At 74.3% G+C, this 42,151-nt stretch carries 28 protein-coding genes and 3 pseudogenes; 17 read left to right on the plus strand and 14 right to left on the minus strand.

Features of this window, described 5'->3' with window-relative positions; translation table 11 throughout:
* Nucleotides 1-47 precede the first annotated feature (47 nt).
* Nucleotides 48-1,223: a mechanosensitive ion channel family protein gene (locus ACFVHV_RS29950; protein WP_380355099.1), complete on the minus strand. Its 1,176-nt coding sequence runs from the start codon at nucleotides 1,221-1,223 to the stop codon at nucleotides 48-50.
* Nucleotides 1,224-1,717: 494 nt separating this feature from the next.
* On the opposite strand from ACFVHV_RS29950, the pseudogene ACFVHV_RS29955 reads away from it, so the two are divergent.
* Nucleotides 1,718-2,221 (plus strand): annotated as a pseudogene (locus ACFVHV_RS29955) (HNH endonuclease); the annotation flags it as partial.
* A gap of 304 nt (nucleotides 2,222-2,525) precedes the next feature.
* Here the strand turns inward: ACFVHV_RS29955 and ACFVHV_RS29960 are convergent.
* Nucleotides 2,526-6,500, minus strand: coding sequence for a beta-N-acetylglucosaminidase domain-containing protein (locus ACFVHV_RS29960; protein ID WP_380355102.1), 3,975 nt, complete (start codon nucleotides 6,498-6,500; stop codon nucleotides 2,526-2,528).
* A 382-nt stretch (nucleotides 6,501-6,882) separates the two neighbouring features.
* Here ACFVHV_RS29960 and malQ point away from each other — a divergent pair, with 382 nt between their 5' ends.
* Nucleotides 6,883-9,033 (plus strand): 4-alpha-glucanotransferase, encoded by a 2,151-nt coding sequence (malQ, locus tag ACFVHV_RS29965; protein ID WP_380355105.1) that lies wholly within the window; start codon nucleotides 6,883-6,885, stop codon nucleotides 9,031-9,033.
* Nucleotides 9,034-9,053: 20 nt separating this feature from the next.
* Entirely contained in the window at nucleotides 9,054-9,284 is a 231-nt protein-coding gene (locus ACFVHV_RS29970) for a hypothetical protein (RefSeq protein WP_359910926.1), read from the plus strand.
* A 120-nt stretch (nucleotides 9,285-9,404) separates the two neighbouring features.
* Here the strand turns inward: ACFVHV_RS29970 and pepN are convergent, their stop codons facing one another.
* A complete protein-coding gene (pepN, locus tag ACFVHV_RS29975; protein ID WP_359910923.1) occupies nucleotides 9,405-11,984 on the minus strand; it encodes an aminopeptidase N in 2,580 nt (859 codons plus the stop codon).
* Nucleotides 11,985-12,219: 235 nt separating this feature from the next.
* A complete protein-coding gene (locus ACFVHV_RS29980; RefSeq protein WP_359910920.1) occupies nucleotides 12,220-13,890 on the minus strand; it encodes a PQQ-binding-like beta-propeller repeat protein in 1,671 nt (556 codons plus the stop codon).
* A gap of 469 nt (nucleotides 13,891-14,359) precedes the next feature.
* On the opposite strand from ACFVHV_RS29980, the gene ACFVHV_RS29985 reads away from it, so the two are divergent.
* From ACFVHV_RS29985 to ACFVHV_RS29995, 3 genes are all read left to right on the plus strand, one after another.
* Nucleotides 14,360-15,538 (plus strand): ROK family transcriptional regulator, encoded by a 1,179-nt coding sequence (locus tag ACFVHV_RS29985; RefSeq protein ID WP_359910917.1) that lies wholly within the window; start codon nucleotides 14,360-14,362, stop codon nucleotides 15,536-15,538.
* Between the two features lie 357 nt (nucleotides 15,539-15,895).
* The gene (gene dxs, locus ACFVHV_RS29990; protein WP_359910914.1) at nucleotides 15,896-17,803 is read left to right on the plus strand and encodes a 1-deoxy-D-xylulose-5-phosphate synthase; all 1,908 of its coding nucleotides are present in this window, start codon (nucleotides 15,896-15,898) and stop codon (nucleotides 17,801-17,803) included.
* A gap of 149 nt (nucleotides 17,804-17,952) precedes the next feature.
* Nucleotides 17,953-19,479: a glycosyltransferase family 39 protein gene (locus tag ACFVHV_RS29995; protein WP_359910912.1), complete on the plus strand. Its 1,527-nt coding sequence runs from the start codon at nucleotides 17,953-17,955 to the stop codon at nucleotides 19,477-19,479.
* 248 nt (nucleotides 19,480-19,727) lie between these two features.
* Here the strand turns inward: ACFVHV_RS29995 and ACFVHV_RS30000 are convergent, their stop codons facing one another.
* The 5 genes from ACFVHV_RS30000 to ACFVHV_RS30020 form a co-directional block, all read right to left on the minus strand.
* Nucleotides 19,728-21,875 (minus strand): 3-hydroxyacyl-CoA dehydrogenase NAD-binding domain-containing protein, encoded by a 2,148-nt coding sequence (locus tag ACFVHV_RS30000; protein WP_380355112.1) that lies wholly within the window; start codon nucleotides 21,873-21,875, stop codon nucleotides 19,728-19,730.
* Nucleotides 21,876-21,877: 2 nt separating this feature from the next.
* Nucleotides 21,878-23,122, minus strand: a complete 1,245-nt coding sequence (locus tag ACFVHV_RS30005) for an acetyl-CoA C-acyltransferase (protein WP_359910906.1) — start codon at nucleotides 23,120-23,122, stop codon at nucleotides 21,878-21,880.
* 345 nt (nucleotides 23,123-23,467) lie between these two features.
* Nucleotides 23,468-24,712, minus strand: coding sequence for an HRDC domain-containing protein (locus ACFVHV_RS30010; RefSeq protein ID WP_359910903.1), 1,245 nt, complete (start codon nucleotides 24,710-24,712; stop codon nucleotides 23,468-23,470).
* A 275-nt stretch (nucleotides 24,713-24,987) separates the two neighbouring features.
* Nucleotides 24,988-25,704 carry a response regulator transcription factor gene (locus tag ACFVHV_RS30015; RefSeq protein WP_049651279.1) on the minus strand — a complete coding sequence of 239 codons (717 nt, stop codon included), beginning with the start codon at nucleotides 25,702-25,704 and terminating at the stop codon, nucleotides 24,988-24,990.
* Nucleotides 25,705-26,024: 320 nt separating this feature from the next.
* Nucleotides 26,025-26,687, minus strand: a complete 663-nt coding sequence (locus tag ACFVHV_RS30020) for a DUF3000 domain-containing protein (RefSeq protein WP_359914354.1) — start codon at nucleotides 26,685-26,687, stop codon at nucleotides 26,025-26,027.
* 236 nt (nucleotides 26,688-26,923) lie between these two features.
* On the opposite strand from ACFVHV_RS30020, the gene hemE reads away from it, so the two are divergent.
* On the plus strand, nucleotides 26,924-27,937 hold the full coding sequence (gene hemE / locus ACFVHV_RS30025) for a uroporphyrinogen decarboxylase (RefSeq protein WP_380355140.1): 1,014 nt from the start codon (nucleotides 26,924-26,926) through the stop codon (nucleotides 27,935-27,937).
* 36 nt (nucleotides 27,938-27,973) lie between these two features.
* Here hemE and ACFVHV_RS30030 read toward each other — a convergent pair whose 3' ends face one another.
* Nucleotides 27,974-28,414, minus strand: a complete 441-nt coding sequence (locus ACFVHV_RS30030; RefSeq protein ID WP_380355118.1) for a DUF523 domain-containing protein — start codon at nucleotides 28,412-28,414, stop codon at nucleotides 27,974-27,976.
* A gap of 53 nt (nucleotides 28,415-28,467) precedes the next feature.
* Between ACFVHV_RS30030 and ACFVHV_RS30035 the strand changes: the two are divergent.
* The 3 genes and pseudogenes from ACFVHV_RS30035 to hemQ all read left to right on the plus strand — a co-directional run.
* Nucleotides 28,468-28,651 (plus strand): annotated as a pseudogene (locus ACFVHV_RS30035) (Uma2 family endonuclease); the annotation flags it as partial.
* Between the two features lie 34 nt (nucleotides 28,652-28,685).
* Nucleotides 28,686-30,116 (plus strand): protoporphyrinogen oxidase, encoded by a 1,431-nt coding sequence (gene hemG, locus ACFVHV_RS30040; protein ID WP_380355121.1) that lies wholly within the window; start codon nucleotides 28,686-28,688, stop codon nucleotides 30,114-30,116.
* Entirely contained in the window at nucleotides 30,113-30,832 is a 720-nt protein-coding gene (hemQ, locus tag ACFVHV_RS30045) for a hydrogen peroxide-dependent heme synthase (protein WP_380355124.1), read from the plus strand. Before hemG ends, hemQ begins: the two co-directional genes overlap by 4 nt.
* Nucleotides 30,833-30,892: 60 nt before the next feature.
* On the opposite strand, the gene ACFVHV_RS30050 is transcribed toward hemQ, so the two are convergent.
* From ACFVHV_RS30050 to ACFVHV_RS30065, 4 genes and pseudogenes are all read right to left on the minus strand, one after another.
* On the minus strand, nucleotides 30,893-31,507 hold the full coding sequence (locus ACFVHV_RS30050; protein WP_359914365.1) for a hypothetical protein: 615 nt from the start codon (nucleotides 31,505-31,507) through the stop codon (nucleotides 30,893-30,895).
* A 44-nt stretch (nucleotides 31,508-31,551) separates the two neighbouring features.
* Nucleotides 31,552-32,334 (minus strand): TIGR04222 domain-containing membrane protein, encoded by a 783-nt coding sequence (locus ACFVHV_RS30055; RefSeq protein ID WP_359914368.1) that lies wholly within the window; start codon nucleotides 32,332-32,334, stop codon nucleotides 31,552-31,554.
* A gap of 92 nt (nucleotides 32,335-32,426) precedes the next feature.
* Nucleotides 32,427-33,542, minus strand: coding sequence for a TIGR04222 domain-containing membrane protein (locus ACFVHV_RS30060; RefSeq protein WP_380355128.1), 1,116 nt, complete (start codon nucleotides 33,540-33,542; stop codon nucleotides 32,427-32,429).
* Between the two features lie 74 nt (nucleotides 33,543-33,616).
* A pseudogene (locus tag ACFVHV_RS30065) lies at nucleotides 33,617-35,010 on the minus strand (DUF692 domain-containing protein).
* A 267-nt stretch (nucleotides 35,011-35,277) separates the two neighbouring features.
* On the opposite strand from ACFVHV_RS30065, the gene ACFVHV_RS30070 reads away from it, so the two are divergent.
* The 7 genes from ACFVHV_RS30070 (at nucleotide 35,278) to ACFVHV_RS30100 (ending at nucleotide 42,099) form a co-directional block, all read left to right on the plus strand.
* Nucleotides 35,278-36,237 (plus strand): GNAT family N-acetyltransferase, encoded by a 960-nt coding sequence (locus ACFVHV_RS30070; protein WP_380355130.1) that lies wholly within the window; start codon nucleotides 35,278-35,280, stop codon nucleotides 36,235-36,237.
* Nucleotides 36,238-36,446: 209 nt separating this feature from the next.
* Nucleotides 36,447-37,457, plus strand: coding sequence for an MBL fold metallo-hydrolase (locus ACFVHV_RS30075; protein WP_359914383.1), 1,011 nt, complete (start codon nucleotides 36,447-36,449; stop codon nucleotides 37,455-37,457).
* A gap of 87 nt (nucleotides 37,458-37,544) precedes the next feature.
* On the plus strand, nucleotides 37,545-39,488 hold the full coding sequence (locus ACFVHV_RS30080; RefSeq protein WP_380355133.1) for an ATP-binding protein: 1,944 nt from the start codon (nucleotides 37,545-37,547) through the stop codon (nucleotides 39,486-39,488).
* Complete coding sequence (locus ACFVHV_RS30085; protein WP_380355136.1) at nucleotides 39,485-39,916, plus strand: roadblock/LC7 domain-containing protein; 432 nt, start codon at nucleotides 39,485-39,487, stop codon at nucleotides 39,914-39,916. The genes ACFVHV_RS30080 and ACFVHV_RS30085 overlap by 4 nt, the downstream gene beginning before the upstream one ends.
* Complete coding sequence (locus ACFVHV_RS30090; protein WP_359914392.1) at nucleotides 39,913-40,266, plus strand: DUF742 domain-containing protein; 354 nt, start codon at nucleotides 39,913-39,915, stop codon at nucleotides 40,264-40,266. The genes ACFVHV_RS30085 and ACFVHV_RS30090 overlap by 4 nt, the downstream gene beginning before the upstream one ends.
* Nucleotides 40,267-40,336: 70 nt before the next feature.
* Entirely contained in the window at nucleotides 40,337-40,909 is a 573-nt protein-coding gene (locus ACFVHV_RS30095) for an ATP/GTP-binding protein (RefSeq protein WP_359914400.1), read from the plus strand.
* Complete coding sequence (locus ACFVHV_RS30100) at nucleotides 40,906-42,099, plus strand: cytochrome P450 (protein WP_380355138.1); 1,194 nt, start codon at nucleotides 40,906-40,908, stop codon at nucleotides 42,097-42,099. The genes ACFVHV_RS30095 and ACFVHV_RS30100 overlap by 4 nt, the downstream gene beginning before the upstream one ends.
* Nucleotides 42,100-42,151 lie beyond the last annotated feature (52 nt).

Genomic DNA, 42,151 nt, shown 5'->3' on the forward strand with positions numbered 1-42,151 from the left:
GGGCGTACCGGGAGCGGGGCTTGCGTCGTGTCCGTACGGTCGCCGGGCTACGGCTTCGCCGGGTCGTCCGCCCCCTTCGCCGCCGGGATCGGCTCGGTCGCCCGGTAGCGCGGCGAGGCCGGGTCGGCCAGCGCGGACGGCGCGGCCTGCTCGGCGGCCGGCACCGGCGAGGGCGCGATCACCACGCCGGTCGCCCCGGCCGCGGCCGCCGGGACCTCCTCCTTGACCTTGATCCCGGCCCGGTCGAAGGCCGCCTTCAGCCGCTGGCGCAGCGCCCGGGAGACGGCGGCCGCCTTGCCCGGGGCGGTCCGGGCCTCGATCCGCAGCACCACCGAGTCCGAGGCGACCGACTCCACGCCCAGGATCGACACCGGCGCCCAGACCAACTCGTCGTACGGGGCCTCCTTGGCCATCTCCTCGGCCGTCGCCAGGATCAGGTCCTCGACCCGGACCAGGTCCTCCTTGTACCCGACCTGCACGTCCACCGAGGCGGTCGCCCAGCCCTGGCTCATGTTGGCGATCCGCTTCACCTCGCCGTTGCGGATGTACCAGATCTCGCCGTTCGCCCCGCGCAGCTTGGTGACCCGCAGGCCGACCTCCAGCACGGTGCCGGTGGCCACCCCGGTGTCGATCTCGTCGCCGACGCCGTACTGGTCCTCCATGATCATGAAGACCCCGGAGAGGAAGTCGGTGACCAGGTTGCGGGCGCCGAAACCGATCGCCACACCGGCCACACCGGCGCTCGCCAGCAGCGGCGCCAGGTTGACCCCCAGCGCGGACAGCACCATCAGCGCCGCCGTGCCCAGGATCGTGAAGGAGGCGACGCTGCGCAGCACCGAGCCGATCGCCTCCGAACGCTGCTGGCGCCGCTCCGTGTTCACCACCCCGGTGTTGGCCAGCAGCCCGCCCAGCCGGCTCTCCTCCTGGTGCTCGGAGGTGCGCGCCATCCGCCCTATCAGCTGGGTGATGAGCTTGCGCACCACGGCCCGCAGCACCAGGGACAGCACGATGATGAAGACGATCCGCAGCCCCGAGGCCAGCCAGCCCTGCCAGTGGGTGTCGAACCAGCTGGCGGCCTGCCGGGTGGTCTCGGAGACCTCCTGCGCGCTGGTCGGGATCCGCAGGTCGAGCTCGGGCAGCTGCGCGGTGGGGCTTGGGGCCGGCGTCGGAGTGGTGAGCGTCGAGGACGCGTCGGACGGACCGGTGGCACCGGAGCTGAACACGTGCAGGCCTTCCTTGCCGGGTGAGTGGCGGGCCCGCACCGCCGAGGAGCGGCCCGCGGACCGTGAGCGCCAGCCTATCCGCCGCCGCATGCCCGCCCGGACCGGCCGGGAACCTCCCGCGAGCGTGCCCGAGGGCGTACGGAGCGTCCCGAACGCCCCGTCAACGCACCCGTACGCTCCCCCCGCACCCCGGCGCCGAGGCCCTCCAGGGCAGTCGCGACACTGCTCCGGACGGCCGAACCCTGCCCCCGGAGGGCCACCCGGCAGGGTCACCGGGGCGCGCCGCACCGCCACCCGGGTGCAACCCGACCTTCCCCCGGGCATACCGGCTATGACAGAGACCACACCCGGAGTTCACGTCAGGTCCGTTACACAGGAGTGGTGGCGCCGTACAAAGGCGTAAGGCGACACTGGGGGAGATCGCGCACGCGTGGCGCGATCAAACCGCTCGTCCCGGCGCGAGCCACGCGCCGCAGGCGTCCAAGGAGGCATCCGTGCCGCATGTCCTGGTCCTCAACGCGTCCTACGAGCCACTCGGCGTCGTATCGATGCGCCGCGCACTCATCCTGGTCCTCAACCACAAGGCGGTCAGCCTGGAGGACTCGGGAGTCACTCTGCACAGCGCCACCAGCGCCCTTCCGGCGCCGTCCGTCGTCCGCCTGACCCGCTTCGTGCGGGTCCCCTTCTGCGGGCCCGTCCCGCTCACCCGCCGGGCGCTGTTCGCCCGCGACCACGGCCGCTGCGTCTACTGCGGGGCCGCCGCCACCAGCGTCGACCACGTCATCCCGCGCAGCCGCGGTGGCCAGCACCGGTGGGACAACGTCGTGGCGGCCTGCCGCCGCTGCAACCACACCAAGGCCGACCGCCACCTCACCGAACTCGGCTGGCGGATGAAACGACCACCCGCGCCGCCCAGCGGCCTGGCCTGGCGCATCATCGGCACCGGGATCAAGGACCCGCGGTGGCGGCCCTACCTGGAGCCCTACGGCGGCGGCGACCAGCTGCGCGCCCCGCAGTGGGGCGAGCACGAGCACCGCGACCATACCGAGCAGCCGGTCCACCCCGTCCCGCTCGGCCGGGCGCACCCCGGCCACCCCGCCCCCGCCCGCCGCGGCGAGCAGCCCGAACCGCTCTCCGCCTGACCCCAGCTCCACAAGGGCCCGCCCGTCACACCGTCGGTACGCGCCTCATGGGCCGCCGAGCCCCCCGCACCGGGGAGCCGGCGGCCCGCCGCGTTCCGGGGGCCGCCTCCTTCCGAGGCCGCCGCATCCGAGGCCCCTGCCGCCGGGCCCGGCCCGGCCGCTACGGCTTGGTGGCCGCCGGGGGCGCCGCCGGGCCGCCCGGCACGCCGCCGGGCTGGACGGGCTGGACGGGCTGGGCGGGCTGACCCGCCGGGGGCTGCGGTGCGGCCGGCGGGGTCACGGCGTACAGCTCGACACCCCACAGCGAGTAGCCGTACTTGGTCGCCCGCGCCACGCCCTGCACCCGGACGTACCGGACGCCGGGCGCGTCGAAGCGCACCGTCTCGTCGCCGCCCTTGCCGTTGTCCACCGTCGCGGCGTCCGTCCAGGAGTTCCCGTCCGCCGAGACCTGGATCCGGTACGAGGCGGCGTACGCGGCCTGCCAGTGCAGCACCGCCGCGCCCAGCCGGGTCGCCTGCGGCAGCTCCAGCCGCACCCAGGCGTCGTCCTTGGGCGGCGAGGACCAGCGGGTCTTCGGATCGCCGTCGGTGACCGCCGAGGCCGGGAAGTTCGCCGTCTCGTCGCCCGAGGAGGTGGCCTTCGCGCCGGCCGCCAGGTCCGGACCGCCGGTGGGCGGCACCACGTGCACCTGGAGCACCTGCCGGACGGTGGTGGTGCCGGCCACGAACTGCACCGGCACCCGGTACGTCCCGGACGGCGTCTCCGCGGTGGCGCCCACCAGCAGCGGCACGCCCACCCGGCCGCCGCGCGGCACGGTCACCGGGCCGGCCGGGGTCACGGTCAGGCCCTTCGCGGCGGCCGGCACCTCGGTGCGCAGCTCGCCCGTGGTGCCCTCGGGGCGGCCGGCCTCCACGGTGGCCCGGGTCGTCACCGGCGCGGAGGCGCCGGTGACCACGTCCAGGGCCGGGTCGGAGAGGCTCAGCCGGGCCGCCGGGGCGTCCGAGTACCACGGGATCACCTGGTTGACCACCGGCGGGTCGCCGCCGGGCTTCCAGGTCAGCCGGAACGCGTCGGCCGGCTGCCCGCCGGCCGGCAGCTCGTTGTAGCCGGGCTGCACGGTGCCGATGTCGGCCCAGGTGCCGTCGGCCCGGCGCACCGCGACGGTGGCGGTGGCGCGCACCGCCGGGTCGGTCAGCACGGTGAGCCGGTCCAGCGGGCGGGCCGCGCCGAGCTCGACGACCAGCGGCTCGTCCATCGCGGTCGGCGCCTTGGCGGCCCGGTACGCGGTGTCCGGGTTGCCGTCCAGCACGGCGGCGGCGGAGGAGCCGGGCGCCGCGTCGGGACCGCCGCTGACGCTGGCCGGGGACTCGTCCGGGGCGGTGACGGTGAACTCGCGCACCGCGACGGCGGTCTTCTGCGCGGCGGTGGCCCGCAGCCGCACCGCCCGCACCACGGTGCCCGGCGGCAGTTGGGCGCTGACCGTCCTCTGGTTCCTGACGGTGGCGAGCTGCTTCCAGCCGCCCTCGCCGGTCGAGTACTCCAGCACGCCGTCACGGATGTAGTCGTCCGCGGCGGACCGGGCGTCCGGGCCGTTGCCCCAGCCGCCCATCAGCACGGTCACGCCGCTGACCGGGCGGCCCGCGCCGAGGTCCAGGCCGACCGCGTCGCCGGGCTGCGGGGGAGCGGAGCTCCAGTAGAACGTGTCGGCCACGCCGTCGGTCATCAGCGCGGGCAGGTGGTCCTGCGCGGTGCCCATGGTGGTGGTCGGGGTGAGCCCGCCGCCGCCCACGCCCGACCAGTTGTCGGCGGCGCGCACGGCGCGGTCCAGGAACGGGCCGAGCACCCCGGCGCCGACGGTGGCCGGGGCCCGGTCCAGCTGCTCGCGCAGCCGGTTGAGCTCGACCCGGGCCTTCCAGGCCGCGGCGCCGTCGCCGCCGTGCTGCGCCAGCACCATGTCGAGGGCGGCCTGCCCGGCCAGCCCGTAGTCGCGCAGCGGGCCCAGCCAGGGCGCGGCCTCGCCGGCCAGCTGGGCGGTGGCCGGGGTGCCGGCCAGGGTCTGCTGGGCGGTGGCCATGGCGGCGAGGGCCTCCCGCAGCGGGGCGGCGGCCTCGATCAGCCGGGCGAGGTCGGGAGTGGCGCCGGAGGTGGGCTCGGCGGCCGCCCAGAACCGGTCCAGCAGCGGCGTCAGATAGCCGGACTCCTGCTTGGACAGCGGCGAGGAAGTGCTGTTGCCGGCCAGCGCGAGGACCGCGGACAGCGCCGTCCCGGCGGGCGTCGGGGCGGCGCCGGTCGGCCCGGCCAGCGAGCGCACGGCGGCCTGCCAGGACTCCTCCGGCTTGTACCCGGCCGGGTTCCAGGCGAAGTCGCCGGCCGTCGAGACGGCGATCCGGGAGGCCACCGGCTGCTGCATCGCGCCGGTCAGCAGCACCGCCGAGCGGGTGGCCACCTCCGGGTCGCGCCCGGTGTAGGCGCCGAGGAAGAGCCGGTCCGGGGTGGCGTCGTTGACCGGATAGTTGTCCATGGTGAGCAGCGGGCGCCCGTACAGCCCGGCGGTGTCCGAGGCCTGGGCACCGGTGATCTTCTCCGGGATCACCCCGACCCCGCTCCAGGCCACCTGCACGCCCTCCGGCAGCGCCGCCGCCAGCGCCTTGCGGTACGGGGTGGAGCCCTGCTGGTGGTACTCGGTGGGGACGACGGACAGCGGCGCCAGGCCCGGGTTCCGCGCGATCAGCCGGTCCTGCACCTTCCGCACCAGCGCGGCCTGCGCCTTGGCGGCCGCGGCGGGCCCGGTGCCGTACTCGTCCCGGTCGTCGCCGCAGTGCCACTCGTCGTAGCTGACGTCCAGGAACTGCAGCTGGAAGGCGGTGAAACCGAGCCCCCGCAGCCCGTCCAGCTTCTTCACCAGCGCGTCCACGTCCTTGCCGGAGCTGAAGCAGAAGGACTGCCCCGGGTCGATCGCGTAGCCGAGCACCACGTGGTTCTGCCGCGCCCGGAAGCCCAGTTCGCGCAGCTCCTCGGCCTGGGCCGCGGGGTAGGCGTTGCGCCAGCGGGAGAGCCGGTACGGGTCGTCACCGGGGGCGTAGAGGTAGAAGTTCTGCTTGGAGCGGCCCAGGAAGTCGACCTGCTCCAGGCGCTGCTGGGCGGTCCACGGGGTGCCGTAGAAGGCCTCCGCGGTGCCGCGCACCGGCGCGCCGGTCGGCCAGTCCCGCAGCGTGATCCCGGGCAGGCCGAGCCCGGCCGCACCGGGCGCCTGCCCCTGCCCGGCCGGTACGGCGGCGAGCAGCTGACGCAGGCTCTGCGCGGCGTAGAAGGTGCCGGTGGCGTCCACGCCGGCCAGCACCACGGCGCCGTACGTGCCGCCGCCCTGGGCGGGCAGCTGACCGGCCGACAGCACGTACCCGCCGGCCGGCATCCCCGCGGTCGTCGGCCCGGTGCCGTCCTTGCCGCCGGCCGCCGCGGACAGCTGCCGCAGCACCCGGTCCACCTCGCCGCCGGCGCCCTCGGCGGGCCCGCCGACGTACACCACCAGCGAACCGGCGGCCGGCGTCCCGCCGTCCGGCTGCGGCGTCATGTCGCGCGCCCCGGCGACCTCCAGCACCTCGTGCACGGCCCGCACCGCGCCCTGGTCCACCTTGGGCGCGGTCACCAGCGCCACGGCCGACGGCACCGTGACGGGCCTGCCCGCCACCGTCTGCTGCTGCGGCTTCGGGAACACCCGTGGGTCGGTCACGCTGCCCAGCGGCGTCTGCGGCGCGGCACTCACCACGTCCGGCGCCGAGACCGCCGAAGCCGCCGCGTACGCCGTCGACGGCAACGAACCGGCCAGCAGCCCGCCGACCGCCGCCGCGGCCGCGACCCCGGCTGCGATCTGCATCGTCCGCCGCCCCGGCCGGCCCGCGGCCCGCCCGGCCCGCTCCTCGCGCTCCTCGCGCACCGAGGCCAGCAGCGGCTCCGTGCCCTTGAGGTCGGCGATCAGCCGGTCCGCCGTCCGCGGCGCCAGCTGACGGCACGTCCGCGCCGTCGCCCGCCGCGCCACCACCGCCGCGGGGTGCTGCAGCACCTCCCGCAACGCCGGACTCTGCTCCAACTGCGACCGCAGCCGCCGCCCGGCCGCAACGGACACTCGGGCTTGCACAGGAGCCTCCTCGCCAGGCCGGAACCACATCCCGGCAACCCCACCAGCTGGCCAATCCGGTGTCAATGTCACCGACAGCTACGCCTGGATTGCCCTGCTTCATCCCCTTGTGGAGACCAGGGGTCGACCCCTGCTGCGGAGCGGCCGCGAACAGCAGAATCGGCGTCACGGTGCGACACCGTGTCAATCGTGGTCGGGGGAAGGGGACAACGGACGGCTCCACCGTCGCCGCGCCCGTGGCTGCCGTCCCTGATCGCGGTCGGCCTGCTCCCCCGGCCGTTCCGTCCGGCACCGTCGTGTCGCGCTGGGTGATCGTGGTGTCACGCGGGTAGGACTGTGGCTGTCCCGACCGGGCGTTGCCGAGACATCGCAGGAGCCGCGAGTGGCCGCTTACCACGACAGTGACGGAGCCGAGCAGGTGCCGGCGCAGGACGCTCCGCCGCCGCCCGCCGAACTGGTGGCGCTGGCGCAGGCGTACGGGGTGGACACCCGGTACCCGGGGGCCGGCGGGCAGACGGTGGGGGCGCGGACGCTGGTCGCGGTGCTGGGGGCGATGGGGGTGGTGGCCGGGACGCCGCAGGAGGCGCGGGAGGCGTTGGAGCGTCACCGGGCGGAGCAGCGGGCCCGGTTGCTGCCGCCGTGCGTGGTGGTGCGGCAGGGGAGGCGGGCGGCGCTGGACGTGCCGGCGGACGCCCGGCTGCGGGTGGAGCTGGAGGACGGGGGCAGCTGGGAGCTGCCGCGGGGGCACTCGCACTGGGTGCCGGGGGACCTGCCGCTGGGCCGTCACGTGCTCACGGCGCGGAGCGGCGAACGGACGGCGCGGGCCGCGCTGATCGTCGCCCCCGAGCGGCTGCCCCAGCTGCCCGGCCGCAGCTGGGGGTTCCTCGCCCAGCTGTACTCGGTGCTGTCCGAGCGCTCCTGGGGCATGGGCGACCTCGGCGACCTGGTCGAGCTGGCCCGGTGGGCGGGGGCGGGCCTCGGCGCGGGCTTCGTGCAGATCAATCCGCTGCACCAGGCGCTGCCCGGCGCCCCCTCCGACCCGTCCCCGTACCGCCCGTCCTCGCGCCGTTTCGCCGACCCGGTGCACCTGCGGGTCGAGGACGTCCCCGAGTACGCGTACCTGACCGCGGAGCAACGACGAAGGGCCGAGGAGCCGGCCCGGGGCGCCGCCCGGCTGCGCGAGGAGGTCCTCGGCCACGACGCGCTGATCGACCGGGACGCCGTCTGGCAGCTCAAGCGCGAGGCCCTGGAGCTGCTGCACGAGGTGCCGCGCGGCCCCGGCCGCCAGGCCGAGTACGAGGCGTACCTGCGCCGTGAGGGCGAGTGGCTGCGCCGGCACGCCCTGTGGAACGCCCTCGCCGAGGAGCACGGCCCGGACCGGCAGCACTGGCCGAAGGGCCTGCGTCACCCGGACGGCCCACAGGTCGAGCAGGCGGAGAAGGAGCTCGCGGAGCGGGTCGAGTTCCACCGCTGGCTCGCCTGGCAGGTCGACCAGCAGCTCGCCCACGCCCAGCGGGCCGCCCGCGGGGCCGGCATGCCGGTCGGTCTGATCCACGACCTGGCCGTGGGCGTCCATCCGGACGGCGCGGACGCCTGGGCGCTGCAGGACGTGCTGGCCGACGGCATCTCGGTCGGCGCCCCGCCGGACGCCTTCAACGCCCACGGCCAGGACTGGGGCCTGCCGCCCTGGCGCCCGGACGCGCTCGCCGAGGCCGGCTACGCCCCGTTCGCGGAGCTGCTGCGGGCCACCGCCCGGCACGCCGGGGCGCTGCGGATCGACCACGTCATGGGCCTGTTCCGGCTCTGGTGGGTGCCGAGGGGCCATCCGCCGACCGAGGGCGCGTACGTGCGCTACGACGCGGAGGCGATGCTCGGCGTGCTGGCGCTGGAGGCGCACCGGGCCGGTACGGCGGTGATCGGCGAGGACCTCGGCACGGTGGAGCCGGGCGTGCGGGAGGAGCTGGCGGAGCGCGGGGTGCTGGGCACGTCCGTGCTCTGGTTCGAGCGGGACTGGCAGGCCTGCGGCGCGATCCTCGGCCCGGACCGCTGGCGGCCGGGCTGCCTGGCCACCCTCACCACCCACGACCTGCCCAGCACCGCGGCCCGGCTCTCCGGCGAGCACGTCGAGCTGCGGCACCGGCTGGGCCTGCTGGCCCGGCCGCTGGGGGAGGAGCAGGAGCAGGCGGCGGCGGAGCTGGCGGACTGGCGGGCCGAGCTGGCCGGGCTGGGGCTGCTGGGCCCGGACGAGCCGCTGACGATGCCGGTGCTGTACCGCTTCCTGCGGGCCACCCCGGCGGAGCTGGTCGGGGTCTGGCTGCCGGACCTGGTCGGCGACCCGCGCCCGCAGAACCTGCCCGGCACCTGGGACCAGTATCCGAACTGGCGCCTGCCGGTCGCCGACGGCTCCGGCGGGCCGGTCACCCTGGAACGCCTCGCCACCGCCCCCGCCGCCGGCCTGCTGGCCCAGCTGCTCGCCGTGCCCGACTTCCTGCCCGACTCCGTCAGGCGGACCCCGACGCGCGCCGTCCCGTAAGCGGCGGGTAAGTTGGAAACGTGGACAAGAGGAACGCTTTGCGAGCCGGCGCGGTCTGCGCAACGGTCACGCTGATGATGCTGCTGTCGTCGCCCGCCATGGCCTTCACCAGGGACGACGGTGACGACCCGGGTTCCGGCCTGAGTGTCGGTGAGACCATCGGCCTGTACGTGGTGGTCCCGCTCGTCTCCTTCGCGATCATCGCCGCCCTGGCCGCTCTGCCGTACGGCAGCAAGGCCAAGAAGAACTAGCTCCTCGTAGAGGCGAGCGCCGCGTCCACCGGGACGCGCACGACGTCCACCAGGACCCGCACGACCCCGAAGGGGCGCCGGACGATCCCGTCCGGCGCCCCTTCGGCTGTTCGCGCACCGTCAGCGGGCCCCCGCCGCACGGTCGGCGTCCTGGGCCTTGAGGGCGCGCTCGACGCCCGCCCGCGCCTCGACGACCTGGCGCCGCAGCGCCGGCGCCGGCTCGGCCGAGGCCAGCCACGCGTCCGTGGCCTCCAGGGTCGCGGCCGTCACCTGCAGGCCCGGGTACAGCCCGACGATGATCTGCTGCGAGATCTCGTGGCTGCGGGTCTCCCAGACGCCCTTGACCGCCGCGAAGTACTTCGCCGCGTACGGCGCGAGCAGCTCGCGCTGGTCGGACTGCTGGAAGCCGGCGATGACGGCCTCCTGCACATAGTTCGTCAGCTTGTCGGACTCCACCACCGACGCCCAGGCCTGCGCCTTGGCCTCGGCGGTCGGCCGGGCGGCACGGCAGGTGGCCGCGTGCTCCTGGCCGGCCGCGGTGTTGTCCCGCTGCAGCTCGGCGGCGATGGCGGCCTCGTCGGCCCGGCCGGTGGCGGCGAGGCGCATCAGCAGGGTCCAGCGCAGCTCGGTGTCGACCGCGAGGCCCTTGATCTCGACCGAGCCGTCCAGCAGCCCGGCGAGCAGGCCCAGCTGACCGTCCGTACGGGCGACCGAGGCGAGGGCGCGGGCCCAGGCCAGCTGGTGGTCGCTGCCGGGCTCGGCGGCGCGCAGGTGCTCCTCCGCGGCGGCGGCCCAGCGGTCGAGGCCCTGCTCGCGCCACTGCGGGTCGGTGTAGGCGTCGAGGGCGAGCTTGACCTGGCGGTGCACGGACTGCACCACGCCGATGTCGCTCTCGCGCCCGATGCCGGACAGCGCCAGCGCCAGGTAGTCGCGGGCGGCCAGCTCGCCGTCGCGGGTCATGTCCCAGGCGGAGGCCCAGCACAGCGCGCGCGGCAGCGAGTCGACGAAGGCGCCGAGGTGCTCGGTGACGACGGCCAGCGAGTCCTCGTCGAGCCGGATCTTGGCGTACGAGAGGTCGTCGTCGTTCAGCAGCACGACGGCCGGGCGGTGGCGGCCGACCAGCTCCGGCACCTCGGTGCGCGGGCCGTCGACGTCCAGCTCGATCCGGTCGGTGCGCACCAGCGCGTCGCCGTTCAGCTCGTACAGGCCGATCGCGATGCGGTGCGGCCGCAGCACGGCCTCGCCCTTGGCGCCGGCGGGCAGCGCGGGGGCCTCCTGGAGCACCGCGAAGGACTCGATGTCGCCGTCGGTGTTCACCGTGATCGAGGGCCGCAGCACGTTGATGCCGGCGGTCTCCAGCCAGGCCTTGGACCAGGCCTTGAGGTCGCGGCCGCTGGCCTCCTCCAGGGCGCCGAGCAGGTCGCTGAGCCGGGTGTTGCCCCAGGCGTGGCGCTTGAAGTACGCCTGCACGCCCTGGAAGAAGGCGTCCTGGCCGACGTACGCCACCAGCTGCTTGAGCACCGAGGCGCCCTTGGCGTAGGTGATGCCGTCGAAGTTGACCTGGACGTCCTCCAGGTCGTTGATCTCCGCCATGATCGGGTGGGTGGACGGCAGCTGGTCCTGCCGGTACGCCCAGGTCTTCATCTGGTTGGCGAAGGTGGTCCAGGAGTGCGGCCACTTGGAGCCGGGGGCCTCGGCCTGGCAGACCGCCTCGGCGTAGGTCGCGAAGGACTCGTTCAGCCAGAGGTCGTTCCACCACTCCATGGTGACGAGGTCGCCGAACCACATGTGGGCGAGCTCGTGCAGGATCGTCGCGGCGCGGGCCTCGTAGGCGGCGTCGGTGACCTTGGAGCGGAACACGTACTGGTCGCGCAGGGTGACGGCGCCCGCGTTCTCCATCGCGCCGGCGTTGAACTCCGGGACGAAGAGCTGGTCGTACTTGGCGAACGGGTACGGGAAGTCGAACTTCTCCTGGAAGTAGTCGAAGCCCTGCTTGGTGACCTCGAAGACGGCCTCCGGGTCCAGGAACTCGCGCAGCGAGGGCCGGCAGTAGACGCCCAGCGGCACCTTCTGCTCGCCGTTCTCGTAGGTGTCGAAGACCCCGACGTACGGGCCGGCGACGAGCGCGGTGATGTAGCTGGAGATCCGGCCGGTGGGCTCGAAGGTCCAGACCCGGGTGTCGCCCTCGCCGACCGGTTCCGGGGTCGGCGAGTTGGAGACCACGACCCAGCCGTTCGGCGCGGTCACGGTGAACGCGAACGCGGCCTTCAGGTCGGGCTGCTCGAAGTTGGCGAAGACCCGGCGCGCGTCCGGCACCTCGAACTGGGTGTACAGGTAGGTCTCGCCGTCGACCGGGTCGACGAACCGGTGCAGGCCCTCACCGGTGTTGGTGTACTCGCAGTTCGCGACGACCCGCAGCTCGTTCTCGGCCGCCAGGCCCGGCAGCGGGATGCGGCTGTCGGCGAAGCTCGCCGGGTCGAGCCGCACGCCGTTGAGGACGACCTCCTCGACGCTCGGGGCGACGAGGTCGATGAAGGTCTCCGCGCCGGGGGTGGTGGCGGTGAACCGGACCACGGTGGTGGACCGGAAGGTACCGCCTTCACGGGCCGAACCGAGGTCGAGCTCGATGTCGTACGCGTCCACGTGGAGGAGGTCGGCCCGGGTGCGGGCCTCCTCACGGGTCAGGTTTGTGCCGGGCACTCGCTGCACTCCTTTGTCAGACTGATGCTCCGAATCCTCGCACGTCCAACGGACGGGGCGGCCGAAAAATCGCGGGCGGGGCGGGCCCGGGCGATCAGCCCGTTCCCGCCCCGCCCGCGTGGTCCGCGACGAGGGGTCATGCCCCGGTCGTCACCCGGCCGTCACCCCGGTCCACCCAACCCACCCGGTCCACCCGGGTCGCCGGTCGGTCGCCGGTCGGTTCGTCGGCCCGGCGTCACTTCTTCCACTTGGTCAGCGGACCGTCGCTGGCGCTGAAGCGGCGGAACGCGTAGACCGCGGCGCCGTCGTCCGAGATCAGGTACTCGGAGCTGCTGCTGCCGATGCCCATGCTGCTCGGCATGGTCATGGTGCCGAGGTCGGACAGCGAGCCGTCGGTCGGCGAGAGCGTCACCAGCCGGGCCGGCTTGTTGTAGCCCTGGTCGACGACCGCGCGGACCTTGCCGTCCTTGTCGGTCCCGGCCACCAGGCGCATGTCGTTGCTCGTCGAGCCGGAGGTGGCCGCCCAGAGCCGCTTGCCGGTGGTCAGGTCGTAGGCGTTGATGCCCGGCTTGCCGCCGCTGACCTGGACGTACAGCGTGGTGCCGCTGACCACGTTGCGGGTGAGGGCCTCGTCCTGGCCGGAGAGGCGCAGGCTGTCCGCACCGGGCTCCTTGACGGACATCTGGTTGCCCGGCTTGTTGTCCTTGTCGAACGGCAGGATGTAGTCGCCCTGCGGGCCGCTGGACATCAGCAGCACCAGCGGCTTGTCCTGGACGACGGAGTCGACCTGCTCGATGCTGCCGGTGAGGGTGATCGGGGCGCTGGTCGGCTTGCCGGTCTCGGCGTTGACGACGACCAGCTGCGACTTCGGGCCGGTGGTGCCGTAGCAGCGGTCGCTGACCGCGATCTGGACGCCGGCCGCCTTGCCGCGCACCGAGCAGTCCTTGTCGCGCGGCTGGAACTGCCAGGCCGGCTGGCCGTTGGCGATGTTCAGGGCGCCGACCATGTTGCCGCCGACGGCGACCACGTTCTCGGTGACGCTGAGGGTCGGCGAGGACATCCGGTCGGCCGAGACCTTGACGCTCCAGAGCAGCTTGCCCTGGGTCAGGTCGACGGCGCCGACGGTGGAGCAGTCGCTGTCACCGGTGTTGAAGGAGACGGCGGCGACGCCCTTGGAGTTGGCGCCGTAGGAGGCGGTGCACAGCTCCTTGCTGCCGGCCGGGACGGGAACGGTCCAGGCCTCCTTGCCGTCGGTCAGGTTGTAGGCCTTGATGCCCGAACCGTCGACGCGCACGGCGAGCTTGTCGGTGCCCCAGACGCCGAGCAGCTGGGTCGAGGTGTCCGCGCCGGCCGGCTTGGGGACGCTCCAGGCGACGTTGAAGCTGCCGCCCTTGGGCCCGGGGCCGGGGGTCGGGCCGCTGCTGGTCCCGCCGTTGTCGGTGGTGCCGCCGCTGTCCGCGGCGACCGGGCCCGGCGCCGGGTCGGGGTCGGGCTTGGGGTCCTTGAGCAGGACGACCAGGGCGACCACGATCGAGATCGCCAGCACGCCGCCGATGATCCCGCCCCACAGCATCACGGGGTTGCGCTGCTTGGGCGGGACGGGCGCGACGGGGTAGCTGTACCCGGGCTGCTGTTGCTGCTGCGGGTAGTTGTAGCCGCCGGTGTTGTAGGCCTGCCCGGCGTTCGGGGCGCCGTACGGGGAACCGGGGACCGGGTCGTACGGGCCGAGCGGGGCGGCGCCGGGCGGCGGCGGGGCCTGGCTGGGGAACCCGGCCGCGGTCGGCGCGTACGCCGCGTACTCCGGGCTGCCGGCGGGCGGCTGCGCGGGCGGTGCCGGCGGTTGGGCGGGCGGCGGGCCCGCGGGCGCGGCCGGGCCCGGGACGGCCGCGCCGTCGAGCTGCGTCATCTGGTCCGCGACGGCGGCCGGATCCACACCGCCGCCCGGCGGGCGCCCGAACGAGACGCCCCGGTTGTCCTGCGGACCGTTGCCGGGCGTTTCGCCTGCCCCCGGCGTAGGGTGATCCCCTGCCATCTGATTCCCCGTCATGTCTGGAAGCGTCCCCTTGCCGGTGCCGTCCACGGCTCCGAGGGGACGGGTGAGAATTGGGCACCATGCTAGTGGTGTGTCGTTTTCGGCCGCCGCCAGGACAGCCGATCCCCGTCTCCGCAGGTCCAGGCCTCGCAACACCTTCACCCCCCGATCACCGCGCCCCCACGCCCGCGCCCCGGCGCTCCGGTCCGCGCCGGTCGGCCGCCGTCCGCGTCCGGGGCCCCTCCCGCCCCGGCCGGGACCCCTGCCCGGGCCCCCGGGCCGTACCCTTCAGGAGTTGAAGGGGACGCCCGGCGGAGGGGTCCCCGCCCTGGGAGGGTGGATCATGTCGACGGACACACCGGGCTCGCAGTCGTCGCTGCACCGGGCGAACCTGGAACGGGTGCTCCGCGCGGTGCGGATGGCCGGCTCGCTGACCCAGGCCGAGATCGCCCGCGGCACCGGACTGTCCGCGGCCACCGTGTCCAACATCGTGCGGGAGTTGAAGGAGAGCGGCACCGTCGTGGTCGCCGACACCTCCTCCGGCGGCCGCCGCGCGCGCAGCGTCTCGCTCAGCGGGGACGCCGGCATCGTGGTCGGCATCGACTTCGGCCACACCCACCTGCGCGTCGCGGTCGGCAACCTGGCCCACCGGGTGCTGGCCGAGGAGAGCGCCCCGATCGACGTCGACGTCTCCGCCCAGCAGGGCTTCGACCGCGCCGAGGCGATGGTCGAGCGACTGCTGGCGCAGGCCGGGTTCCGCCCCGACAAGGTGATCGGCGTCGGCCTCGGCGTGCCCGGCCCGATCGACGTGGAGACCGGCGCGCTCGGCTCCACCGCGATCCTGCCCGGCTGGACGGGCATCGCCCCGGGCCGGGAGCTGACCGAGCGGCTCGGCATGCCGGTGCACGTGGACAACGACGCCAACCTGGGCGCGCTCGGCGAGCTGGTCTGGGGCGCCGGCCGCGGGCTGAGCGACCTCGCCTACATCAAGGTCGCCAGCGGCGTCGGCGCCGGGCTGGTGGTGAACGGGCAGATCTACCGCGGGCCGGGCGGCACCGCGGGTGAGATCGGGCACATCACCCTGGACGAGGCCGGGCCGGTCTGCCGCTGCGGCAACCGCGGCTGCCTGGAGACCTTCGTCGGCTCCCGCTACCTGCTCTCGCTGCTCGTCCCCACCCTCGGCCCGGACCTCAGCCTGCCCCGGGTGGTCGAGCTGGCCCAGCAGGGCGACCTCGGCTGCCGCCGGGTGATCGCCGACGCGGGCCGGCAGATCGGCACCGGCGTCGCCACCCTGTGCAACCTGCTCAACCCGCGCCGGGTGATCCTCGGCGGGGACCTCGCCGAGGCCGGCGAGCTGGTGCTCGCCCCGATCCGCGACTCGGTGGCCCGCTACGCGATCCCGAGCGCCGCCCGTCAGCTCTCGGTCGTCCCCGGCACGCTCGGCGGCCGGGCCGAGGTGCTCGGGGCGCTGGCCCTGGTGATGAGCGAGATGGGGGAGTCCGGCGCGCTCGGCCGCGCCTGACGCCGCAGGCCGGCGCACCACGGCCGGCGCACCGCGGTTGGCGCACCACGGCTGGCGCACCGCGGCCGGCGCACCGCGGACGGGGGCGTCCCGAACGTCCCGTCCCGAACGGTCGGCTCCGCCCGGATAAGCATGGTCGAACGCCAGTGCGTCAATCCGGCGTGACCCGCCTCCCCCGCCCGACCTCCCGGAATGGCGGTAAGGAACGGTGGCACCGGGCGCGCCGCTCGGCGTCCGGGAGGCGGACATTAGACTCGACCGGTCGGCCCCGGCCGGGACCGCCGGCGTGGCACCGGACCGGGCAGCGACGCCCGTCGGACTTTCCGTGGTCCGCGAACACTGAACGAGGAGGAACGGGTGGCCCTGCTGACCCGCATTCGGGGACCGCGCGATCTCGACCGGCTCACGCCCGGACAGCTGGCCGCACTGGCCCAGGAGATCCGGACCTTCCTGGTGACCGAGGTCTCCAAGACGGGTGGCCACCTCGGGCCCAACCTCGGCGTGGTGGAGCTGACCATCGCGCTGCACCGGGTCTTCGACTCGCCGCGCGACCGCATCCTCTTCGACACCGGCCACCAGAGCTACGTCCACAAGCTGCTCACCGGCCGCCAGGACTTCTCCCGGCTGCGGATGAAGGGCGGCCTGTCCGGCTACCCGTCCCGCGCCGAGTCCGAGCACGACGTGATCGAGAACTCGCACGCCTCCACCGTCCTCTCCTACGCCGACGGCCTGGCCAAGGCCAACCAGATCCTGGGCAAGAACGACCCGGTCGTCGCCGTCATCGGTGACGGCGCGCTCACCGGCGGCATGGCCTGGGAGGCGCTGAACAACATCGCCGACGCCGAGGACCGCCCCCTCGTCATCGTCGTCAACGACAACGAGCGCTCGTACTCGCCGACCATCGGCGGCCTGGCCAACCACCTCGCCACCCTGCGCACCACCCAGGGCTACGAGCGGTTCCTGTCCTGGGGCAAGGACGCGCTCCAGCGCACCCCGGTGGTCGGCCAGCAGCTGTTCGAGACGCTGCACGGCGCCAAGAAGGGCCTCAAGGACTTCATCGCCCCGCAGGGCATGTTCGAGGACCTCGGCCTCAAGTACATCGGCCCGATCGACGGCCACGACATGACCGCCCTGGAGTCCGCGCTGACCAAGGCGCGCGGCTTCGGCGGTCCGGTGATCGTGCACTGCCTCACCGAGAAGGGCCGCGGCTACCACGCCGCCGAGAACAACGACGAGGACCGCTTCCACGCGGTCGGCAAGATCCACCCGGAGACCGGCCTGCCGATCCAGAGCGGCGGCGGGCGGAGCTGGACCTCGGTCTTCGCCGAGGAGATGGTCGCGCTCGGCCACGAGCGCGAGGACATCGTCGGCATCACCGCCGCCATGCTCCACCCGGTGGGCCTGGCCCCGTTCGCCGAGGCCTTCCCGGACCGCATCTTCGACGTCGGCATCGCCGAGCAGCACGCCGTCACCAGCGCGGCCGGCCTGGCCACCAACGGCCTGCACCCGGTGTTCGCGGTCTACGCGACCTTCCTCAACCGCGCCTTCGACCAGGTCCTGATGGACGTCGCCCTGCACCGGCTGGGCGTCACCTTCGTCCTGGACCGGGCCGGCGTCACCGGCGACGACGGGGCCTCGCACAACGGCATGTGGGACATGTCGATGCTGCAGCTCATCCCGTCCCTGCGGCTGGCCGCCCCGCGCGACGCCGAGCAGGTCCGCGCCCAGCTGCGCGAGGCCGTCGAGGTCAAGGACGCCCCGACCGTGGTCCGCTACTCCAAGGGCACGGTCGGCCCGGCCGTCCCCGCGGTCGGCCGGATCGGCGGCATGGACGTGCTGCGCGCCGCCGAGGAGCCCTCCGGCGCCCACCGCGCCGACGTGCTGATCGTCTCGGTCGGTGCGATGGCCCCCACCAGCCTGGAGGTCGCCGACCTGCTGGCCGCCCGGGGCATCACCGCCACCGTGGTGGACCCGCGCTGGGTCAAGCCGGTGGACCGGGCCCTGCCGGGCCTGGCGGCCGAGCACCGGGTGGTCGTCACCATCGAGGACAACGGCCGGGTGGGCGGCGTCGGCGCAGCCGTGGCGCAGGCGCTGCGGGACGCGGACGTGGACCTGCCGGTGCGCGACTTCGGCATCCCGCAGGAGTTCCTGGACCACGCCAGCCGGGCCGAGATCCTGGCCGAGATCGGCCTGAACGCCCCGGACATCGCCCGAAAGGTGACGGCGCTGGTCGCCAAGCTGGACGCGGCGCCGGTCGAGGCCTGACCGGAGGCCGTCCGGGCGGAGCGGTCCCCGTTCCGTTGACGACCATTTGTCGTAACTCCGTAACAGTTCGTCACGGAACAAGCTGACAATCGCACTGAAAGGCGGGACCGGCGCCATCGGCGCCGATCCCGCCCGGTAGGTTGTCATCCGTGCCGACCCCCACCCGCCTCCGCCTCATCGGACTGGCCGAGCGCCTGCCCGAGCGCGTCCGTACCCGTCTGCTGACCGGGTACTGGACCAGGCTGGTGCCGGTGCTCGCGCTGGTCGCGCTGGTCACCCACATCCCCTCCTTCGCCCGGCCCGTCTGGAGCCCGGACGAGGGCTTCCTGGCGACCCAGGCCCGGATGCTGGCGGACGGCGGCGTGCTGTACGACACCGTGGTGGACCGCAAGCCCCCGCTGCTGCCCTGGCTCTACCAGGCCTGCTTCGCGGTCTTCGGCTCCGCCTCGCTCTGGCCGCTGCGCACCCTGGCGGTGGTGGCCCACCTGGTCACGGCGATCCTGCTGGCCTCGATCGCCCGCGGCCGCTGGGGCAACCGGGCCGGGGCCGGGGCCGGACTGCTCTACCTGCTGGTCTCCATCGGGCTCTCCCCGGAGGACACCCAGGCGGCGACCTTCGAGGTCTTCATGCTGCCCGCCATGGTGGCCGCCTTCCGGTACGCCGAACGGCGCCGCTGGCTGGCCGCGGGCATCGCGGTCGCCCTGTGCTCACTGACCAAGCAGACCGGCGGCGCGGTGCTGCTGCCGGTGCTCTGGATGCTCTTCCAGGACACCCGCCGGCGCGGGGTGCGCTGGCCGCCCGCGCTGTTCAAGATCGGGTTCGGCTTCACCCTGCCGATAGCTCTGGTCGCGGTGATCCTCACCAAGCCCAAGGGCTTCCTCTTCTGGGTGGTCACCGGCAGCGGCGACTACGCCTCCTTCGGCGGCGCCTGGCTCCAGATGCTCGGCCGGGCCCTCGGCAACTCGGCCATCCTGGTCGGGGCCGGCCTGGGCTTCCTGCTCCCGGTCGGGCGCAGGCTCTGGCTCAAGTACCGCCACCGCCCGCTGCCGGTGGCCGGCGAGGAGCACGGCTCGACCACCGACCTGTGGGTCTGGCTGCTCTCCTCGGTGGTCGCGGTCAGCGTGGGCTTCCACTTCTTCGGCCACTACTACCTCCAGCTGATGCCGCCGCTGGTGCTGCTGGGCACCGGGGCGGTCGCCACCTCGGCGATCCGCTGGAAGCCCGTCCTGGCGTACACCACGGTCGCCGCCACGGTGTTCTGGAGCCTGGCACTGGCCTGGCCGGGGGAGCGGCTCAACCGCACCACCGAGGTCGCCACCGCCGTCGCCGCCCAGACCACCCCCAAGGACACCGTGCTGGTCTGGGGCATGCACCCCGAGCTGTACTGGCTGGCCGACCGCAAGCCCGCCACCCGCTACCTGACCGCGGGCTTCCTCACCAACTACAGCGGCGGCAAGGACGGCAACCAGAACGTCGGCGAGCAGTTCAGCGTCGCCAACGCCTGGCAGACCTTCGACAAGGACCTCGCCAACGGCCTGCCCGAGGTCGTGGTCGACGACTCCGGCATCGCCCCGTACCAGCCGGTCATGATCCCCCGGATGGAGAACCTGCTGGACACCCACTACGAGATGGTCGGCGTCTTCGCCGACACCGTGGTCTACCGCCTCAAGCACTGAGACGCCCGCGTCCGGGCCGGCGGGGCGGCAGCGCTGTCCACACCCGTTCCGCGCGGCAACGCCGTACACACCCGTTCCGACGACGGCGCCGTGCACAGCCCCACGTTCCGGAGGCAACCCCGTACACGGCCCGTGCTCGGGGGCAACCTGCACACGGCCGTGCTCGGGCGGCAACCCCGTACACACCGAGGAGCCCCGGTGACCAGCTGGTCACCGGGGCTCCTCCGTGTTCCGGGTACGGGCCGTGCCTAGGCGGGCACCGAGGCCACGCCGGAGGCGAGGAAGGTCTTGCCGTTCACCCGCTCCGAGACGCCCTCACGGTCCAGGTACGGGGTGATCCCGCCCAGGTGGAAGGGCCAGCCGGCACCGGTGATCATGCAGAGGTCGATGTCCTGCGCCTCGGCGACGACACCCTCCTCCAGCATCAGACCGATCTCCTGCGCCACGGCCTCCAGGGCGCGGGCGCGGACCTGCTCCTCGGTGAGCACCGAGTCGCCGAAGGACAGCAGCTCCAGCACCTCGGGGTCGAGGACCTGCTGCCCGTCCGTCCAGGTGTAGAAGCCGCGCTTGCCGGCCTTGACCACCTTGGCGAGGTTCTCGGAGACGGTGAACCGCTCCGGGAAGGCGCCGTGCAGGGTCTCCGAGACGTGCAGGGCGATGGCCGGGCCGACCAGCTCCAGCAGCACGATCGGGGACATCGGCAGGCCGAGCGGCTCGACGGCCTTCTCGACGTCGGCGATCGGGGTGCCCTCGTCGATGATGCCCTGGATCTCGCCCATGAAGCGGGTCAGGATCCGGTTCACCACGAACGCCGGGGCGTCCTTGCAGAGCACCGAGGTCTTCTTCAGCTTCTTCGACACGGCGAAGGCGGTGGCCAGCGCGGCGTCGTCGGTGCTGTCGCCGCGGACGATCTCCAGCAGCGGCAGGATCGCGACCGGGTTGAAGAAGTGGAAGCCGACGACCCGCTCGGGGTGCTTCAGCTTCGAGGCCATCTCGGTGACCGACAACGAGGAGGTGTTGGTCGCCAGCACGCAGGTCGGCGAGACCACGTTCTCCAGGTCCGCGAAGACGGCCTGCTTGACGCCCATCTCCTCGAACACGGCCTCGATGACGAAGTCCGCGTCGCCGAAGGCGGCGGCCTTGTCCAGCGAGCCGGAGACCAGGCCCTTGAGGCGGTTGGCCTTGTCCTGGCTGATCCGGCCCTTGCCGAGCAGCTTGTCGATCTCGGCGTGGACGTAGCCGACGCCCTTGTCGACGCGCGCCTGGTCGATGTCGGTGAGGACCACCGGCACCTCCAGACGGCGGGCGAACAGCAGCGCCAGCTGCGAGGCCATCAGACCGGCGCCGACGACGCCGACCTTGGTGACCGGGCGGGCCAGCGACTTGTCCGGCGCGCCGACCGGGCGCTTGGCCCGGCGCTGCACCAGGTTGAAGGCGTAGATGCCGCTGCGCAGCTCGCCGCTCATGATGAGGTCGGCCAGGGCCGTGTCCTCGGCGTCGAAGCCGGCCTGCAGGCTGGCCTTGTCGGCGAGGTCGAAGTCCTTGGCGGCGGCGATGATGTCCAGCGCCCGGTAGGCGGCCGGAGCGGCGCCGTGCACCTTGGCGTCGGCGACCATGCGGCCCCAGAGGACGGCGTCGTCCCAGGCCTTGCCGCGGTCGATCGCCTCGCGCTCGACGACGACGTCGCCCTTGAGGACCTTGGCGGCCCAGAGCAGCGACTGCTCCAGGAAGTCGGCCGGCTCGAAGATCGCGTCGGCGATCCCCAGCTCGAACACGTCCTTGCCCTTGAGCTGCTTGTTCTGGTTCATCGAGTTCTCGATGATGACCTTGACGGCGTTACCGGCACCCACCAGGTTCGGCAGGATGGTGCAGCCGCCCCAGCCGGGGACGAGGCCGAGGAAGACCTCGGGCAGCGAGAAGGCCGGGACGCCCGCCGACACCGTGCGGTAGTCGCAGTGCAGGCCGACCTCGACGCCGCCGCCCATCGCCGCGCCGTTGTAGAAGGCGAAGGTGGGGACGGGCAGCGAGGCGATCCGCTTGAAGACGTCGTGGCCGCCCTTGCCGATGGCCAGCGCGTCCGCGTGCTCCGTGAGCAGCTCGACGCCCTTGAGGTCGGCGCCGACCGCGAAGATGAACGGCTTGCCGGTGATCGCGGCACCGACGATCGCGCCCTCGGCGGCCTCGGCCTCGACCTGGTCCAGCGCCTCGTTCAGCTTGAGCAGCGAGCCCGGGCCGAAGGTGGTCGGCTTGGTGTGGTCGAAGCCGTTGTCCAGGGTGATCAGGGCCAGCCGGCCGGCCTGCAGCGGCAGGTCGAGGTGGCGGACGTGCGCGGTCGTGACGACCTCGCCCGGGAAGAGCTCGGCGCCGCGGGTCAGCAGCTCAGTGGTGTTGGCCATGGTCACTTACCACCCTCGACCTGAGACGACGTTTCCGCTCCGCTCCAATGCGGGTTCTCCCAGATGATCGTGCCGCCCATGCCGAAGCCGATGCACATCGTGGTGAGGCCGTAGCGGACCTCCGGGCGCTGCTCGAAGCGGCGGGCCAGCTGGTTCATCAGGCGCACGCCGGAGGAGGCCAGCGGGTGGCCGAAGGCGATCGCGCCGCCGTACGGGTTGACCCGCTCGTCGTCGTCCGCGATGCCGAAGTGGTCCAGGAAGGCCAGGACCTGGACGGCGAAGGCCTCGTTGACCTCGAAGGCCTGGATGTCGTCGATGGTCAGACCGGCCTTGGCCAGCGCCTTCTCGGTGGCCGGCACCGGGCCGACGCCCATGACCTCGGGCTCGACGCCCGCGAAGGCGAACGAGACCAGGCGCATCTTCACCGGGAGGCCGAGCTCCTCGGCGACGTCCTCGGCGGCCAGCAGCGAGGCGGTGGCACCGTCGTTCAGACCGGCCGAGTTGCCCGCGGTGATGTTGCCGTGCGGGCGGAACGGGGTCTTGAGGCCCGCCAGGTTCTCCATCGTGGTGCCCGGGCGCATCGGCTCGTCCACGGTGGCCAGGCCCCAGCCGGTCTCGCCGACCTCGGGGTTGGTGTTGCGGATCGTGATCGGCACCAGGTCGGGCTGGATGTCGCCGTTGGCGTACGCCTTGGCGGCCTTCTCCTGCGAGCGCACGGCGTAGGCGTCGCAGCGCTCCTTGGTCAGGTGCGGGAACCGGTCGTGCAGGTTCTCCGCGGTCATGCCCATGAACAGGGCGGACTCGTCGACCAGCTTCTCGGAGACGAAGCGCGGGTTCGGGTCGACGCCCTCGCCCATGGGGTGGCGGCCCATGTGCTCGACGCCGCCGGCCACGACCACGTCGTACGCGCCGAAGGCGATGCCGCCCGCGGTGGCGGTCACGGCGGTCAGCGCGCCGGCGCACATGCGGTCGATCGAGTAGCCGGGCACGGACTTCGGCAGGCCGGACAGCAGGGCGGCGGTGCGCCCGATGGTCAGACCCTGGTCGCCGATCTGCGTGGTGGCCGCGACGGCGACCTCGTCGATGCGCTCGACGGGCAGGTTCGGGTTACGGCGCACGAGCTCCCGGATGCACTTGACGACCAGGTCGTCGGCGCGCGTCTCGTGGTAGATGCCCTTCGGGCCGGCCTTGCCGAACGGGGTGCGGACGCCATCGACGAAGACGACGTCCCTCGCGGTACGAGGCACGGGGGCTCTCCTCCCAGGGACCAACATTTAGGTGGGCGGGCTGCCGCCGTCGAAGACCCGAGCGGCGCCGCATCACGGCCATGCTACCCGCCGGTAACCAACCTGCCCAGGCCCCTCGGAGGGATCTGACCATGTGTCTCCCGACACGTTCCCCGGCCGTCCGACCAGGAGCGCCGTTCCCGGGTACGGCGAAGGGGATGTCGCCCGTACGGACGACATCCCCTTCCCGTGTTGCCGGATCGGCCCGGACCGCGACCGGCCCGAACGCCGGTCGGACCCCGGCCCGACCGGCCCCGCGCGGCCATGGGCCACGGGACATCGGCCCCGACCGGCCCCGCGCCGTGATCAGTCCTGGGCGACGACCGCCGCGGCGAAGGCGGCGGCCACCGCCGGCGCCACCAGGTCCACCTGCCACTGCCGGGCGCCGAGCCCGCGCAGTGCGGCGGCCACGCCCTCCGGGCCCGGGTCGGCCGGCGGTTGCCAGGAGACCCGCCGGACCAGGTCCGGGGTGATCAGGTTCTCGGCCGGCAGGTGGTGGCGCTCGGCCAGCTCGCCGATCGCGCTGCGCGCGCCGGAGAGCCGGGCGGCGGCCACCGGGTCCTTCTCGGCCCAGGCCCGCGGCGGCGGCGGCCCCTCGTGCGGCGCGGTGGCCGGCGGCAGCAGGTTCTCCGGGACCTCCCGGCCGCGCTGCACGGCCGCCAGCCACTGCTCCAGCTGGCGCCGGTGCACCCGGGGGCCGAAGCCCTGGACGGCCTGCAGGGAGGCGATGTTCAGCGGCATGGCAAGTGCGGCGTTGACGATCGCCGCGTCCGCGAGCACCCGGCCGGGGGAGACGTCGCGGTCCTGCGCCATCCGGTCGCGGGCGAGCCACATCTCGCGCACCACGGCCAGCTGACGGCGGCGGCGGACCTTGTGCAGCTGGGAGGTGCGGCGCCACGGGTCGGTGCGCGGGGCCGGGCGGGGCGCGGCGGCGATCGAGGCGAACTCCTCCATCGCCCAGCCGAGCTTGCCCTGGGCGTCCAGCTCCCGTTCGAGTGCGTCGCGCAGCTCGACCAGCACCTCGACGTCCAGAGCGGCGTAGCGCAGCCACGGCTCGGGCAGCGGGCGGGTGGACCAGTCGACCGCGGAGTGCTCCTTGGCGAGGCTCAGCCCGAGCACGTTCTCGGTCATCGGCCCGAGGCCGACCCGGGCGAAGCCGGCGATCCGCCCGGCCAGCTCGGTGTCGAAGAGGCGCCGGGGTCTCATGCCGACCTCGGCGAGGCAGGGCAGGTCCTGGCTGGCCGCGTGGACCACCCATTCGGCGTCCTCGACGGCCCGGCCGAGCTCACTGAGGTCCGGGCAGGCGATCGGGTCGATCAGGGCGGAGCCGGAACCCTCGCGGCGCAGCTGGATGAGGTAGGCGCGCTGCCCGTAGCGGTAGCCGGAGGCCCGTTCGGCATCGACGGCCACCGGTCCGGTGCCCCCCGCGAAGGCGGCGACGACGGCGGCCAGCGCCCGGTCGTCCGCCACCACGGGTGGGATCCCGTCCTTCGGTTCGAGGAGCGGGACCGGGGCTGCTTCTTCTGGGATGGCTGCTACGGCGTCGGTCACCCCCCAAGGGTACGACGGTCCTCACGGCCGGGAGTGTTGTCGGACTGGTCAGACTGTTGATCGCCGAGCGATCGCGGGGCGGGCGGCACAGGACCGCGCGGGCGCCGTACGGGGCTTCGTGGCGGCGCCGTGGGGGTGACACGGGGGGACGGTGCGAAGGCCGGCCAGCCCGCCCGTCCCCGGGCGGGCTGCGCGCCGGGAGGCCGGGGGCCGCACGGCGGCGGCCGAGGAGGAACGTTCCTCCTCGGCCGCCGCAGCGGTCCGGAGCGCCCGGCTCAGTGGATGATGCCGGTGCGCAGCGCGACCGCGACCATGCCGGCGCGGTCGCCGGTGCCCAGCTTGCGGGCGATCCGGGCGAGGTGGCTCTTGACGGTGAGCGCCGACAGGCCCATCGCCACGCCGATCGCCTTGTTGGACTGTCCCTCGGCGACCAGTCGCAGCACCTCCACCTCGCGACCGGAGAGCTCGCGGTAGGCGGCCTGCTGCGCGCCCGGCGCACCAGGTGCTCCGGGGGCGCCCGGCGCACCGGCCGCGCCCGGCATGCCCGGCATCCCGGGGCGGCGCATCCGGCCGGCCAGCCCGGCGGCGCCGAGCGGCATCCCGGGGCGGCCCGGCATCGCGACGTTCGTCCGGGTACCGGTCACCACGTATCCCTTGACACCGCCGGCCAGTGCGCTGCGGACCGCGCCGATGTCGTCGGCGGCGGACAGTGCCAGGCCGTTGGGCCAGCCCGCGGCGCGGGTCTCGGCGAGGATGGTCAGCCCGGAGCCGTCCGGGAGGTGCACGTCGGCGACGCAGATGTCGCGGGGAGTGGAGACCCGGGGGCGGGCCTCGGCGATGGAGGACACCTCGATCACGTCGCGGACGCCGAGTGCCCACAGGTGGCGGGTGACGGTGTTTCGGACACGGGGATCGGCGATGACCACCATGGCGGTGGGCTTGGTCGGCCGGTAGGCGACCACGTTTGCGGGGTGCTCAAGAAGGACCGACACCAGGCCTCCTGCGGGGAGTGGCGGACGGAACCCCGATGGGGGCGGTCGGAGTGTTCCGCGTTCGGAAAGGGTCACAGTCTGCTTCGGCAGCAACCGTGCCCGGCTTTAGCGAAAGATCACGATCTAGTGAGTAACAATACGGACAAATCGCGCAAATGATTGATGCGACATGCCCGGTATTCGCACAAAATCGATCAGATTCGGTGTCGATCGGTCGGTGTCGACCGGTGAATTGACGAAGAGCGGGTCCGAAGTCACACTCCGTCAGCCCTGGGGGTGGCGTACGGCCCCCGGGCGCCGTCGGGCCCGCACACCACCCGTCAGTGCGACCGGGGGCGTCGCCGGGCCGGCATCGGGACCACTCCACCGAGTGAAGGAACCTCGGCGGGCCCCTGCGGGGCCGGGGCGGTCGGCGGCAGGCCGGCGCTGACGCACAGCAGGTCAGCCCAGGCCGCCAGGTGCCGCTCGAAACGGCCGTCGGCCGGGGTCCAGGAGGCCCGGATCTCGATCTCCGTCGAGGACGGGCGGTCCGCCAGGCCGCCGAAGTACTGGGAGGAGGCCAGGCTCACCGTGCCGGACGGCTCCGCGTACCCGGCGCCGTGCGCCTGCAGGGTGTCCAGCAGCCAGGACCAGCCCACCTCGGAGACCATCGGGTCGCCCGCCATCTCCGGCTCCAGCTCGGCCCGGGTCATCGTGACCACCCGGAACTCCCCGTTCCAGGCCTCCTGCCCGGCCGGGTCGTACAGCAGCACCAGCCGGCCGTCCGCCAGCTCCTCGCCGTCGACCTCGACCGAGGCGGTCACCGCGAACGAGTACGGGGCGAGCCGGCGCGGCGCCGGCGCGGGGGAGAGCTGCACCTCGGGCCGCAGCCGGGCCCCGTCCAGGGCCGCCACGGCTGCCCGGAACTCGCTCGGCACCCCCTCGTGCCCCGCTCCGCCACCTGCTCCGCCACCCTGTGCGGGGTGCCCTCCGACCGCTGCCATGCCCCGAAGACTAGGTCGAAGAACGGGGTTATCGCCGCAACTTCTCTCCCAGCGGCGTGCCGGAACGGCAAACCCGGACAGATCTTGGAGGAACCGACGAGACCGGCCGGGAAACCGGGCCCGGCACGCGTGCGAAGATTTGACGCGTGAGCGAGACAACGGCAGACACCACGGCGCCCACCGACGGCGGCCAGACCACCCCCCGGCGTCGCGGCGCCGCGCACGACTCCGCGTTCCTGCGCGCCTGCCGGCACGAGCCCGTGCCGCACACGCCGGTGTGGTTCATGCGCCAGGCCGGCCGCTCGCTGCCCGAGTACCTGAAGGTCCGCGAGGGCATCCCCATGCTGGAGTCCTGCATGCGGCCCGAGCTGGTCAAGGAGATCACCCTCCAGCCGGTGCGCCGGCACAAGGTGGACGCGGCGATCTTCTTCAGCGACATCGTGGTGCCGCTCAAGGCCGTCGGCATCGACGTCGACATCAAGCCCGGCATCGGCCCCGTCATCGCCAACCCGATCCGCACCGTCGAGGACCTGAAGCGGCTGCGCCCGCTGGAGCCGGACGACGTCCCCTACATCACCGAGGCCGTCGGCCTGCTGGTGGACGAGCTCGGCGAGACCCCGCTGATCGGCTTCGCCGGGGCGCCGTACACGCTGGCCAGCTACCTGATCGAGGGCGGGCCGTCCAAGAACCACGAGAACACCAAGGCCATGATGTACGGGCAGCCCGAGCTGTGGGCCGCCCTGGTGGACCGGCTCGCGGACATCACCTCGGCCTTCCTCAAGGTCCAGATCGAGGCCGGCGCCTCGGCCGTCCAGCTGTTCGACTCCTGGGTCGGCGCGCTCGCGCCGGACGACTACCGCCGCTCGGTGATGCCGTCCAGCACCAAGGTCTTCGACGCCGTCGCCGAGTACGGCGTGCCGCGGATCCACTTCGGCGTCGGCACCGGCGAACTGCTCGGCCTGATGGGCCAGGCCGGCGCGGACATCGTCGGCGTCGACTGGCGGGTGCCGCTGAACGTCGCCGCCGAGCGGGTCGGCCCGGGCAAGGGCCTGCAGGGCAACCTCGACCCGGCGGTGCTGTACGCGCCCACCGCGGTGGTGGAGACCAAGGCCGCCGAGGTGCTGCGGGCCGCCGAGGCGCTCGGCACCAGCGGCCACATCTTCAACCTCGGCCACGGCGTGCTGCCGTCCATGGACCCGGACGCGCTCAGCCGCCTCGTCGCCTTCGTCCACGAGGTCAGCGCGCGCTGACCTCCCGGTGGCGGGCCCCTGCCGCTCCGGGGCCCGCTACCCGGCCGTGACCTCGATCCCGGCCCGGCGCAGCAGCGCCGCCGTCACCCCGTCGCCGGGGCGCAGCTCCCCGGTGAACGACCCGTCGTACACCTGCTCGCAGCCGCAGGACGGGCTGCGCGCCATCAGCACCGCCCGCCGGGCCCCCGCCTCCTCGGCGGCGGCGAGCGCCGCCCGGGCGCCGGCCAGGAACTCCGCGGTGCAGTCCGCCCCGGTCGCGTCCACCACCCGGGCCCGCCCGTCCAGCACGTCCGCGCCGTCCCCGCCCACGATCTCCGCCGGCGGCCGCGGCGTCGGCAGCCCGCCCGCCCCCTCCGGGCACACCACCACGGCCCGCCCCCGCTCGACCAGCCGCACGGCGTCGTCGGAGGTCTTCGCCCGCCCGTCGTACCGGCAGGGGATCCCGGCCAGACACGCACTCACCATGATCGGTTCCATGGCACACAGACTAAGTGGCGGTCCGCCGCGTCCCCGATCTCGCTATCTTGGGGCACGCCGAGGCCGGAATCCCGCACTACTGGATCGTCGAGGAGGACGACGGCCTGCCCGGTCGTGCACGTCTACGAGCTGGACCGGGTGACCGCTTCCTACGCACCGGCCGGAATCTTCCGCGGCAGGCTGGAACGCCCGGTGCCGTTCCCGATCGCGATCGACCTCGGGCGTGCAGGGGATTGAGGGTCCGGCGTAAAGACCTGCGAGACTGCGGAGCATGTCGGATGCACAGGTCGTCGTCGTCGGTGGTGGGATCGCGGGGCTGGCCGCGGCCGCTTTCCTGAGCGGTGCCGCCGGGGGGCCCGCGCGGGCGCGGGTCACGCTGCTGGAGGCGTCCGGGCGGGTCGGCGGGAAGCTGTGGGGCGGAGAGGTCGGCGGGGTCCGGGTGGACCTCGGGGCCGAGTCGGTGCTGGCCCGGCGGCCGGAGGCGGTGGACCTGGCACGGGCGGTCGGGCTCGGCGAGGAACTGGAGCCGCCGACCACCGCGAAGGCCGCGATCTGGACCCGCGGCGCGCTGCGGCCGCTGCCCGGCGGGCAGGTGATGGGCGTCCCCGGTGACCTGGAGGCGCTGGCCGCCTCCGGCGTGCTGACCGACGAGGGGCTGGAGCGGGCCCGGAACGAGCGGCCCGGCGAGATCGGCGAGGACGTCGCGATCGGCCGCTACGTCGCCGACCGGCTGGGCCAGGAGGTCGTGGACCGGCTGGTCGAGCCGCTGCTCGGCGGCGTCTACGCCGGCCGCGCCGAGGAGATCTCGCTGCGCGCCGCCGTCCCGCAGCTGCTGCCGATCGCGCGCGGCGGCGGCTCGCTGGTCGAGGGCGTGCACGAGCTGGCCTCCCGGCCGAAGGTGGTCGGCACCCCGGTGTTCCAGGGCCTGCGCGGCGGCCTCGGCACCCTGCCCGGCGCGGTCGCCGCGGCCTGTGTCAAGGCGGGGGTGGACCTGCGCACCGACGCCCCGGTGGACGAGCTGCGCCGCACCCCCGACGGCTGGCGGGTGGTGACCGGCGGCGAGGTGCTGCACGCGGACGCCGTGGTGCTGGCCGTCCCGGCCCCCGTCGCGGCCCGGCTGCTGCGCGAGGACGCCCCGGCGGCCGCCACCGACCTGGACGCCGTCGAGTACGCGGGCATGGCCCTGGTGACCCTGGCCTTCCGCCGCGCCGAACTGGCCGAGCCGCCCGGCGGCAGCGGCTTCCTGGTGCCGCCGGTGGACGGGCGGCGGATCAAGGCCTCGACCTTCTCCTCCAACAAGTGGGGCTGGCTGGAGCGTTCCGCGCCGGACGCGTTCCTGCTGCGCACCTCGCTGGGCCGGTACCGCGAGGAGGAGGCGCTGGGGCTGCCGGACGAGGAGCTGGTGGCCCGCTCGCTGGCGGACCTGGAGGAGGCGATCGGGCTGACCGCCCGGCCGTACGACACCTTCGTCTCCCGCTTCACGGCCGGTCTGCCGCAGTACCCGGTGGGGCACCTGGACCGGGTGGCCCGGGTGCGGGCCCACGTGGCGCGGGTGGGCGCGCTGGCGCTGTGCGGCGCCGCGTACGACGGGGTGGGCATTCCGGCGTGCATCGGTTCGGCGGCCGCCGCTGCGGCCGCCGTCGACAGACTGTTGACCCCGGCGACCGGGGAAGGCTCCACGGAGAGGACAATGGGCGCATGACTGAGAGCGTTGAGCGGGAGCAGCAGCCCGAGAAGAAGAAGGCGCGCGACCTGAACCAGGTCATCCGCTACACGATGTGGTCGGTGTTCAAGCTCAGGGGCGCCCTGCCCGAGGACCGCACCGCGCTGGCCGCCGAGGTGGACGAGCTGTTCGCCCAGCTGGCCGCCAAGGACGTGACCGTGCGCGGCACGTACGACGTCTCCGGTCTGCGCGCGGACGCCGACATCCTGGTCTGGTGGCACGCCGCCGACTCGGACGACCTCCAGGAGGCGTACAACCGCTTCCGCCGCACCGGCCTCGGCCGGCTGCTGGAGCCGGTCTGGTCGAACATGGCGCTGCACCGCCCGGCCGAGTTCAACAAGTCGCACATCCCGGCCTTCCTGGCCGACGAGCGCCCGCGCGACTACGTCTGCGTGTACCCGTTCGTCCGCTCCTACGAGTGGTACCTGCTGCCGGACGCCGAGCGGCGCGCGATGCTCGCCGAGCACGGCCAGATGGCGCGCGGCTACCCGGACGTGCGGGCCAACACGGTGGCCTCGTTCGCGCTCGGCGACTACGAGTGGCTGCTCGCCTTCGAGGCCGACGAGCTGCACCGGATCGTCGACCTGATGCGCGATCTGCGCCCCTCCCGGGCCCGGCTGCACGTCCGCGAGGAGGTGCCGTTCTTCACCGGTCGGCGCAAGCCGGTCAGCGAGCTGCTGAACGGCCTGGTCTGACGGTTCCCGCGGTTCCTCCCGGAGGCCGGTTCCCCGACGGGGAGCCGGCCTCCGGCGTCGCTACGGGCGCGGCCCGGCGAACTCGCGCAGCACGGAGGTGTAGTGGTCGCCGAGGTCGACCCGGGTGACGTCCTCGAAACGGAACTTCGTCGGCTCCGGGTGCCAGCGCGCCTCGGGATCGACCTCGTGCAGCCGCAGCGAGGCGGGCCGCAGTGCGGTGACCGTACCGACCCAGCAGGCGCCGGGGTCGCGGCGCTCGGTGTGCAGGGCGATCAGACCGTACTCGGCGCAGGCGGCGGTGAGCAGGCCGGGCAGGTCGTCCAGCGGCAGGTCGGCGCCGGGCGGGCGGACCGGCCACAGACCGCGGCGGCGCAGCACCCGTACGGTCAGGCTCTCGGGGCCGCCCCGGTCGCGGACCTTGTGCAGGTCGGCGGTGCGGACGGCGCTCCAGCCGTCGAGGCGGTGGTCGGTGCAGGTGGCGAGCAGGGTCCAGACCGGGCCGGTGCCGAGGACGAAGCCCTCCAGCCGGTCCGCGCCGGGGATGGAGCGGCGCAGCCGGACCGGGCGGCCCTCGGAGCGGGCGCGCTCCAGCGTCGCGAGGCCCTTCCGGCCGAGGGCGGGTGAGTCCGGGGCGCGGTCGGCGGGGCGCCGCTCGGCGGGGTCGGGTGCGTCCATGGATGGGAGTCTGCCCTGGTCGCAGCGGTCGGCGCAGCCGGTTTTCAGGTCCGGTGCGGGCGCAGGGCGGCGCGGAGCCGGGCGTCGGGCAGGACGGCCGGGCCGTTCATGGCGACGGCGGTGAGCAGTTCGCGCTCCTCGTCGTCGGCCAGGCCGCGCTGGCGGGTCGGACGGACCTCGCGCAGTACCTCCTGGCCGACCGGGGAGGCCCAGCGGGTGTACGGGTAGACGTCCACCCGGGCCATCAGCAGGGTGCCCGAGGTGAGCGCCACCGGCAGGGAGAACCAGGCGAGCGGGGCGAGGGTGTCACCCCCGGTGAAGCCGCCGAGGGCCAGCGAGGCGGCCAGCAGCACCAGCGTCAGCAGCAGCGCGTGCCGGACCTGCCGGACCACCACCACGGTGTTGCGCTGCACCAGGGCCGGGGTGGCCAGGCCCGCCAGGGTGAGCCGGGCGCCGATCTCCAGCACGGTGGGGTGCTCGGCCATGGCCCGGCGCAGCTCGTCGGTCCGGCACTGGACCTCGGGGCCGACGGTGGCGATGACCGCCCGCTCCAGGCGGCTGCGGCCCCTGGGGTCGACCACGGTGGTCCAGCCGGTGTGCGCCAGGTGCAGCCGCCCGCGGCCGGTCATCAGGACGAGGGCGAGTTCGACCACCCGGTCCGGGCCGCCGGCCAGGTAGGCGGTCTCGTACAGGCCGATGCCGACGGCTTCGGGGGGCCGCAGGCCGGCCTGGTCGGCCAGGGCGTCGGCGGTGGCGGTCATCCGGACCAGTCGGAGGCAGGACAGGACCGCCGCGACACAGGCCGGTATGAGGAACAGCAACCACATGGGCTTGTTGTATGCCTGCGTCGACGGCGGGCGGAACGTCTTCCCGGTCCGCGATACCGAACTGTGACGTCCGGCGGCGCGCCCGGCGGGTCTCAGGAGCCGCCGCAGCCGCCGCCACAGCTCGACCCGCAGCTGGAGGAGGACGAGGACCCGCAGCTGGATGAGGACGAGGACCCGCAGCTGGATGAGGACGAGGACCCGCAGCTCGACGAAGAGGATCCGCAGCTCGACGAGGAGGACCCGCAGCTGGACGAGCCGCAACCGGAGCCGGAGGAACCGGAGTCGGAGGACCCGCACCAGGAGGCGGAGCCGCCGTCGGAGCCGGAGGAACCGGAGGAGCACGAGGACGCCGACGACGCCGACGACGAGGAGGACGAGGACGACGAGGAGGCGTTCGCGGCGACCGCCTGCCGTACGGCCTCCTCCTCGGCCGACGCGGTCAGCATCGCGGCCTCCAGCTCCGGGTTGTCCAGCCCGGCGGCGGCCAGGCCGCCGAGCGCGAGCGCGCCCAGCAGCGCGCCGCCGGCCAGCCGGGGCGGCATCCCGGCGTTGGGCTTCCACGGAGTGCCCTGCATCAGGGAGAGCTGGCGCTGCCCGGCCGGGGTGATCCGGCCCTTGACCGGCGCGGTGGCGAGCAGCGCGGTGAGGCCCCCGAACAGCAGGAGGCCCGGGACCCAGAGGTTCGGGCGGTCGTGGCCGGCGGTGCCGTCGTCGAGCAGCAGGGAGGCCACCGCGGAGGCCACCACGAGCAGCAGCGCGAGCCAGAGCAGCCGACGGGCGGTGCGGGCCCGCCGCAGTCGCTCGGGGCGGCGCAGCAGGCCGCGGTCGGCGAGCCGGTCACCGATCTCCTGGACGGCGGCGGAGCGCATCACGGTGTGGCGCAGCGAGCCGAGTTGACGGCTGCCGGTCGGACCGACCGCGTCCTGGACCGCCTTGTCGACGGCGTCGTACGGCTTGGAGCCGGTGAGCGTGACCAGACCGGAGCGGCTGATCACGACCTGCTCGCTCATGTGCATCCGGACCACGGCGGTGTCGAACACCCGCCCCGGCCCGCCGGACAGGAACGCGGTGTCGAGCAGCGGCAGACCGCGGCCGGGCAGGCCCTTGGCGTAGCGGACCCGGCCGATGTGCTGCCGGGTCCGGGCGGCGTACAGGGCGGCGGCCGCCAGCAGGACGGCCGGGACGACGAAGTAGCTGTTGTGCCACATGGGCTGTTCCCCCGAGGTGGTGACAGTGCGTCAGGATCAGGTGCCGCCGGGTTCGCCGGCGGCCCGGCCGCCGGCTAGCGGCGCGGGTCCGGGCGCAGGGCCCGGCGCAGGCGCGCGAGCGGGCCCGGCGGCCGTACGGGTGCCGGGTGGAGCCACTGCTCCAGGGCCCGGCGGTGGTCGTCGGCGAGCGGGCCGCCGTCGGTGAGCACCCACTGCGCGAAGGCCCGGGCGTCGGCCCGGTAGCCGCCGGTCTGCGGGTGGGAGCGGGCGTAGCCGAGGAAGAGCGGCCCGTACTGCGCCCCGAGCGCCCGGGGCAGGTCCGGGGCCACCTTGGCGGTGGTGTCCCGCCGCTTGGCGGCCAGGCCGGTGGACTGGGCGCGGACCTGCCGCTCGTCGAAGCCGGGCGGGACGGGCCCGCCGGCCACCAGGGCGGCCAGCAGCTCCTCCTGGCGCCGGGCCAGGCGCCGCCGGGCGGCGGCGAGGTCCGGCTCGGCGGAACCCGGCTCGGCGGGGCCCTGCGCGGCGGGGTCGCGGTCGGTGGTGGGTCGCGGGTCGGTGTTCTCCCGCGCCGTTCTCGTCAGGTCGTTCATCGCCGGGTGCTCCCCTCCAGCACCCGGCGGATGGCGTCCAGTTCACCGGCCAGCTCGCTGGGCGGCGGGAAGTTGGCGTCCCGTTCCAGCAGCACCCCGGGCGGGGCGACCCGCGCGCAGAGTTCGGCCAGCACTTCCAGCACCGGTTCGGTGACGGGGTGGGCGTGGGTGTCGTGCCAGACGCCGTCGACCAGGGTGCCGCCCGCGACGTGGACGTAGGCGAGCGCCTCCAGCGGCAGGCGGTCGAGCTCGGCGGCCGGGTCGATGCCGAGGTTGACCCGGTTGGTGTGCAGGTTGGCGACGTCGATCAGCAGCCGGACGCCGGTGCGCTCGACGAGCTCGGCGAGGAACTGGCCCTCGGTGAACTCGTCGTCCGGCCAGGCGAGCTGGGCGGCGATGTTCTCCAGGGCGAGCGGCACCGGCAGGTGGTCCTGGGCGATCCGGACGTTCTCGGCGATCACCCGCAGCGAGTCCCGGGTGCGGGGGACGGGCAGCAGGTGGCCGGCCTCCAGACCGCCGGCCCGGACGAACGCCAGGTGCTCGCTGACCAGCGGGGAGCCGAGGGCCAGCGCGGCCTCGGCGAGCCGGTCGAGGCGGCCGGGGTCGGGCAGGTCGGCGCCGCCGAGGCCGAGGCCGACGCCGTGCGGGACGACGGTGACGCCGCGTCCGCGCAGCACGGTCAGGGACTCGGGCAGGTGGTCGGCGCAGATGTTCTCGGCGACCACCTCGACCCAGTCCAGGCCGGGCCGGCTCTCGACCACGGTGTCGATCTCGCTGCGCCAGCCGAGGCCGACGCCCAGACGGGGCGCGGTCTCCCGGGGCGCGGCTCCTCGGCGCGCGGTGGCGGAGGCAGGCAGTTCCAGGGCAGGGGAAGTCATCGGTTCGCCCCCTTCGGAGGGCCGGGTGGGAGGGCCGTCGAGCGGTGCGGGCGTCGTCGCCGGAACCGCGCGGCCGTGCTGCTGAGAATGTCCCCGGGCGGGGCGGCTGCCAAGCCTCGCCCGGTCTTCTCAGAGCATTATTTGAGCATGTCGTGCCGGTCGTGAGGGACTTTGGTCCCGAGCCCGGGCCGTCCGCGCAGGTGGGGTGCCCTTCCGGCGGGAAAACCGGAGGCGCCGGGCGGGCCCGCGGGGCTAGCGTGGGAATCCATGACTTCTTTGAATTCCTCCTCCGTGACGATCCGTGACTTCCGCCCCGAGGACGCCGTGGCCGTGGCCGCGGCCCACCGGGCCGGGCGCGAACACCTGGTGCTCTCCGCCGAGACGCTGGTCTGGTTGAACGCCCAGCCCAGCCCCGAGGAGCACTTCCGCACCTTCGTCGCCGAACTGGACGGCCGGGTGGTCGGCGCGGTGCGCTGCGGGGTGGTGCTGGGGACGACGACCACGGGTGTCGGCTACGCCAACGGCAGCGTGCTGCCGGAGTACCGGCGGCGCGGCGCGGCCACCGCCCTGCTGGCCGCGGCCGAGCGGCACCTGACCGGGCACGGCGTGACGGAGCTGCACACCTGGCTGGACGACGAGCCCGCCTCGCAGGCCTTCGCCACCGCCCGGGGCTACCGGATCGGGCGCACCATGCAGTTCGCCGGACGGGACCTCGCGCTGCCGCTGCCGCCCGCTCCCGTACGGCCGGCCGGTGTCGAGGTGCGCCCGGCCGCCGACTGGGCGGACGACCCGTACCCGGTGTTCCTGGTCGAGGCGGACGCCATCATGGACGAGCCCGGCAGCGAGGTGCCGATGGACGCCCTCACGTACGAGGACTGGCTGCGCAACGACTGGGCCAGGCCGGACCGGGACGCGGCGCTGAGCGTCGTCGCCGTGGTGGACGGCCGGCCGGCGGCCTTCAGCATGGTGCAGACGGACGGCGCGGACCGCTACTGGTCCGCGTTCACCGCCTGCCGCCGGGAGTTCCGCGGCCGGGGGCTGAGCAAGCTGGCCAAGCTGGAGTCGCTGCGGCTCGCCGCGGCGGCCGGCTACCGGCACGCGTACACCAGCAACGACACGACCAACGGGCCGATGCTGGCGATCAACGCCTGGCTCGGCTACGAACGCTGTGCGGGGGAGCGCAAGGGGATCAAGCAGCTGGAGCGGTCGGCGGAGCAGGAGATCTGACGCTCCCCCCGGACCGAACTCCGGCCCGGCGCGGACCGAACCCCGGCCCAGCCCGGGCCCAACCGGGGCCCGGGCCGGGCCACTTCGGCCAGATGTGGTCCAGACCACGTGGGACGAATCGGGACAGCTCGGGTTGCTTCGGGCGCGAAGTGGCTTGAACTGTAATGGTTTTGCTCCACTCCTGTCACGACATGGGCATAATCGCGCACATGACGATCAGCCGTGCGAACGTGAGCGCGATTGCCGAGGACCTGTACGTGTGGCTCCCGCCGAAGCGGGGCTGGGGCCTGGCCAACTGCGGGCTGCTGGCCTCGGAGGCCACCGCGCTCTGGATCGACACGCCGTACGACCCCTCGATGGCCGGGGAGTTCCTCGCCGCGAGCCGGCGGCTGCTGCCGGACGGGGTCGGGATCGACCGGGTGGTCGTCACCCACGCCAACGGGGACCACCTGTGGGGCGCCGGGGTGCTGCCGGACGCCGAGGTGATCGCCACCCGCGAGGCGCTGGAGCACATCCACTGGGAGCCCACCCCGCAGCAGCAGCACGCGCTGGTCGTCAACAGCGACCCGCAGTCGCCGCTCGGCGGCTACCTGAGGGAGCACTTCGGGCAGTTCGACTGGTCCGGCACCGCGCCGGTGCGCCCCGACACCGTCTTCACCGGTGAGCTGGAGCTGACCGTCGGCCGCTACCCGGTGCAAATCACCAGCCTGCCCGCCGCCCACACGGGTGGGGACCTCATGGTCCACCTCCCGCACCAGCGCGCGGTCTTCACCGGCGACGTGATCTTCTCCTCGACGCCCGAGCAGCCCGGCGACCACCCCTCGCACTGGGCCGGACCGCTGGAGAACGTCATCGGCGCCTGCGAGCAGGCCCTCGCCACCGGCGCGGAGATCTTCGTGCCCGGCCACGGCCCGGTGCTCGACCGCGACGGCGTCCGGGAGCACATCGGCTACCTCTCCTACGTTCGCGAGCGCGCCCACGCCCTGCACGCCGCCGGCATACCCGCGCTGGACGCCGCCCGGCGGGTGATCGCCGAACAGCGCCACCCCGAACTCGGCCTGCCCGAGCGGCTGGTGCTCACCCTCGCGGCCGAGTACCGGCACCTGGACGGCTCCGCGGCCCCCGGCGCCCTGGAGGCCATGGGCCAGGTCGCCCTGGTGGCCCGGGAACTGGCCGAGGACGCCGCCCGCTCCCCGCGCCCGCGCGCCGTCGGGAACTGACCCCGCCCGCGCTCCCGGAACGCGCCCCTCCCGGCAGGTCCGGCCGCACCACCCGGTCACACCCGCAAAGCACCCCCGAGGACTTCGATGACGCAGATCGCGCTGATCGTCCTGGCGCTGGTCGCCGCCGTGGCCGCGGCCGTGCTCGCCCGCGGCCGGGCCGGGGCCGTCGCCCGGGCGACGGCCGCCGAGACCGCGCTCGGCCGGAGCGAGGAGCGCACCCGGGCCGCCGAGGGCAGGCTCGCCCGCGCCGAGCAGCAGCAGCGCGAGGCGCAGGAGGCCGCCCGGCGCTCCGCCGAGGAGGCCCAGCGGGCGCAGGAGCGCACCCGCGCCGCCGAGGACAGCGTCCGCGAGGCACAGGAAGCGGCCCGGCACGCGCAGGACACCGTCCGGGACGCCCTGCAGCAGGGCGCCGCCGCGATCGACCGGGCCGAGCGGGCCGAGAGCGCGCTCGCCGCCGCCGAGGCGCGGGCGACCGCGCTGCTCGCCGAGATCGGCCACCTCGCCCAGGAGCGGATCGCCGCCACCGCCGTACGGCTCACCCACGGCAACGCCCCACTGGTCGGCCCACTGGACCCGCAGGCCGTCGGCCCCGAGGCGGTCCGGGCGCTGCAGGCCGTCCTGGACGCCGCGCACGCCGCCCTCGCCGACGAGCGCGAGCGGGTGGACGCCGCCGCCCGCGCCGCCATGCGCGGCGCCACCTCCCGGATCCAGACCCTGCTGTACCAGATCCAGAGCCTGGTCCAGCAGCTCCAGCACGAGCACGACGACCCCCGGCTGCTGGAGGTCGACTTCCGCAACGAGGTCGCGCTGCGCCGGATCCAGACCATCGCGGTGCTCTGCGAGGCCTGGCCGGGCCTGGCCCGCACCGACTCGCCACTCGCCGAGGTGGTCGTCGGCGCGCTCTCCCGGGTGCCCGGCTACGCCCGGATCAAGGTCGCCAACCACCTGCGCGAGCAGCGCCTCGCCGTGGTCGCCCGGGCCGCCGAGCCGATCGCCGTCACCATCGCCGAGCTGCTCGCCAACGCCACCGCCTACTCCCACCCGGAGACCGACGTCCCGGTCACCGTCCAGCAGGGCGGCCGCGGCGCGCTGGTGATCATCGACGACAGCGGCATCGGCATGGACGAGGACCAGCTGCGCCGCGCCCGCCGGCTGCTGGCCGGCCCGCCCGACATGCTGCTCACCGAGCTCGGCAACCCGCCCAAGACCGGCTTCGCGGTGATCGGCAAGCTGGCCCGCCAGTACGGCTTCTCCTGTCACGTCGAGCCCTCGCCGTACGGCGGCATGCGGACCATCCTGCGCATCCCGGCCGCGCTGGTGACCGTCGTGGACGACGAGCAGCCGCTGTCGGTGCTCACCCCGCTGCCGCTGCGGGCCGGCGCAGGCCCGGCCCCGGCGCCCACCGTCGCGGCCGTCCCGCCGATGCGCGACGCGGACGAGCAGGACGGCCCGCAGCTCGCCGACCGCCACAACCAGCCGGGCCCGCACCCGGCCCCGGCCATCCGGGTGGTGCCCGATCCGGTGGCGTCCGATCCGGTCGCGGACGGCCGGGCGGACGGCGCGACGGCAGGGGGTGCCGAGCCGGCCGGCGATGCGCCGCTCGGCGCCACCACGAAGGACGGCGCGACGGCCGGTGCGCCCGCGGCGGACGCACCCGTGGCCGACGACGGCACCGGCCTGCCCACCCGGCGGCGCCGCCGTCCGCTGGCCGCCGAGCAGCCGCCCGGCGCGAGGCCCGTCCCCGTTCGCGACCCGGTATCCGACCGCACCCCGGTATCCGACCGCACCCCGGCGTCCGACCGCACCCCCGAGCAGGCCGCCGCCCACTGGCAGGCGCTGCAGCAGGGCACCGACTCCGGCCGGGCCGCCGTGGCCCGGGCCGCCCACGAGGAGACCGGCGCCGGCGCCACCGGCACCCCCGCCGCCCCCGGCGACACCACCCCCGGCCACGACCCCGGCGACACCACCCCCGGCCACGACCCCGGTGACCAGAGCACCGGTCAGACCTTAGAAGGAGCCGAGCAGTGAGCAGCACGCCCAGCCCGACCACCACCGACGAGATCTCGTGGGTGCTGACCCCGTTGCTGGAGCTGCCGGGGGTGCTGCACGCGGTCATCGCCACCGGGGACGGCCTGGTCGAGGGCGCCTCGGACGGCCTGGAGCGCGCCTCGGCCGAGCGGGTCGCCGCGATGACCGCCACCGTGCACGCCGCCGCCCGGGCCTTCACCGCCGCGTTCACCGACGCCGAGCGCCCCAGGCTGGCCCAGACCGTGGTGGAGTCCGACCTCGGCTACGCCATCGTGGTGCCCGCCGGGGAGAACACCTCGCTCGCCGTGTTCACCTCGCCGGACGCCCAACTCGGCAACGTGGCCTACCAGATGCAGCTGCAGGTCGCCGCCCTCGGTCGCGCGCTCGCGAGCCCGACCCGGCGGCAGGACGACGACGGCCGGTCATGACCGCCGCCCCCCGCAGGCGGATGGTGCCCGCCTACCTGGCCACCGGCGGCCGCAGCCGCCCCGGCACCAAGGGCTTCGAGCGGCTGACCGTGCTGTTCGCCGACCGCGCCGACCCGCCGGCCGCGCTCGAACCCGAACACCGCCGGCTCTGGGAACTGCTGCGCCCCGGCGCGCTGACCGTGGTGGAGGCCGCCGCGCACCTGCGCCTGCCGGTCAGTGCCACCGTCTTCCTCGCGGCCGATCTGGTCGAGTCGGGCTGCCTGCACGCCCGCGCACCGATCCCGCGCGCCCAGCAGACCGACCGCTCCATCGTCGAGAGGCTCCTCGTTGGACTCCGTGCGCTCCGGTGACCCGGCCGCCCGGCCGGACCCGGAAGACCAGAGCCGGGTGGGCTACCTGCCCGACCGGGACCAGACGCTGATGAAGCTGGTGGTGGCCGGCCCGTTCGGGGTCGGCAAGACCACCCTCATCCGCACCCTCTCGGAGATCGCCACCCTGCACACCGAGGAGGCGATGACCGAGACCGGCCGCCCGGTGGACGACCTGGCCGGCCTGCCCGAGAAGGCCACCACCACGGTCGCCGTCGACTTCGGCCGGCTCACCCTGCCCGGCAACGTCGTGCTCTACATGTTCGGCACCCCCGGTCAGCGCCGCTTCTTCCCGCTCTGGCAGGACATCGCCCGCGGCGCCGTGGGCGCCCTGGTGCTCGCCGACACCCGCCGGCTGGCCGACTCCTTCGAGATCATGGACATGGTCGAGGAGCAGGGCCTGCCGTACGCCGTCGCCGTCAACCGCTTCCCGGACGCCCCGGAGCACGCGGTCGAGGTGCTGCGCACCCACCTGGACCTGCACGCCGCGACCCCGTTGCTGCTCTGCGACGCCCGCGAGCGCGACAGCAGCCTGGACGCGCTGATCGCGCTGGCCGAACACGTCCTGGACGCCCTGCCCGCCGCCCCCGCCACCTCGGACCCCGCCACCCCGGAGCAGCCGTGACCGTCGAGTCCCGCCCGACCCCGATCCACGGCCCGGTCTTCGCCGCCGACCCCCAGCTGGTCTACGAGCGGCTGCGGCGGCACGGCGCGGTCGCCCCGGTCGAGGTCGCGCCCGGCGTCGAGGCCCTGCTGGTCACCGACTACCAGGCCGCACTGGACCTGCTGCGCGACACCGACACCTTCTCCAAGGACTCCCGGGCCTGGCAGCGCACCGTCCCGCCGGACTCCCCGCTGCTGCCCGTCCTCGGCTACCGCCCGACCGCGCTGTTCAGCGACGGCGAGACCCACGCGCGCTACCGGGCGGTGATCACCGACGCCCTCGCGCTGTTCGAACCGCACCGGCTCCAGCGCCAGGTCGCCGGGACCGCGCACCGGCTGATCGACCGCTTCGCCGCCGTCGGGCACGCCGACCTGATCGCCGAGTACGCCCGCCGGCTGCCCGCCTTCGCGCTCACCACCTGGTTCGGCGTGCCGCAGGAGCAGCGCGAGGAGGTGGTGGACGCGATCACCGGGCTGATCGAGTCCACCGCGCGGGCGGGCGCCTCGTACGGGAAGCTCCTGGCGGTGGTCACCGCGATGGTCGCCGAGCGCCGCGCGCGCCCCCGGCACGACCTCACCTCGATGTTCGTCACCCACCCGGTCGGGCTGGACGACGACGAGGTGATCCGGCAGATCACCCTGACCCTGATCGCCGGGCACGAGCCGACCACCAACCTGATCGGCAACGCCCTGCTGCGCCTGCTCACCGACGCCCGTTACGCCGGCTCGCTGTTCGGCGGGGCGATGACCGCCCACCAGGCGATCGACGAGGTGCTCTGGCACGAGCCGCCGATGGCCAACCTCTCGGCCCACTACCCGCGGTACGACATCACCTTCCACGGCCGCGAGATCAAGGCGGGCACGCTGGTCCTGGTCTCGTACGCGGCCGCCAACTCCCAGGCCGCGCCGCCCACCGACGACGGCGGGCTGCGCAGCGGGGAGAGCGCCCACCTGGCCTGGGCGGCCGGCCCGCACGCCTGCCCGGCCCGGGACCCGGCCCTGCTGATCGCGATCACCGCCATCGAGCAGCTGGGCAGCCGCCTCAGCGACCTCGAACTCTCCACCCCCGCCGAGGACCTGCTCTGGCGCCCGGGCCCGTTCCACCGGGCGCTGATGTACCTCCCGGTCCGCTTCGCACCGGTCGCGGGGTAGGCCCGGACAGGCCCGGACAACACGGCGGCCCGGACACCGTACGGTGTCCGGG

Origin of the sequence: Kitasatospora sp. NPDC127116, assembly GCF_042677365.1 — a bacterium.
GTDB classification, from domain to species: Bacteria; Actinomycetota; Actinomycetes; order Streptomycetales; family Streptomycetaceae; genus Kitasatospora; species Kitasatospora lactacystinica.

What these genes read in the sequence shown, in the direction of transcription:
- ACFVHV_RS29980 (WP_359910920.1), bottom strand. Translation starts at nt 13,890, where the DNA reads ATGACGCAGCTCGACGGCGCGGCCGTCCCGGGCCCGGCCGCGCCCGCG.
- ACFVHV_RS29985 (WP_359910917.1), top strand. Translation starts at nt 14,360, where the DNA reads ATGTCGACGGACACACCGGGCTCGCAGTCGTCGCTGCACCGGGCGAAC.
- ACFVHV_RS30000 (WP_380355112.1), bottom strand. Translation starts at nt 21,875, where the DNA reads ATGGCCAACACCACTGAGCTGCTGACCCGCGGCGCCGAGCTCTTCCCG.
- ACFVHV_RS30020 (WP_359914354.1), bottom strand. Translation starts at nt 26,687, where the DNA reads ATGGCAGCGGTCGGAGGGCACCCCGCACAGGGTGGCGGAGCAGGTGGC.
- ACFVHV_RS30030 (WP_380355118.1), bottom strand. Translation starts at nt 28,414, where the DNA reads ATGGAACCGATCATGGTGAGTGCGTGTCTGGCCGGGATCCCCTGCCGG.
- hemG (WP_380355121.1), top strand. Translation starts at nt 28,686, where the DNA reads ATGTCGGATGCACAGGTCGTCGTCGTCGGTGGTGGGATCGCGGGGCTG.
- hemQ (WP_380355124.1), top strand. Translation starts at nt 30,113, where the DNA reads ATGACTGAGAGCGTTGAGCGGGAGCAGCAGCCCGAGAAGAAGAAGGCG.
- ACFVHV_RS30050 (WP_359914365.1), bottom strand. Translation starts at nt 31,507, where the DNA reads ATGGACGCACCCGACCCCGCCGAGCGGCGCCCCGCCGACCGCGCCCCG.
- ACFVHV_RS30055 (WP_359914368.1), bottom strand. Translation starts at nt 32,334, where the DNA reads ATGTGGTTGCTGTTCCTCATACCGGCCTGTGTCGCGGCGGTCCTGTCC.
- ACFVHV_RS30060 (WP_380355128.1), bottom strand. Translation starts at nt 33,542, where the DNA reads ATGTGGCACAACAGCTACTTCGTCGTCCCGGCCGTCCTGCTGGCGGCC.
- ACFVHV_RS30070 (WP_380355130.1), top strand. Translation starts at nt 35,278, where the DNA reads ATGACTTCTTTGAATTCCTCCTCCGTGACGATCCGTGACTTCCGCCCC.
- ACFVHV_RS30075 (WP_359914383.1), top strand. Translation starts at nt 36,447, where the DNA reads ATGACGATCAGCCGTGCGAACGTGAGCGCGATTGCCGAGGACCTGTAC.
- ACFVHV_RS30080 (WP_380355133.1), top strand. Translation starts at nt 37,545, where the DNA reads ATGACGCAGATCGCGCTGATCGTCCTGGCGCTGGTCGCCGCCGTGGCC.
- ACFVHV_RS30090 (WP_359914392.1), top strand. Translation starts at nt 39,913, where the DNA reads ATGACCGCCGCCCCCCGCAGGCGGATGGTGCCCGCCTACCTGGCCACC.
- ACFVHV_RS30095 (WP_359914400.1), top strand. Translation starts at nt 40,337, where the DNA reads ATGAAGCTGGTGGTGGCCGGCCCGTTCGGGGTCGGCAAGACCACCCTC.